This is a genomic window from Pseudomonas fluorescens (assembly GCF_902497775.2).
Lineage (GTDB): Bacteria > Pseudomonadota > Gammaproteobacteria > Pseudomonadales > Pseudomonadaceae > Aquipseudomonas > Aquipseudomonas putida_F.
Genome location: NZ_OZ024668.1, coordinates 3,285,624 through 3,342,279, shown reverse-complemented (window position 1 = coordinate 3,342,279; position 56,656 = coordinate 3,285,624). Strand labels below are relative to the sequence as shown.

Annotated in this window: 49 protein-coding genes (2 of these 49 only partly in view); 11 read left to right on the top strand and 38 right to left on the bottom strand. The window is 62.3% G+C overall.

Annotated elements, in window-relative coordinates; all coding sequences use genetic code 11:
- Positions 1 to 474 carry the 5' portion of a LysR family transcriptional regulator gene (locus tag F8N82_RS15335; protein ID WP_038996071.1) on the bottom strand. It extends 462 nt beyond the left edge of the window, so only the first 474 of its 936 coding nucleotides appear in the window; it begins with the start codon at positions 472 to 474; its stop codon lies off the left edge, out of view.
- A 138-nt stretch (positions 475 to 612) separates the two neighbouring features.
- Here F8N82_RS15335 and F8N82_RS15330 point away from each other — a divergent pair, with 138 nt between their 5' ends.
- Positions 613 to 1,842, top strand: coding sequence for an acyl-CoA dehydrogenase (locus F8N82_RS15330; RefSeq protein WP_038996069.1), 1,230 nt, complete (start codon positions 613 to 615; stop codon positions 1,840 to 1,842).
- On the opposite strand, the gene F8N82_RS15325 is transcribed toward F8N82_RS15330, so the two are convergent.
- The 3 genes from F8N82_RS15325 to xthA all read right to left on the bottom strand — a co-directional run bounded on the left by F8N82_RS15325 (position 1,836) and on the right by xthA (position 5,320).
- Positions 1,836 to 2,858, bottom strand: coding sequence for a TerC family protein (locus F8N82_RS15325; RefSeq protein WP_038996068.1), 1,023 nt, complete (start codon positions 2,856 to 2,858; stop codon positions 1,836 to 1,838). The genes F8N82_RS15330 and F8N82_RS15325 overlap by 7 nt on opposite strands.
- A gap of 165 nt (positions 2,859 to 3,023) precedes the next feature.
- Positions 3,024 to 4,340 carry a substrate-binding domain-containing protein gene (locus F8N82_RS15320; RefSeq protein WP_038996066.1) on the bottom strand — a complete coding sequence of 439 codons (1,317 nt, stop codon included), beginning with the start codon at positions 4,338 to 4,340 and terminating at the stop codon, positions 3,024 to 3,026.
- 167 nt (positions 4,341 to 4,507) lie between these two features.
- Positions 4,508 to 5,320 carry an exodeoxyribonuclease III gene (gene xthA / locus F8N82_RS15315; RefSeq protein ID WP_038996065.1) on the bottom strand — a complete coding sequence of 271 codons (813 nt, stop codon included), beginning with the start codon at positions 5,318 to 5,320 and terminating at the stop codon, positions 4,508 to 4,510.
- 162 nt (positions 5,321 to 5,482) lie between these two features.
- Here xthA and F8N82_RS15310 point away from each other — a divergent pair, with 162 nt between their 5' ends.
- The 3 genes from F8N82_RS15310 to F8N82_RS15300 all read left to right on the top strand — a co-directional run bounded on the left by F8N82_RS15310 (position 5,483) and on the right by F8N82_RS15300 (position 11,613).
- Entirely contained in the window at positions 5,483 to 6,133 is a 651-nt protein-coding gene (locus tag F8N82_RS15310; RefSeq protein WP_038996064.1) for a GNAT family N-acetyltransferase, read from the top strand.
- Positions 6,134 to 6,199: 66 nt separating this feature from the next.
- Positions 6,200 to 7,942, top strand: coding sequence for an autotransporter assembly complex protein TamA (locus F8N82_RS15305; protein WP_038996063.1), 1,743 nt, complete (start codon positions 6,200 to 6,202; stop codon positions 7,940 to 7,942).
- Positions 7,939 to 11,613: a translocation/assembly module TamB domain-containing protein gene (locus tag F8N82_RS15300; RefSeq protein WP_038996062.1), complete on the top strand. Its 3,675-nt coding sequence runs from the start codon at positions 7,939 to 7,941 to the stop codon at positions 11,611 to 11,613. The genes F8N82_RS15305 and F8N82_RS15300 overlap by 4 nt, the downstream gene beginning before the upstream one ends.
- A 12-nt stretch (positions 11,614 to 11,625) precedes the next feature.
- Here F8N82_RS15300 and F8N82_RS15295 read toward each other — a convergent pair whose 3' ends face one another.
- The 4 genes from F8N82_RS15295 to F8N82_RS15280 form a co-directional block, all read right to left on the bottom strand.
- Positions 11,626 to 12,189, bottom strand: a complete 564-nt coding sequence (locus F8N82_RS15295; protein ID WP_371857278.1) for a DUF2589 domain-containing protein — start codon at positions 12,187 to 12,189, stop codon at positions 11,626 to 11,628.
- Between the two features lie 100 nt (positions 12,190 to 12,289).
- Positions 12,290 to 12,859, bottom strand: a complete 570-nt coding sequence (locus tag F8N82_RS15290; RefSeq protein ID WP_038996061.1) for a DUF2589 domain-containing protein — start codon at positions 12,857 to 12,859, stop codon at positions 12,290 to 12,292.
- 70 nt (positions 12,860 to 12,929) lie between these two features.
- Entirely contained in the window at positions 12,930 to 13,310 is a 381-nt protein-coding gene (locus tag F8N82_RS15285) for a Mor transcription activator family protein (RefSeq protein WP_038996060.1), read from the bottom strand.
- Between the two features lie 299 nt (positions 13,311 to 13,609).
- Positions 13,610 to 14,071 carry a hypothetical protein gene (locus F8N82_RS15280; RefSeq protein WP_038996059.1) on the bottom strand — a complete coding sequence of 154 codons (462 nt, stop codon included), beginning with the start codon at positions 14,069 to 14,071 and terminating at the stop codon, positions 13,610 to 13,612.
- Positions 14,072 to 14,229: 158 nt separating this feature from the next.
- On the opposite strand from F8N82_RS15280, the gene F8N82_RS15275 reads away from it, so the two are divergent.
- The gene (locus F8N82_RS15275; protein ID WP_038996058.1) at positions 14,230 to 14,418 is read left to right on the top strand and encodes a hypothetical protein; all 189 of its coding nucleotides are present in this window, start codon (positions 14,230 to 14,232) and stop codon (positions 14,416 to 14,418) included.
- A 37-nt stretch (positions 14,419 to 14,455) separates the two neighbouring features.
- Here the strand turns inward: F8N82_RS15275 and F8N82_RS15270 are convergent, their stop codons facing one another.
- Positions 14,456 to 14,842, bottom strand: a complete 387-nt coding sequence (locus tag F8N82_RS15270; RefSeq protein ID WP_038996057.1) for a fe2+ zn2+ uptake regulation protein — start codon at positions 14,840 to 14,842, stop codon at positions 14,456 to 14,458.
- 242 nt (positions 14,843 to 15,084) lie between these two features.
- Here F8N82_RS15270 and F8N82_RS15265 point away from each other — a divergent pair, with 242 nt between their 5' ends.
- Positions 15,085 to 17,373 carry an acylase gene (locus F8N82_RS15265; protein ID WP_038999483.1) on the top strand — a complete coding sequence of 763 codons (2,289 nt, stop codon included), beginning with the start codon at positions 15,085 to 15,087 and terminating at the stop codon, positions 17,371 to 17,373.
- 1 nt (position 17,374) lies between these two features.
- Here F8N82_RS15265 and yegQ read toward each other — a convergent pair whose 3' ends face one another.
- Positions 17,375 to 18,694, bottom strand: coding sequence for a tRNA 5-hydroxyuridine modification protein YegQ (gene yegQ, locus F8N82_RS15260; RefSeq protein WP_038996056.1), 1,320 nt, complete (start codon positions 18,692 to 18,694; stop codon positions 17,375 to 17,377).
- A 122-nt stretch (positions 18,695 to 18,816) separates the two neighbouring features.
- On the opposite strand from yegQ, the gene F8N82_RS15255 reads away from it, so the two are divergent.
- Positions 18,817 to 19,881, top strand: a complete 1,065-nt coding sequence (locus F8N82_RS15255; protein ID WP_038996055.1) for an AI-2E family transporter — start codon at positions 18,817 to 18,819, stop codon at positions 19,879 to 19,881.
- Here F8N82_RS15255 and F8N82_RS15250 read toward each other — a convergent pair.
- The 24 genes from F8N82_RS15250 to F8N82_RS15135 all read right to left on the bottom strand — a co-directional run bounded on the left by F8N82_RS15250 (position 19,878) and on the right by F8N82_RS15135 (position 48,795).
- Positions 19,878 to 21,932: a TonB-dependent receptor family protein gene (locus F8N82_RS15250; protein WP_038996054.1), complete on the bottom strand. Its 2,055-nt coding sequence runs from the start codon at positions 21,930 to 21,932 to the stop codon at positions 19,878 to 19,880. The two genes, F8N82_RS15255 and F8N82_RS15250, sit on opposite strands and share 4 nt — an antisense overlap.
- Positions 21,933 to 22,120: 188 nt before the next feature.
- Positions 22,121 to 23,590, bottom strand: a complete 1,470-nt coding sequence (gene nuoN / locus F8N82_RS15245; RefSeq protein ID WP_038996053.1) for an NADH-quinone oxidoreductase subunit NuoN — start codon at positions 23,588 to 23,590, stop codon at positions 22,121 to 22,123.
- Between the two features lie 7 nt (positions 23,591 to 23,597).
- Positions 23,598 to 25,130 carry an NADH-quinone oxidoreductase subunit M gene (nuoM, locus tag F8N82_RS15240; protein WP_038996052.1) on the bottom strand — a complete coding sequence of 511 codons (1,533 nt, stop codon included), beginning with the start codon at positions 25,128 to 25,130 and terminating at the stop codon, positions 23,598 to 23,600.
- Between the two features lie 39 nt (positions 25,131 to 25,169).
- On the bottom strand, positions 25,170 to 27,023 hold the full coding sequence (gene nuoL / locus F8N82_RS15235) for an NADH-quinone oxidoreductase subunit L (RefSeq protein ID WP_038996051.1): 1,854 nt from the start codon (positions 27,021 to 27,023) through the stop codon (positions 25,170 to 25,172).
- On the bottom strand, positions 27,020 to 27,328 hold the full coding sequence (nuoK, locus tag F8N82_RS15230; protein ID WP_028944232.1) for an NADH-quinone oxidoreductase subunit NuoK: 309 nt from the start codon (positions 27,326 to 27,328) through the stop codon (positions 27,020 to 27,022). Before nuoK ends, nuoL begins: the two co-directional genes overlap by 4 nt.
- 4 nt (positions 27,329 to 27,332) lie before the next feature.
- Complete coding sequence (gene nuoJ, locus F8N82_RS15225) at positions 27,333 to 27,833, bottom strand: NADH-quinone oxidoreductase subunit J (protein ID WP_038996050.1); 501 nt, start codon at positions 27,831 to 27,833, stop codon at positions 27,333 to 27,335.
- Positions 27,834 to 27,842: 9 nt separating this feature from the next.
- Positions 27,843 to 28,391: an NADH-quinone oxidoreductase subunit NuoI gene (gene nuoI / locus F8N82_RS15220; protein ID WP_009400993.1), complete on the bottom strand. Its 549-nt coding sequence runs from the start codon at positions 28,389 to 28,391 to the stop codon at positions 27,843 to 27,845.
- 11 nt (positions 28,392 to 28,402) lie between these two features.
- Positions 28,403 to 29,410 carry an NADH-quinone oxidoreductase subunit NuoH gene (gene nuoH / locus F8N82_RS15215; RefSeq protein ID WP_038996049.1) on the bottom strand — a complete coding sequence of 336 codons (1,008 nt, stop codon included), beginning with the start codon at positions 29,408 to 29,410 and terminating at the stop codon, positions 28,403 to 28,405.
- Complete coding sequence (gene nuoG, locus F8N82_RS15210) at positions 29,407 to 32,121, bottom strand: NADH-quinone oxidoreductase subunit NuoG (protein ID WP_038996047.1); 2,715 nt, start codon at positions 32,119 to 32,121, stop codon at positions 29,407 to 29,409. The genes nuoH and nuoG overlap by 4 nt, the downstream gene beginning before the upstream one ends.
- Before the next feature lie 133 nt (positions 32,122 to 32,254).
- Positions 32,255 to 33,628, bottom strand: coding sequence for an NADH-quinone oxidoreductase subunit NuoF (nuoF, locus tag F8N82_RS15205; RefSeq protein ID WP_038996045.1), 1,374 nt, complete (start codon positions 33,626 to 33,628; stop codon positions 32,255 to 32,257).
- Positions 33,625 to 34,122, bottom strand: a complete 498-nt coding sequence (gene nuoE, locus F8N82_RS15200) for an NADH-quinone oxidoreductase subunit NuoE (RefSeq protein WP_012313767.1) — start codon at positions 34,120 to 34,122, stop codon at positions 33,625 to 33,627. Before nuoE ends, nuoF begins: the two co-directional genes overlap by 4 nt.
- A gap of 2 nt (positions 34,123 to 34,124) precedes the next feature.
- On the bottom strand, positions 34,125 to 35,906 hold the full coding sequence (nuoC, locus tag F8N82_RS15195; RefSeq protein WP_038996044.1) for an NADH-quinone oxidoreductase subunit C/D: 1,782 nt from the start codon (positions 35,904 to 35,906) through the stop codon (positions 34,125 to 34,127).
- Positions 35,907 to 35,984: 78 nt separating this feature from the next.
- Positions 35,985 to 36,662 carry an NADH-quinone oxidoreductase subunit B gene (locus F8N82_RS15190; protein ID WP_038996043.1) on the bottom strand — a complete coding sequence of 226 codons (678 nt, stop codon included), beginning with the start codon at positions 36,660 to 36,662 and terminating at the stop codon, positions 35,985 to 35,987.
- Between the two features lie 10 nt (positions 36,663 to 36,672).
- Positions 36,673 to 37,086, bottom strand: a complete 414-nt coding sequence (locus F8N82_RS15185) for an NADH-quinone oxidoreductase subunit A (RefSeq protein ID WP_010220397.1) — start codon at positions 37,084 to 37,086, stop codon at positions 36,673 to 36,675.
- 358 nt (positions 37,087 to 37,444) lie between these two features.
- Complete coding sequence (locus tag F8N82_RS15180) at positions 37,445 to 38,107, bottom strand: lysoplasmalogenase (RefSeq protein ID WP_038996042.1); 663 nt, start codon at positions 38,105 to 38,107, stop codon at positions 37,445 to 37,447.
- A 149-nt stretch (positions 38,108 to 38,256) separates the two neighbouring features.
- Complete coding sequence (aceA, locus tag F8N82_RS15175) at positions 38,257 to 39,582, bottom strand: isocitrate lyase (protein WP_038996041.1); 1,326 nt, start codon at positions 39,580 to 39,582, stop codon at positions 38,257 to 38,259.
- A gap of 489 nt (positions 39,583 to 40,071) precedes the next feature.
- A complete protein-coding gene (locus tag F8N82_RS15170; protein WP_080764775.1) occupies positions 40,072 to 40,836 on the bottom strand; it encodes a secretin N-terminal domain-containing protein in 765 nt (254 codons plus the stop codon).
- A gap of 115 nt (positions 40,837 to 40,951) precedes the next feature.
- Positions 40,952 to 41,386, bottom strand: coding sequence for a GNAT family N-acetyltransferase (locus tag F8N82_RS15165; protein WP_038996039.1), 435 nt, complete (start codon positions 41,384 to 41,386; stop codon positions 40,952 to 40,954).
- Positions 41,379 to 42,545, bottom strand: coding sequence for a cupin domain-containing protein (locus F8N82_RS15160; protein ID WP_038996038.1), 1,167 nt, complete (start codon positions 42,543 to 42,545; stop codon positions 41,379 to 41,381). The genes F8N82_RS15165 and F8N82_RS15160 overlap by 8 nt, the downstream gene beginning before the upstream one ends.
- A gap of 82 nt (positions 42,546 to 42,627) precedes the next feature.
- Positions 42,628 to 43,998 carry an adenylosuccinate lyase gene (purB, locus tag F8N82_RS15155; RefSeq protein WP_038996037.1) on the bottom strand — a complete coding sequence of 457 codons (1,371 nt, stop codon included), beginning with the start codon at positions 43,996 to 43,998 and terminating at the stop codon, positions 42,628 to 42,630.
- 180 nt (positions 43,999 to 44,178) lie between these two features.
- Positions 44,179 to 44,799 carry a high frequency lysogenization protein HflD gene (hflD, locus tag F8N82_RS15150; RefSeq protein ID WP_038996036.1) on the bottom strand — a complete coding sequence of 207 codons (621 nt, stop codon included), beginning with the start codon at positions 44,797 to 44,799 and terminating at the stop codon, positions 44,179 to 44,181.
- A complete protein-coding gene (mnmA, locus tag F8N82_RS15145; RefSeq protein ID WP_038996035.1) occupies positions 44,796 to 45,920 on the bottom strand; it encodes a tRNA 2-thiouridine(34) synthase MnmA in 1,125 nt (374 codons plus the stop codon). The genes hflD and mnmA overlap by 4 nt, the downstream gene beginning before the upstream one ends.
- A gap of 70 nt (positions 45,921 to 45,990) precedes the next feature.
- Positions 45,991 to 46,431: an NUDIX hydrolase gene (locus F8N82_RS15140; RefSeq protein ID WP_038996034.1), complete on the bottom strand. Its 441-nt coding sequence runs from the start codon at positions 46,429 to 46,431 to the stop codon at positions 45,991 to 45,993.
- A 138-nt stretch (positions 46,432 to 46,569) separates the two neighbouring features.
- Positions 46,570 to 48,795 (bottom strand): NADP-dependent isocitrate dehydrogenase, encoded by a 2,226-nt coding sequence (locus tag F8N82_RS15135; RefSeq protein WP_038996033.1) that lies wholly within the window; start codon positions 48,793 to 48,795, stop codon positions 46,570 to 46,572.
- A gap of 414 nt (positions 48,796 to 49,209) precedes the next feature.
- Here F8N82_RS15135 and icd point away from each other — a divergent pair, with 414 nt between their 5' ends.
- Complete coding sequence (gene icd / locus F8N82_RS15130; RefSeq protein ID WP_038996032.1) at positions 49,210 to 50,466, top strand: NADP-dependent isocitrate dehydrogenase; 1,257 nt, start codon at positions 49,210 to 49,212, stop codon at positions 50,464 to 50,466.
- A 63-nt stretch (positions 50,467 to 50,529) separates the two neighbouring features.
- On the opposite strand, the gene cspD is transcribed toward icd, so the two are convergent.
- Positions 50,530 to 50,784, bottom strand: coding sequence for a cold shock domain-containing protein CspD (cspD, locus tag F8N82_RS15125; protein WP_167336593.1), 255 nt, complete (start codon positions 50,782 to 50,784; stop codon positions 50,530 to 50,532).
- A 225-nt stretch (positions 50,785 to 51,009) separates the two neighbouring features.
- Here cspD and clpS point away from each other — a divergent pair, with 225 nt between their 5' ends.
- On the top strand, positions 51,010 to 51,372 hold the full coding sequence (gene clpS / locus F8N82_RS15120) for an ATP-dependent Clp protease adapter ClpS (RefSeq protein WP_009400967.1): 363 nt from the start codon (positions 51,010 to 51,012) through the stop codon (positions 51,370 to 51,372).
- Between the two features lie 30 nt (positions 51,373 to 51,402).
- The gene (gene clpA, locus F8N82_RS15115; protein ID WP_095162669.1) at positions 51,403 to 53,673 is read left to right on the top strand and encodes an ATP-dependent Clp protease ATP-binding subunit ClpA; all 2,271 of its coding nucleotides are present in this window, start codon (positions 51,403 to 51,405) and stop codon (positions 53,671 to 53,673) included.
- Between the two features lie 115 nt (positions 53,674 to 53,788).
- Here clpA and infA read toward each other — a convergent pair whose 3' ends face one another.
- From infA to aat, 3 genes are all read right to left on the bottom strand, one after another.
- Entirely contained in the window at positions 53,789 to 54,007 is a 219-nt protein-coding gene (gene infA / locus F8N82_RS15110; protein WP_002553999.1) for a translation initiation factor IF-1, read from the bottom strand.
- Positions 54,008 to 54,112: 105 nt separating this feature from the next.
- The gene (locus F8N82_RS15105; protein WP_038996031.1) at positions 54,113 to 54,820 is read right to left on the bottom strand and encodes an arginyltransferase; all 708 of its coding nucleotides are present in this window, start codon (positions 54,818 to 54,820) and stop codon (positions 54,113 to 54,115) included.
- 57 nt (positions 54,821 to 54,877) lie between these two features.
- On the bottom strand, positions 54,878 to 55,558 hold the full coding sequence (gene aat, locus F8N82_RS15100) for a leucyl/phenylalanyl-tRNA--protein transferase (RefSeq protein ID WP_038996030.1): 681 nt from the start codon (positions 55,556 to 55,558) through the stop codon (positions 54,878 to 54,880).
- A gap of 325 nt (positions 55,559 to 55,883) precedes the next feature.
- Here aat and ftsK point away from each other — a divergent pair, with 325 nt between their 5' ends.
- Positions 55,884 to 56,656, top strand: partial view of a DNA translocase FtsK gene (gene ftsK, locus F8N82_RS15095; RefSeq protein WP_038996029.1) — the start only. The gene runs 1,639 nt beyond the window's last position; only the first 773 of its 2,412 coding nucleotides appear in the window; it begins with the start codon at positions 55,884 to 55,886; its stop codon lies beyond the right edge, outside the window.

The following is a 56,656-nucleotide window of genomic DNA, read 5'->3' as shown; positions in this document are numbered from 1 at the left end:
GTCGGTGTTGAGCGGCGCATCGACGGCAAAATCCAGGCGCCCGGCGGCCAGTTCCTTGGTGGTTTCCCGGCGTTTGCACAAAAAGCTCTCGATCACCACCGCCGGGGCCAGGCGCCGCAGGCGCTGGAACAGTGGCGGCAAGATCACCGCCTCGGTGAGGTCGGTCATGCTGATGCGAAAGGTCTTGTTGGCCTGCAGCGGGTTGAAGATGCGGCTCTCTTGCACCGACACACGCAGCAGCGAGAGGGCATTGCGCACCGGGCCGATGATGTTCTGCGCCATGGGTGTGGGCACCATGCCCTGGGCGGTGCGCACGAACAGTGGATCGTTGAAGGTTTCGCGCAGGCGCGCCAGGGCGTTGGACACCGCTGGCTGGGTAATGCCGACGATCTGCCCGGCCCGGGTCAGGTTGGCTTCGGTGTAGATGGCATCGAAGACGATGAACAGATTCAGGTCGACCTTGCTCAGGTTCATGGGCGCTGCTCTAGTTGGTGTTATTCGTCGATCATATATCGGTTATGAATGTTTATACACGCCGAGAATAGACTAGGTGGATTTTGCTGGCTGATCTAGGATCGATATCAGATCCCTTTTCCACTGAAGGTACTGCCCATGGATTTCGCCTATTCACCCAAGGTCCAGGCGCTGCGCGAACGTGTCACGGCGTTCATGGATGCCTATGTCTATCCCGCTGAAGCGGTGTTCGAGCGCCAGGTCGCCGAAGGTGATCGCTGGCAGCCGACCGCGATCATGGAAGAGCTCAAGGCCAAGGCCAGGGCCGAGGGCTTGTGGAACCTGTTCCTGCCTGAGTCGGAACTGGGCGCGGGCCTGACCAACCTTGAGTATGCGCCCCTGGCCGAGATCATGGGCCGCTCGTTGCTGGGCCCCGAGCCGTTCAACTGCTCGGCGCCGGACACCGGCAACATGGAAGTGCTGGTGCGTTACGCCAACGAACAACAGAAACGCCAGTGGCTCGAACCGCTGCTGCGCGGCGACATCCGCTCGGCGTTCGCCATGACCGAGCCGGACGTGGCCTCGTCCGACGCCACCAACATGGCTGCCCGCGCCGTGCGTGACGGTGACGAGTGGGTGATCAACGGGCGCAAATGGTGGACCTCCGGTGCTTGCGATCCACGCTGCAAGATCATGATCTTCATGGGCCTGAGCAACCCGGATGGCCCGCGGCACCAGCAGCATTCGATGATCCTGGTACCCACCGACACCCCCGGGGTGAAGATCGTACGCCCGCTGCCGGTGTTCGGCTACGACGACGCCCCCCATGGCCACGCCGAAGTGCTGTTCGAGAACGTGCGCGTACCATACGAGAACGTGCTGCTTGGTGAGGGCCGCGGTTTCGAGATCGCCCAGGGACGCCTTGGCCCGGGGCGTATCCACCACTGCATGCGCTCGATCGGCATGGCCGAGCGAGCACTTGAGCTGATGTGCAAACGCTCGGTGGAGCGTACCGCTTTCGGCCGGCCATTGGCGCGCCTGGGTGGCAACGTCGACAAGATTGCCGACTCGCGGATGGAAATCGACATGGCCCGGCTGCTGACCCTCAAGGCCGCCTACATGATGGACACCGTCGGCAACAAGGTCGCCCGCAGCGAAATCGCCCAGATCAAGGTGGTTGCACCGAACGTGGCTCTCAAGGTCATCGACCGGGCGATCCAGATTCACGGTGGCGCTGGCGTCTCGGGCGACTTCCCGCTGGCCTACATGTACGCCATGCAGCGCACCCTGCGCCTGGCCGACGGCCCGGACGAAGTGCACCGCGCGGCAATTGGCAAGTACGAAATCGGCAAGTACGTGCCCAAGGAAATGCTCCGTAGCGGTCATTGATGTTTGCCGCGCAAGCCCGCCTTTTTTTCAGCGGCGGGCTTGCTCTGCGAACGGGTCGAGAACAACGAAAACAACACTCCAGCGCTGAGCAGGGCAACGGTCACGCCCAGCGACAGCATCGGCGGCACGGCACCGATCAGGCCGTGGTAGAAGATCTTGCCGCCGATAAACACCAGCACCAGCGCCAAGGCGTACTTGAGGTAGATAAAGCGGTGCATCAGCGCCGCCAGGGCAAAGTACAACGCCCGTAACCCGAGAATCGCGAAGATGTTCGAGGTGTAGACAATGAACGGATCCTGGGTAATGGCAAAGATCGCCGGCACGCTGTCGACGGCGAACACCAGGTCGGCCAGCTCGATCAGCACCAGGGCCAGGAACAGCGGCGTGGCATAGCGCAGGGCCTTGCTTTGCCCGGCTGGGGTGATGTGCACGAAAAAGCGCGGGCCATGCAGCTCGTCGGTCACCCGCAGGTGGCGCCGGACGAATTTCAGTACCGGATTGTTGGCCAGGTCCGGGTGGGATTCTTCGCTGGAGAACAGCATCTTAATCCCGGTGAACAGCAGGAAGGCGCCGAACACATAGAGGATCCAGTCGAACTCCTGCACCAGCGCGCTGCCCAGGCCGATCATGATCGCCCGCAGCACCACCACCCCGAGGATTCCCCAGAACAGCACCCGGTGCTGATAGCGGCGGGGGATGGCGAAGAAACTGAAGATCATCGCCATGACGAATACGTTGTCCATCGACAACGACTGCTCGATGAGAAAACCGGTGTAGAACTCCAGGGCTTTCTGCGCGCCCAGCTCAAACCACACCCACACGCCGAACAGCACCCCGACGCTGAAATAGCCGCCATACAGCAGCAGGCTTTCGCGCATTTCGATTTCGTGCAGTTTGCGGTGCAACACGCCCAGGTCCAGCACCAGCAGGGTCAGGACGATGCCGAGAAAGGCCAGCCAGAACCACAGGCTGGTGCCGAGAAAGTCGTTGTCGAGAAATACCTGTAGAGCTGCCATGAGCCCCTCCTTGATGTCGACGTTGCTGAGCAACAGTGACTCCGACATGGCGGCTTGGCAGCCGTCAGAGGGGCCCGGCGTCACTAGGGACAAGCCTAGACCTGGGTAGGGAGGGCGCCCAATCGAGGCTGTAACAATTGTTTGCCCAGGCTGCCAGGCAGCAAGTCAATAAACCCACACCTCGACCCGGCGATTGCGAATCCGCCCTTGCTCGGCGGTGTTGGCCGCAACCGGCAGTTCGTCGCCCAGGCCGATGATCTCGCGCAATTCGACACCGCGACGGGCCAGCTCCCGGCGCACCGCCATGGCCCGCAGCCGCGAGAGCAGGGCGGCGCGCTGCGGGTCATCCTTGGCATCGCCGAACCCCACCAGCACCACCCGGTTGGCCAGCTTGCGCTGCGCCTGCAGGTACTGGACGACCCGCTGCACATCGCGCAGGGCCTTGTTGTCGAGGCTGGCGTTACCCTCTTGAAAACGAAAGTTGACCGACAGGCGCCGGGCATCATTGGCAAGGCTCAGGTAACGGCGGGGCATGTCGGCACGGGGCTGAACCTTGACGCTCTGCACCTGCTGGCCAACGAAACCGTTACGGGTAACGATGGCCTGGCCTTGGGGGCTTTGGGCGAACTCGACCAGGGCATGGGCCAGCGGGTTGGCCTGGCCGGGCGGCAGATAGAAGAACAACCGCCGCGACAGCGGATAGTCTTCGCTGGCCACCAGCGCAGGTGTCGGCAGCATGGCCTGGGACTCACCGTCGGCAATCGCCACGACCTTGGTGCCATGTACCGTGGCCAAGCTGCTGAAGCCGATGGCCTGGCGATCGCCGAGCACCTGGCTGGCCAGTTGCTCGGCCGACTCGAAACGTCGGGCATTCTCGGCCAGGGGTTGCCGTGCCGGGTCGAGGACCAGGGCCTTGAAGGTTTCGAAGGTGCCGGAACGGTCATCGCGGGCGTACAGGGTGATGGGCCCGCTACCGATACCCAGTTGTTCCCAATGCTCGATCTGTCCGGAGAAAATCTGCGCCAGCTGGGTGGTGGTCAGTTGCGGTAGCGGGTTGTCGGGGTGGACGATCACCGCAACACCGTCCAGGGCAATGATCTGCTCGGCAGCGGCGCTGTTGAGGTCGCCCAAGGCTTGCAGCTCGCTCAGCTCAGCCGCTTTGATCGGGCGCGAGGAGGCCGCCAGTTCCGCCTGGCCGGACTTGAGCGCAGTGAAGCCGGTGCTGGAGCCGTGGGCGGCGATATCGATGCGCAAGACCTGGCCGTTGCTGCCCTGGGCGCGCACCTGGAGTTCGTTGGCGGCGTCGCTATTGACGATGCTGATGGCGCTGGCGCCTTGTTGTTCAAGCAACCCGGTGACCAGCGCCGGCGCCAGCGCGGCGCCGATGGTGTTGGAACCCTGGATACGCAATAGCGCCTGCGGGTCAGCGGCGCCAATCAGCGGGAGCAGGCAAAGCACGAGCAGGGAGAGGTGGCGCAACATGCCGTCTGGCACTCATGGGCAAAGGGTGTGCCGGGAGATTAAGACAGCTATGTGACCAGGAGATGACAGGCTGGGGGGGTAGGAGCGGGCTTGCCCCGCGATGCAATGTGGCAGACAAATGCTATTGCGGGGCAAGCCCGCTCCTACCAAGCCTGTGAGAGCTTTTATCAGTTCAATTCGAGCCAGATCGGCGCATGGTCCGAAGGCTTTTCCATTCCGCGCAGGTCATAGTCGACCCCGGCGTCCTTGATCCGTGGCAGCAGCCCTTGGGAGGCCATGATCAGGTCGATGCGCAGGCCGCGCTTGGGCTCATCTTCAAAGCCGCGGCTGCGGTAGTCGAACCAGCTGAACCGGTCGGCGACTTGCGGGTGCAGGTGGCGGAAGCTGTCGACCAGGCCCCAGTTCTTCAGGCGCGCCATCCATTCGCGCTCTTCGGGCAGGAAACTGCACTTGCCGGTCTTGAGCCAGCGTTTGGCATTGTCGGCACCAATGCCGATGTCGCAGTCCTCCGGCGAGATGTTTACGTCGCCCATCACCAGCACCGGTTGATCGTTCTGAAACTGGGTTTCGAGCAGTGCCTGCAGGTCGTTGTAGAAGCGCTGCTTGGCCGGGAACTTGGTCGGGTGGTCGCGGCTTTCGCCCTGAGGGAAGTAGCCGTTCATGATGGTGATCGGCGTGCCATTGGCATCGGCGAAGGTGCCCCAGATGAAGCGGCGCTGGGCGTCTTCTTCATCGGTGCTGAAGCCCTTGTGCAGGCTCAGCGGTGCCTGGCGCGAGAGCAGGGCGACGCCGTAGTGGCCTTTCTGGCCATGAAAGTGCACGTGGTAGCCCAGGGCCTGGACCTCGGCCAGCGGGAACTGCTCGTCGCTGACCTTGGTTTCCTGCAGGCCGATGACGTCGGGCTGGTGCTTTTCGATCAACGCCGCCAACTGGTGGGGCCGGGCACGCAGGCCATTGATGTTGAACGAGACGATCTTCATGGGAAGCACAATCCTGGTAAAACCCAGGATCCTAGCCGACATCGGCGGCGGCGGCCAGCATGGCGAGCCACTCGATAGGTTGCTAACCTGTGCCACGAGGTGAACGTTGGCACCGCGAACACCTCAAAGGCAATGAATGCCCATTTCCGGAGGTTTGCCAGCATGCCCGAATCGACTGCCGCACCGGCTGAAGTCCGTCTGCTCGATGGCGGCTACAGCCGTGAGGCGCGCTCCCTGCTGTATCACGCCTATCGCCATGAACCGACCTTTGCCTTTCTGTTCGAAGCCCAGCGCCCGGGGTTCGACCAGCGTATTCGCGCTACCGTGCGCGAGCTGGTCAAACAGCACTTTCTCCAGGATTTGCCCGCCATCGGCCTGCTGGTTGAAGACCGCCTGATCGGCATCGCCCTGATTGCGCCGCCGCAGCGGCGACTGGGCATTACCGAAAGCTGGGCCTGGCGCATGCGCATGGTGCTCAGCACCGGCTTTCGCTGCACCCGCCGCTACCTGGATTACCAGGCCGCGCTGATGGCCTGCCTGCCCAGTGATGCGGTGCATGTGTTGCCGTTGCTGGGGATTCACCCGCAATTTCAGGGCAAGCACTACGGCGAACAATTGTTACAGGCTGTGCACGACTGGTGCGCCGTGGATGAGCATTCTCAGGGCGTGGTGCTGGACACCGGCAATGAGCACTATCTGGCGTTTTACCAGCGTCAGGGCTATCAGGAAATTGGCGAGATCGCTGTAGGCCCGGTCCGCGAACACGTGTTCTTTCATCCCAATCCGCAGTCGTCGCAACAGGCGTTGGCCTGAATTGCATAACAGCGAGGAAAACCTTGGGCTCCATGCTGCTGCCAAGCTCTGGTAGCATCCGCGCCTATGACGTATTCAGGACGATTCACCTGCGGTTTGATTCTATGGGTTGCCAGCTTCGGCGCGTATGCGCAAAGCGAGCTGGTGGTTCGGGTCAAACCTGCCAATAACGAACTCAAGGCCAATGTCGAAGGCTATATCGGCAGCCTTGGTAAACGCGATGAAGAGGCGCTGCTGCGCTTCAGCCGCGGCGCAGTCGAGCAGGCGCACAAGGCCTCCCAGGCCCTGGGCTATTACCAGGCGCAGATCGACAGCGAGGTCAAACCACCCGCCAAGGCCGACAAGGGCCCGCAGCTGGTATTGACCATCGATCCAGGCGAGCCGGTGCACCTGCGTGATGTGACCATCCGTATCGATGGCCCGGCCAGCGAACTCAAAGCCTTCCGTATTCCCGACAGCAAGGCGCTGCGCTCAGGCGCGGTGCTCAACCATGGCCATTACGAAGACGCCAAGCGCCTGATCCAGAACCAGGCCTCACGCTACGGTTTTTTCAGTGGCCATTTCGTTCGCCAGCGCCTGGCGGTAGACCCCCAGGCCGGTGTCGCCGACATTGAACTGATCTACGAAAGCGGCCCGCGCTACCGCCTGGGCAAGGTCAGTTTTGCCGGCGATACGCCGCTCGATGAAGACCTGCTGCAACGCATGGTGCCGTTCAAGGCCGATACCCCCTACGATTCCGAGCTGATCGCCGAGCTCAACAATGCCCTGCAATCGAGCGGCTACTTCGAAGGCGTACGGGTCGATGCCGCGCCAACCGCTGCTGTCGAACAGAGCATCCCGGTAGCCGTTCAGCTCGACACCCGCAAGCCTCGGACCATGGGCCTGGGCCTGGGTTTCTCGACCGACGTCGGTCCGCGCGGCAAGGCCAACTGGACCCGCCACTGGGTCAACCCGCAAGGCCACAGCTACGGCTGGGAAACCGAACTGTCGGCGCCGCGGCAGAACGTCGGCCTGTGGTACGACATTCCGCTCGACCCGCCGCTGACCGACAAACTGCGTTTCGCCGGTGGCTACCAGAACGAAGAAATCGCCGGCACCGACACCTTGAGCAAGCTGCTCACGGTTGGCCCGGAATGGCACAGCAAGCTGCCCAGCGGCTGGCAGCGGGTCATCTCGCTCAAGTACCAGCGCGAAGAATACAAGCTTGGTGACGATTCGGGTCTGAGCAATCTGCTGATGCCAGGTATCAGCTATTCCTACCTGCGCAGCGACAACCGTATCGACCCGCACAATGGCTATCGCCTGCAGTTCGATGTGCAGGCGGCCAAGGAGGGGCTGGTCTCCGACACTAACCTGTTGCACGCCAATGTGTTGCTCAAGGGCCTGACCACCCTGGGCCAGAACCATCGCTTTCTCGGCCGTGTGCAGTTCGGCGGCAGCGCCACCAACAGCTACAAGAATTCCGTTCCACCCTCGCTGCGCTTTTTCGCCGGTGGCGACCAGAGCGTGCGCGGTTACGATTACCAGACCCTGTCGCCCAAGAACTCCGACGGCGATCGCATCGGCGGCCGCTACCTGGTGGCCGCCAGCGCCGAGTACCAGTATTCGGTCGCCGAGAAGTGGCGGGTGGCGACCTTCATCGACCAGGGCAATTCATTCAACAATCTGGAGCTTCCCAGCCTCAAGACCGGTGTCGGTATCGGTGTGCGCTGGGTGTCTCCGGTCGGGCCGCTGCGTCTGGATCTGGCCCGTGCGCTGGATGACGACGGCGGCTTGCGTTTGCACTTCTCCATGGGGCCGGAACTGTGAGTCGCGTTATCAAATTCATCGTTCTGGGCCTGTTGGCCTTGCTGGTACTGCTGGTGCTGGGCATCAGCCTGGTGCTCGGTACTCAAGCCGGCAGCCGCTGGGCACTGGGGCTGGTACCCGGGCTTGAGCTGGATAATTTCCAGGGGCGCCTGGCCGGGCAGTGGCAAGCCGAGCGTTTGCTCTGGGAACAAGGCGGCGATCGGGTCGAGCTGGTGGCGCCGCAATTGGCCTGGTCGCCGGCCTGCCTGCTGCGCATGACCCTGTGCATCGAGCGCCTGGAAGCCGACCAGGTCAACCTGGCCTTCGCCCCCGGTGAAGCGAAGCCCGACAGCGGGCCGGTGCAACTGCCCGAACTCAAGCTGCCGCTGGCCATCGAGCTGGGCAGCGTGCGCATCGGCCATTTGCGCCTGGACGGCAATGAACAGCTCAGCCAAGTGCAACTGGCCGCGCACTGGACCACGGGCGGCCTGCAGATCGACAGCCTGCAACTGCAGCGCGATGACCTCAAGCTGAACCTGCAGGGCTTGCTCAAGCCCGAAGCCGACTGGCCGTTGCAGGCCCAAGGGCAACTGCAGTTGCCCAGTGTCGATGGCCAACCCTGGCAACTGGCATTGCAGGTGGACGGAGACTTGCAGAAAACCCTCAAGCTCAACGCAGACAGCAGTGGCTACCTGCAAGCACGCCTGACCGGCGAGTTGCAGGCGCTGGCCGAGAATCTGCCAGCGCAACTGCAGATCAGCAGTGAGGCGTTCAAACCCTCGGCCGAGCTGCCCGACACCCTGCAACTGAACACGCTGCACCTGAGCGCCAAGGGCAACCTGCAAAACGGCTATCAACTGCTGGGGTCGGCCAGCCTGCCCGCCGAACAGGGGCCGGTGGCGCTCAACCTGCAAGGCCGGGTCGATGCCAAGGGCGCAGAACTCAGCGCCCTGGACCTCAGCGCCAGCGCCGAACAAGCGCTGAAACTCAAGGCCAAGGCCGACTGGCAGCAAGGCTTGAGCGCTGAGGCCCACATCGACTGGCTGGACTTCCCCTGGTTGCGCCTGTATCCAATGGAGCCAGCACCAGAGGTAGCCTTGCGCCGTTTCACTGGCCAGGTGCAGTACCGCGATGGCAACTACCAGGGTGAGTTCAAAGGCGACCTGGACGGCCCGGCGGGAGCGTTCAGCCTCAGCAGCCCGTTCAAGGGTGACCTCAAGCAGGTCAGCCTGCCACAGCTTCAATTGACCGCTGGCCAAGGCAAGGCCGCGGGCAGTGTCGGCGTGCAATTTGCCGATGGCGTGGCCTGGGATGCGGCGCTGGAACTGTCGGCGCTGAACCCGGCGTACTGGCTGGCCGAATTGCCCGGCACCCTGGCCGGCCCGTTGCGCAGCAAGGGCGAAATGAAAAACGGCGAGTTGCGCCTGGATGCCGACCTTGACCTCAAGGGCCGCCTGCGTGGTCAACCGGCTGTGCTTAAAGCAGTGGCCCAAGGGGCAGGGCAGCAATGGACCCTGGGCACTCTGGACATCCGCCTGGGCGACAACCAGATCAATGGTAGTGGCAGTCTGCAACAGCGCCTGGCCGGGCAGATCGATATCAACCTACCGCGCCTGGGCCAGCTCTGGCCGCAGCTGCAAGGCCAGGTCAAAGGCCGCCTGGAGGTGGCCGGGACCTTGCAGGCCCCCCAGGGCAGCTTCGTGCTGCAAGGCCAGCAACTGGCCCAGGCCGACAACCGCGTGCAGCGCCTGAGCCTGGATGCGCGTCTGGACAACGCGCAACGCGCCGTCATCGACCTGCAGGCCGGCAGCATTCGCCTGGGCGATACCAGCCTCGGCGTGCTCACGGCCAAGGGCGCAGGTGATATTCGCCAGCAAAAACTGCAACTGGGCCTGGACGGGCCGCAGCTCAAGCTTGACCTGGGCCTGGATGGGCAACTGGACAAGGGCAACTGGCGCGGGCGCCTGGCAAGCGGCGAAATCCAGGCAGGCGGCCAGGACTGGCGACTGCAGGCTGCGGCGAAACTGCAGCGCCTGGCCAACGGTCAGGTGGATTTCGGCGCCCATTGCTGGCGTTCCGGCCAGGCCAGCCTGTGTGGCGAAGACCAGCGCCTGGCGCCCGAGCCGCGCCTGCGCTATCACCTCAAGCAGTTCCCGCTGCAAAGCCTGGCGCAGTGGCTGCCCAAGGACTTTGCCTGGCAGGGGCTGCTCAATGCCGACATCAACCTCGACGTGCCGGCCAGTGGGCCCAAGGGCACCATCCTCGTCGACGCCAGCGGCGGCACCTTGCGCGTGCGCGAAAAGGATCAGTGGCTGGACTTCCCCTACCAGACCCTGCGCCTGCAAAGCACCCTGGGCCCGCGGCGCATCGACACGCGCCTGGATTTTCAGGGCGACAAACTCGGCGAGCTGGCGGTCAACACCCGGCTTGATCCGTTGGCAAAAAACAAACCTTTGAGCGGTGATTTCCGCCTCACCGGCCTGGACCTGGCCATCGGCCGTCCGTTCGCGCCGATGGTCGAGCGCCTCAATGGCCAGCTCAATGGCAGCGGGCGCCTGTCTGGCACCCTGCTGGCGCCCCAGGTCAATGGCAGCCTGAACCTTGTGCGTGGTGAAGTCAGCGGTGCCGAGCTGCCGATCAGCCTGGAGGATCTGCAAGTACAGGCGCTGATCGCCGGCGAGCAGGTTCAGCTCAAGGGTAGCTGGAAAAGCGGTGAGTCCGGCCAGGGCAGCCTGAACGGGCAGATCGGTTGGGGCCAGGCCCTGGCCGTCAACCTGGCGCTGCAGGGCCAGCGTCTGCCGGTCAACGTCGAACCCTACGCGGCCCTCGAAGTGGCCCCGGACCTTAAGATCAGCCTGATCAACGACAAGCTCGCGGTGACCGGCAAGGTGCTGGTACCCAAGGGCAAGATCACCGTGCGTGAACTGCCGCCGTCCACGGTCAAGGTCTCCGATGACACGGTGATCCTCGGGCATCAGACCGAGCAGGGCAAACCGCCGATGGTCATGGCCATGGATATCGACGTGCAGGTGGGGCAGGAAAAACTCTCGTTCAGTGGCTTTGGCCTGACCGCCAACCTGTTGGGGCACGTGCATATCGGCGACAACCTCGATACCCGTGGCGAACTGAGCCTGGCCGATGGCCGCTACCGGGCCTATGGCCAGCGCCTGACCATCCGCCGTGCGCGCTTGCTGTTTGCCGGCCCTATCGATCAGCCTTATCTGGACATCGAGGCGATTCGCAAGACCGATGACGTAGTTGCCGGTATCCGCTTGAGCGGCAGTGCCGAGCAGCCCACCACCCAGGTGTTCTCGGAGCCGGCCATGAGCCAGGAGCAGGCGCTGTCCTATCTGGTGCTCGGGCGGCCGCTGGGGACGACCGGGGAAGACAACAACATGCTCGCCGAGGCCGCGCTCGGCCTGGGCCTGGCAGGCAGCGCCGGGATTACCGGCAGCCTGGCCTCGAGCCTGGGTATCGATGACTTCCAGCTCGACACCCAGGGCAGCGGCAACAACACTGCCGTGGTCGCCAGCGGTAACCTGACCGAGCGTTTGAGCCTGCGTTACGGGGTGGGTGTGTTCGAGCCGGCCAACACCATTGCCTTGCGCTACAAGCTCAGCAAGAAGGTCTACCTGGAGGCGGCCAGTGGCCTGGCCAGCTCCCTGGATATCTTCTACAAACGGGACTTCTAAGGAGGGGCGCTGTCAGCGTACGGTCGCCGCTTCGATGAACTCGTTGCTGTCGTCCGTGGGCTGGGGCATGGCGGGCAGGGGCCGTGGACTGATCAGGTTGGTGTACTCCTCGATCAGCCGGTTCAGCGCTTCCGGTGGTTCACAGGCCTGGAACTGCATGCGGATCTGCACTTCATCGGGGTCGCGTGCGGCATCGCCATTGCGTTTGCTCTGGCCGCCGACCGTCACATAGAAGCGCTCGCGTTGCAGGTTCTCGTTGGCTTCGGTGGTTTCAGTGTTCTGAATCCGCACCGACAGGTCGACCTGCATACGCTCAAGGGCCAGCCCCCGTGGTGAAACCAGCGCGATCAGCGGGATCTGCATGGTGTGCTGGTCATCCATCGCCACTTCGACCATCTTGGCTTTCATTGGCGTGCCCAGCGCCTCGGCGTCATAGTCGAAAAACTGGTCGAACAGCTTGATGTACTGCTGGGCAATCAGGTTGTTGGTGGCAGCGGCGGCTTCCTGCAGACCGCGAGTGATATCGCACAGGTCGCTGGCGATGATGGGCGCGTTGTTTGGCGGGCGAGGGTCCAAGCGGTATGCACTCCTGGTAATCTTCAACTCAAGCCCCTGCCAGCGCGAGGGGCAGTGACGCAGGGTTACCCGCAGGGACCCTGCGCTGGGTCGGTGGCTGTCAGCTGGAACTGATGACCGGTTTACTGGCAGCTTCGGTAAGGGCGTCAATGACCCGCATCAGTGCCTCCGGCGGCTCCTGGCGGCGTACTTTGGTGTTAAAGGCATAGCGCGCACGGGTATCGGTCTTGCGGGTTTGTGTCGACTTGTGGCTGACCTGGCCTTTGAGCTCCATCTTGAACTTGCCGAAGCCGAAGGAGGCAGCGGTACTCAATTCGCCGGCGGTTTCGCGACTGGATTCAGCTTGTTGGCTGATGGTCACTTCGAACTCGACGTTACCTTCCTCGATAACGATGTTGGGGTGGGCGATTGCCGCCATCAGCGGGATCCGCATGGACTTGGAGACGGTTCCCTTGGCCGCCCCCTGCTCGTCGGTGACGGTTTCGTCGTAGGCGAACTCGATGGCGACGGCTTTGCCATTCTGTACACAGACGCCCATGAGAAAGTCGGCGTAGGACTGGCTTGCCGCTACCTGTGCCTGGACCATTGCCTGCAGCGGTCCGGCAATCATCCGGTCCAGAGGCAGGGCGTTCATGACCGAACCGATCAGATCGTTGTCGATTGTTGCCATGGGTGATTTCCTTATCGTGGTTGCACAGCGTTTGTGCGGTTTTGGGGATCAGGGCAATTGTTTGCCGTGCTCAGCGCGCACACGCTTCCTGGCGGCGAATGTTGCCGATCTGGCGCAGGCTCAATCCGTACTTGTTGGCGAGCATGCTGCGTGACAGGCCGTCGGCGCTTTCCTGTTGAATCTGCTGGTTGCGCAATTGGCGCACGAAATGGTCAACCTTGGGGATCTCCAGGGCCATGCCGGCAAAGCGCTTGATCAGTGCATCCAGCGCCGGAGCAGGAAGGATTTCTGCCAGTGCGGTGCGTTCACGGTGTTTGGGGATGTATTTGGGGCGTCCGCCATAAGCACTGGTCAGGTTGTAGGCATTCTCGATGCCCAGGCATTCGATGAGCATCTGCAGCGAATGGGGCAGTTGTTCGATGTCGATACGGTTCAGGTCGCTCAGTTCCATGGTGACTTCCTTGTAGGCGAGAGTTCGGCACTTTGATGATCCGTGCCAGGCAGCTGGGGCCATTGCAGGCAGCGTCAACGCGACAAATCGCATCTGGCTGTCGTGGCTTGAGCTCGATTCTCGGCTAACGGGTGGAAGGCGGGCTAGGCAGCAAGTGGGGCAGGAGGGGTGGCCTTTTTGTACGCTATCTGTAGGACTGGTAATGCTTTTGGGTGAGAAAGGAATTGGATTGCGGGCGCTACGCCTTGATAGCCGGTTGGCATGGCAATATTGCCCTGTCCTGGTTGAGCAACCCATGCTCACTCGCACGGGCGCGCCAGTAACAGGCTGACCTGGGCCAGATAGCTGGTTGGCCGGCTGATGCCATGTTCGGGGAGGCTGCGCCAGTCGACCCACAGGCACAGGGCGGTCATCTCGTGGGCGCCAGCCTTGCCTATGATCCTTGGGTGAAAATCCCGGCGATAGCGTACTTGCGTTTGCTTGAGCGCCAGCACTTCATCGGCGCTGGCCAGGGTACTGGCGACCAGCGCTGGGATCTGCGTCTGAGGCACATCGAAATGCAGGGCTTGCGCACTACTTTGCAGGTACCCGGCTTGCCGGGTGCGTTGCCAGAGCTGTTGCCATTGGCTGCTCCCTGCGCTGTGTGCCAGTTGCGCACCCAGTTCCAGTAGCACTGTCCGCGGCTGGGATTCGGTGGCAAAGGCATGGGCATTGAGGGGGCCAAGCAACAACAGGCTGGCCAGCAGGGTTCGAGTGAGCATGGCTGTGTTCCGCTTGACTGGGCACTAGCCCGGGAAGCCATGTTGGCAATGCAGCAGCGCCGGCAGAAGCGGGAAATAGTCCGCTGTTGGCGGGTGACGTTGTATTATGCGCACGGCCCGCTTCGGGGCTTTTTGCCGATGTCGCAAGGAACTACCCAATGACTCAAGGTCAACGCCTGAAATACTCCATCCTGATCTCCCTGCTGGTGCTGGGGATCATGCTCGGACTGTCCTACCTGCAAAAGCAGGGCACCATCAGCGAGCAAGTGTTCCAGTACATCGCCATCGGTGTGGCAGTGGTTGTGGTGGTGGTCAACGGCATCATGCGGCGCAAGGTCAAGCCTTGAGGCGGTAAGCGCGGCCGGCTGATTGCCGGCCGGTCGCTCAGCGCGAGATGGACTGCTCAAGCACTTCCCGGGCCTGGGGATTGAGGCTGTAGCATTTATCGCTGCCCAGGTTGATCACGCCTTCGGCGCACAAGCGCTTGAGCACTTCGCGAACACTGAGAAACGACAGCGGGATGTCCAGTTGTTCGAGCTGGCTGTGCACCCCGCGTACACCAATGCTGCGACCATGACGGTCGGCCATGTGCAAGGCATCAATGACCTTCAGGCGAATCAGGCTGGTGCGCAGACCGAAGGCCTTGAGCAATTCGCGGATGTGTTCATTGCCCGGGCGTTCATGTTCGCCGGCTTCGGTATTTTCAGTCACAGGCTGTCTTTTCGTGCGCCCAGGGCTAGCTATCGCCGCTGAATGTTGCTGGTTGTACATGTGAATGCTCCATTTCAAGGTCTATCCAGATAAGCAAAAGTGTTTGCCTATACCTATAAGACGAATGAGCGCGGCAAAACTGCAGCACCTGACAAAAAAAATCTGCAGACTCACCTTCTAATGACGTATTGAACGAACCAAACCCGTAAATTTTTACGTCGAATTTCGTTCAATCAGGATGACCTTCCCCTGATTGAGCTGGAGTGCGCGTGATCAAGCCCTATCCGTTTGCGACCCTTTTTATGGCTGGGCTTGTCGGCCTGAGCCTTCCCGCCCAGGCGCGTGTGGCCGCAGGCGATGCCACTGCCGAAATCCGCCGCAGCAGTTTTGGTGTGCCGCATATCCTGGCCAAGGACGAGCAGGGCCTGGGATATGGCATTGGCTATGCCTATGCGCAAGACAACCTGTGCTTGCTCGCCAACGAAGTGGTTACCGTCAATGGCGAGCGTTCGCGTTATTTCGGCCCCACCCAGCGTACTTTCGAACAGCGCGAGAACCTGCCTAGCGACCTGTTTTTCAGTTGGCTGAACACCCCAACCGCCGTGTTCGGTTTCTGGCAGGCGCAACCGGCGGCCATGCGCGCACGGCTCGAAGGCTACGCCAAGGGCTACAATCGTGCGCTGGCCGAACTCAAAGCCCAGGGGCAAGGCGCACAATGCCTGCAGGCCGAATGGCTGCGGCCGATCACCACCCTCGATCTGGTCAAGCTGACCCGGCGTTTGCTGGTCGAAGGGGGGGGCGGCCAGTTCGCCGAAGCTCTGGCCGGGGCCACACCGCCGAATGTCGTCGCCCACCTGCGCCCCGACCTCAGCGTTGCCCTGGCGCGCCAGGCGCAATTTGCCGTCGAGCGCGGCAGCAATGCGCTGGCCATCGGTGCCGAGCGCTCGTTCAATGGCCGCGGCATGCTCCTGGCCAATCCGCATTTTCCCTGGGCGGGCGGCATGCGCTTTTATCAGATGCAGCTGACCTTGCCTGGCAAGCTCGATGTCATGGGCGCGGCCCTGCCGGGGCTACCGCTGGTGAACATCGGTTTCAACCAGCACCTGGCCTGGACCCACACCGTCGACACCTCCAAGCATTTCACCCTGTACCGGCTGGAGCTGGACCCCAAGGACCCGACTCGCTACCTGCTCGACGGCAAGTCGCTGGCGATGGCCCACCAGCGCCTGAGCGTGACGGTCAAGGGCGAGGATGGCCGACTCAAGCCCGTAACCCGCGACATCTACAGTTCGGTGTTCGGCCCGATTGTGCAGTGGCCGGGGCGCCTTGACTGGAGCAAGCAATACGCCTTCAGTCTGCGTGACGCCAACCTCGACAATACCCGGGTGCTTGCGCAGTGGGATGCGGTGAACCGCGCCGACAGCCTGAAAAACCTGCAGGCCTCGGTGCAACGCCTGCAGGGTATCCCCTGGGTCAACACCCTGGCGGTGGATGCCAAGGGCCAGGCGCTGTACCTGAACCAGTCGGTGGTGCCGTATGTCGATGCCGCCATGCTGGCCGCCTGCAGTGACCCGGCCGCCGGCCAGGAAATGATCGTGCTCGACGGCTCGCGTAGCGCCTGCAACTGGAAGGTCGACCCGCGCGCCGCGCAGGCCGGTATCTTCCCCGCGCAACTGCAGCCGAGCCTGAGCCGTAGCGACTTTGTCCAGCACTCCAATGACTCGGCCTGGATGGTCAACCCGGCCAAGCCGTTGCAGGGCTATTCGCCGTTGATCAGCCGCGAGGGGCAACCGTTGGGCCCGCGCAGCCGCTTTGCCCTGCAGCGCCTGGCGAGCCTGAGCGAGAAGGGCAGGATCAGCCAGGCGGACCTGCAGCAGATGGTCATGGACAACCAGGTGTATGTCGCCGAACTGGTCATGCCCGACCTGCTCAAGTGGTGCGCCGGGCAATCGGCCGATGCCCAGCTCAATGCGCTATGCGCCAGCCTCAAGACCTGGGATCAACGCGCCAACCTAGACAGCGGCCTTGGCCTGGTGCACTTTCAGAACATCATGCAGGCGTTGCAGGGGCGCAACGACATCTGGCGGGTCGGCTTCGACGCCGCCGACCCGCAACACACACCGCGGGGCCTGGCCGTTGATCAGGCCGAAGTGGCCAACGCCTTGCGTGAGGCCGCCCTGGCTTCAGTCGCGCAAGTGAGCAAGGCCGGATTTGCCGAGGACGTGCGCTGGGGGCAGATCCAGCAGGCTGCCGATGGCACGCCGATTCACGGCGGGCCGGCGAGCCTTGGCGTGTACAACGCGATCCAGAGCGTACCGGTGGCTGCTGACAAGCGCCTGGTGGTCAGCGGGACCAGCTACCTGCAACTGGTGACCTTCGATGACCAGGGGCCGCATGCCCAGGGGATGCTGGCGTTCTCCGAGTCCAGTGAAACGGGCTCGGCCCACGCCAGCGATCAGACCCGGGCGTTCTCGGCCAAGCAGTGGCAGGTGATTCCGTTCACCGAGGCGCAGATCAAGGCTGATCCGCAGTATCGCCTGCAGGTGATTCGTGAGGTTGAGGGCGCGACGGTGGCCAAGTCCGCCCTTTGATTCAATGAATCAAATCCCTGAGCAGCAAGCCGAAAGCCAGATCGACCTGCTCGGGGATTGGCAGATACACCGTATGGCCATCCCCCGGCGCCACTTCGATCGCGCCGCCCTGGCGATCACGCAATTGGTGCAGGTCGAAGTGGTAGTTACCTTTGGGCGTCATCAATTCCAGATGATCACCCACGGCAAAACGGTTCTTCACCCGTACTTCGGCCAGGCCATTGACCCGCTCGCCGCTCAGTTCGCCAACGAACTGCTGGCGCTCGGACACCGAGTTGCCACGCTGGTAATTCTGGTACTCATCATGCACATGGCGGCGCAAGAAGCCCTCGGTGTAACCGCGCTGGGCCAGTGATTCGAGGTTGAGCATCAGGTTGCGGTCGAACTCGCGGCCAGCCACCGCATCGTCGATGGCCTGGCGATACACCTGGGCAGTACGCGCGCAATAGAAGTGCGACTTGGTCCGGCCCTCGATCTTCAGCGAATGCACGCCCATGTGCGTCAGTCGCTCGACATGCTGCACCGCCCGCAGGTCCTTGGCGTTCATGATGTAAGTGCCGTGCTCGTCTTCGAAGGCCGGCATGTCTTCTTCGGGGCGGTTGCTTTCTTGCAGGACGAACACCTGCTCGGTCGGCGCGCCGAGCCCGAGGGTCGGTTCCACCTCGCGGACGATTTCCCCGGTGACATTCTCGTGGGCCGCAGTGGCCTTGTACTGCCAGCGGCAGGCGTTGGTGCAACTGCCCTGGTTGGCATCGCGGCGGTTGAGGTAGCCCGACAGCAGGCAGCGGCCGGAGTAGGCCATGCACAGGGCGCCGTGTACGAACACTTCCAGCTCCATCTGCGGCACCTGCTGGCGAATCTCCTCGATTTCTTCCAGCGACAGCTCGCGCGACAGGATCACCCGGGTCAGGCCCTGGCTGCGCCAGAACTCGACGCTGGCCCAGTTCACCGTATTGGCCTGCACCGAGAGGTGAATCGGCATCAGCGGGAAGTGCTGGCGCACCAGCATGATCAGGCCGGGGTCGGACATGATCAGCGCATCCGGGGCCATGTCGATCACCGGAGCCAGGTCCTTGAGGAAGGTCTTGAGCTTGGCGTTGTGCGGGGCGATGTTGACCACCACGTAGAAACGCTTGCCCTGGGCCTGGGCTTCCTTGATACCCAGGGCGAGGTTGGCGTGGTCGAATTCATTGTTGCGCACGCGCAAGCTGTAGCGCGGCTGCCCGGCATACACGGCATCGGCGCCGTAGGCGAAGGCGTAGCGCATGTTCTTCAGCGAGCCGGCGGGGGCGAGGAGTTCGGGTTTGGCGAGAAGGGTCATGATCGGGTCGCGGCAAAAGGCGCGGATGCTACGCCGGTTGCGGCGGGGTTTTATTGATCTGTATCAACGGCACTTTTACCACTGCCCGGCGCACTAATGAATAGAACGCACAAGGAGCGCACATGAACGAAACGGTCATGCAACACAAGGCGTTGCTGGCACTGCTGGTGCTGGTGACCATCGCCTTTATCTGGATTCTCCTGCCGTTCTATGGCGCAGTGTTCTGGGCGGTCATCCTCGGCATCGTCTTCGCCCCGCTGCAACGCCGCCTGCTGGCGCGCCTGGGCTGGCGGCGCAACCTGGCTGCCGGGCTGACCCTGCTTATCTGCCTGGTGATCGCGATTTTGCCAGTGATCATCATCAGTACCCTGCTGGTGCAGGAGGGCGCTGCACTGTACAAGAGTATCGAGAGCGGTGAGCTAGACCTGGCCGGTTACATCGAACGCTTCAAGAACATCCTCCCGGCCTTCGTGCAGAACTTTCTTGAGCGCATGGGCATGGGCGATTTGGCCGGCCTGCGCGACAAGATCGCCAAGGGCGCGATGCAGGGTAGTCAGTTTTTCGCCACCCAGGCCTTCAGCTTCGGCCAGGGCACTTTCGATTTTCTGGTGAGCTTCGGCATCATGCTCTACCTGCTGTACTTCTTCCTGCGTGACGGCGCCGAGCTGGTACGCAAGATTCGCACGGCGGTGCCGTTGGCCGAGCAGCAAAAGCGCCGCCTGCAACTGAAGTTCAACCGCGTGGTGCGCGCCACGGTCAAAGGCAACCTGCTGGTGGCGGTGACCCAGGGTGCCCTGGGCGGGATCATCTTCTGGATCCTCGACATCCCCAGTGCCCTGGTCTGGGGCGTGCTGATGGCCTTTTTGTCGCTGCTGCCGGCCGTCGGCGCAGGAATCGTCTGGGCGCCGGTGGCGGTGTACTTCGTCGCCACCGGCGCCTTCTGGCAAGGCGCGGTGCTGGCCGCCTTCGGCGTGTTCGTCATTGGCCTGGTGGACAACGTATTGCGCCCGATCCTGGTAGGCAAGGACACCAAGATGCCCGATTACCTGATCCTGGTCTCCACCCTGGGCGGGCTTGCGGTATTCGGCCTCAACGGTTTTGTCATCGGCCCGCTGATCGCCGCGCTGTTCATGTCCAGCTGGGCGATCTTCGTTTCCACCAAGCCCCAGGTGCAGTTGCCCAGTTAACGGAAACTGTACGACACCCCGGCGTAGACCCCGAAGCCTTCGCCCGGGGTCGAGCGGGCGATATCCGCGCCGTTGTCGTTGTAGCCCGGAGTGACGGTGGCGGCGTAGCGCTTGTTGGTCAGGTTGCGCAGGTCGAGCCAGGTCTGCCAGTCCTGTTTCGGCGAGTTGTAGCCCAGGGTGGCGCCGAGGATGGCGTAGGCGTCGGTTGGGTAGCTGTTGGCGTAGTCGACCTGAACCTTGGACGCCATCTGCGTGTTGATCCCTGCATACAGGCCGCTGGGCAGGTCGAAGCGCAGTTCGGCCTGATAGTAGTGCATGGGGATGCCGGGCAGGCGGTTGTCACCGAAGGTGTCGTCGTCGCGGTAATGGAAATCGCTGAAGGTGTAGGCCTGGCGCAAGCTCAGCTTGCCGGCACCGTTACGCTCCCAGAGCAGGCTGTCCAGCCCCGCCTCGATGCCCTGGTGCACGGTCGGGCTGGCGTTGAACTCCTTGGCGGGCTGGCCTGGCACGATCTCCACCGCCAGCAGCTCATGGCGCACGTGTGAGTAGTACCAGGCCAGGTCCCAGCGACCCATTGCCGAATCGCCACGGGCGCCCAGCTCCAGGGTGGTGGCGGTCTGGTTTTGCATTTCGATTGGCTGGGTAGTGCTGGTCGAGCTCCAGATCAGCGACCACGGGTGGGGCGGCTCCACCGAGCGACTCAGGTTGCCATAGACCTGCAACTGCGGGCTGATGTCGTAGCGCAGGCCCAGACGCGGGGCGTAGTCCCAGTCACTCTGGCTGACCTTGCCGCCGTTGTCGGGATAGGTCACCGCGCTCTCGCGGCGGGTGTAGATCATCGCCAGGCCGCTGGTCAGCCACAGGTCGGGGATCAGCTCCAGTTCGTTACCCGCATGCAGGACAGTGTCCGAGCCCTGGTAGGTGAAATCCCGGGTTTTCGCGCCGAACACGCCATTTACCCGTGAGTATTGCGAAGCGCCGCTGTTGGGCAGGTGTTTGGTGGTGCGCCAGCCGACGGTGGTTCTGCTCTCGTGGCCGAACACCGTGTGGCGGCGCTGATAATTCAGGGTACCGCTGACGTCGGTGTAGGCGACCTTCAGACGCATCGGGCCTTCACGCAGATCCATCGGGTAGTCGTGATAGACCAGGCCCGCTTCGAGCTGCGAATCGTCATCGAGATAGAAGGTGGTTTTGTTGCCCAGCCAGGTACTGCCCGGCTGCGGACGGCTGTCGTCGCGGCTCAGGTAAGCCGGGTTGGCCGCACGCGGGTCATGCTTGATCTGCTCCTGGGTCAGGCGTCCGGCCAGGTCGTTCTCGGTTTCGCGGTAGCGCAGGTAGAAGCGGGTTTCCAGGTTCGGGTTGAAACGGTAGCCGACGTTGGCGGCGATACCCTTGCTGCTGCCGCTGCTGTGATCCTGGTAGCCGTCGTACTCGGAATCGGTCAGCGCTAGGTAGTAATCCAGGTCACCCAGGACCTGGCCGGAGCTGATCTGACGCTTGGCGTAGCCACGGCTACCGATCTCGTAGCGCAGTTGCAGCGGTGCGGCGTCGCGGCCGGTATGGGTGACGTAGTCGATGGCGCCACCCAGGGCCAAAGAGCCCCTATCAAACCCGTTGGCGCCGCGCAGCACTTCGGCGCGGCTCAACCACAGCGGTTCGAACAGTTCATAGGGGGTGCCGCCGGGGCCCGTGAGTGGCAGGCCGTCGAACATCGTGTACACGCCCGAGCCATGGGCGCCGGGTGCGCGGTTGATGCCCGAACCGCGGATCGACAGCTTGATGCCGTCGTTTCCGGCCGACTGGGCGAACACTCCGGGTTGGTAGGCGAGTACATCCTGGTTGCTGGCGACCCTGCCTTGCTCCACCCGTTGCATGTCGATCAGGTTGCTGGCGCCGGGCACCTGCTGCAGGCGATCGCGAGCCTCTTGCAGCTCGCTCTGTTCCTGCTCCTGGATCAGTATCTGGCCGAGTTCGATGCCTTCACTGGCCTGGACCGATGCGGCACAGGAGATCAGCAAGGCGAGGGAGGAGCGGGGTAGGGTGGGGCGCATCGAGGGGGTTCCGGGGCTGAGAGCGGGTATCTGACGTCGCAACTATCAGACGAAGCACAGTCATCGATATGCAGTGGCATCATCGCGGGGCAGCCCATCCAGTGGGAGCGGGCTTGCCCCGCGATGAGGATTTCGGCCTGAAAACAAAACACCCCGCCGAGGCGGGGTGTTTGTTACAGCACGATCGATCAACCGATCAGTTGCAGGCCTGCATGCTGGACCATGTCCAGCAACGGCTGCGGGTACACACCCAGCACGAAGGCGAGGATGGCGATGGCCAGCAGCATGACGCCACCGGTGCGCTGTTCCCAGTTCAGCGGGGCGTCGTGGCGACGCAGTTTTGGCTCGATCAGGTACAGGGTGACCATCACGCGCAGGTAGTAGAACACGCCGATGGCACTACCGATCACCAGGGCACCGACCAGCCACCACAGCTGCGACTCGACGCCGGTAGCGATGATGTAGAACTTGCCGATGAAGCCTGCGGTCAGCGGGATGCCGGCCAGCGACAGCATCATCACGGTCAGTACCGCGGTCAGGTACGGACGGCGCCAGAACAGGCCGCGATACTCGTACAGGGCGTCGGCGTCACGGCCGTTGTACGGCGAGGACATCAGGGTGATGACGCCGAAGGCACCGAGGCTGGTGATCACGTAGGTGACCAGGTACACACCGATGGCTTCAACGGCCAGGCCCTTGCTCGCCACCAGGGCGATCAGCAGGTAACCGAAGTGGGCGATCGAGGAGTAACCGAGCAGACGCTTGAGGTTGCTCTGGGTCAGCGCCAACAGGTTACCGATCAGGATCGAGGCCACGGCGATCACCGACAGCACGGTGGTCAGCACGCCGCTGCTGGCAGCAGGGGAGAGCATGAACAGGCGTACGACGACGGCGAACACGGCAACCTTGCTGGCGGTGGCCAGGAAGGCGGCAACCGGTGCCGGAGCACCTTCGTAGACGTCCGGGGTCCACAGGTGGAACGGTACCAGCGACAGTTTGAACGCCAGGCCAACCAGCATCATGCCCAGGCCCAGTTGGGCGATCATGCTCGGCATGCTGGTGGTTGCCAGGGCTTTGCCGATGCCATCGAAGCTCAGGCTGCCAGCGTCGGCATACAGCAGCGCCATGCCGAACAGCAGGAAGGCGGAACCGGCGGCCGAGAGCACCATGTACTTGATGCCGGCTTCCAGCGAACGCTTGTTGAAGAAGGCGTAGGCGACCAGGCCGTAGACCGGTACCGAGAGCAGCTCCAGGCCAATGAACAGGCCTGCCAGATGCTGCGCGCTGACCAGTACCAGACCGCCCAGGGCGGACATGAGGATCAGCAGGTACAGTTCTTCGCGGTTGCCCGGGTAGCCTTTGCCGCCCTCACCCAGATACGCGTGGGCGAGGGTGACGCACGCCAGGGTGGCAACCAGGATCAGCGCCATGTACAGGCAGGCGAAGTTGTCGATGGTCAGCAGCGGGGTGACTGCCAGGGGCGCAACCTTCAGCGCCGGGATGATCGACAGCAGGGCCAGGTTCAGGCCCACGGTCGACAGCAGGAAGGTTTGCGAGTGGTTGCGCCGCCAGGCGATCGCCAGCATCACCACGACCGTGGTGATGGTGGTGATCAGCAGCGGCGCAAGCGCGATAAAGTGTTGAATCGTAAGGTCCATAGCGCTCTTACCGGGCCGAAGCGAGTTGAGTGAAAGCGGTACCGATCCACTGCTGCACACCGCTCATGGTGGCGGCAGAAGTGTCCAGGAACGGCTGCGGGTAGATGCCCAGCAGGATCAGCAGGCCAGCCAGGCCCAGCACCATGATCATTTCGCGGGTGTCCATGCCAGCCAGGACTTCATCGGATTTCGCCGGGCCGAAGTAGGCGCGGTGAATCATGATCAGCGAGTACACCGAACCGAATACCAGGCCCGAGGTCGCGATCACGGTGACCCATGGCGAAGCGACGAAGCTGCCGATCAGGATCAGGAACTCGCCAACGAAGTTACCGGTACCTGGCAGGCCCAGGGATGCGGCGGCGAAGAACAGGCTGATGGCCGGCAGGTAGGCGATGCGGTGCCACAGGCCGCCCATCTGACGCATGTCACGGGTGTGCAGGCGTTCGTACAGCTGGCCGGCGAGGATAAAGAGTGCCGCAGCCGACAGGCCGTGAGCCAGCATCTGGATCACCGCGCCTTGCAGTGCTTGCTGGCTGCCGGAGTAGATACCGATCAGCACGAAGCCCATGTGCGAAACGCTGGAGAAGGCGACCAGACGCTTGATGTCGGTTTGGGCGAAGGCCAGGAAAGCGCCGTAGAAAATCCCGATCAGACCCAGGGTCATGGCGATCGGTGCAAACTCGGCCGAGGCATTCGGGAACAGCGGTAGGGCGAAACGCAGCAGGCCGTAGGCCGCAGTCTTCAGCAAGATACCGGCAAGGTCCACGGAACCTGCGGTCGGTGCCTGGGCGTGAGCGTCAGGCAGCCAGGAGTGGAAAGGTACCACTGGCAGCTTGACCGCGAAGGCGATGAAGAAGCCGAGCATCAGCACGTATTCGGTACCCGCCGGCAGGTCGGCCTTGAGCAACTGGGTGTAGTCGAAGGTGATTACACCGGTGTTGCTGTAGTTGACCAGTACCAGACCAAGGATCGCCACCAGCATGATCAGGCCGCTGGCCTGGGTGAAGATGAAGAACTTGGTCGCAGCGTAGATCCGGGTCTTCTTGCCATCCGAGGAACTGTGACCCCAGAGCGCGATGAGGAAATACATCGGCACCAGCATCATTTCCCAGAAGAAGAAGAACAGGAACAGGTCCAGGGCCAGGAACACACCGACCACGCCGCCGAGGATCCACATCAGGTTGAGGTGGAAGAAGCCGACGTGGCGAGTGATCTCTTTCCACGAGCACAGTACCGAGAGCACACCGAGCAGGCCGGTGAGCAGGATCATCAGCAGCGACAGGCCATCGAGGGCCAGGTGCAGGCTGATGCCGAAGCGCTCGATCCACAGCACTTTGAATTCGAACGCCCACTCAGGCGCAGCGCCCGGTGCAGGGGCCAGGGTGTAGTCCCCGTTGGCCCACAGCCAGAGGCCGATACCAAGCAGCAGGGACATGGTCAGCAGCGCAATCCAGCGCGGCAGGGTGGCGCCGAAGCGCTCACCCAGCCAGCACAGCAGGCCGCCGATGAAGGGGATCAGGATCAGCCAAGGCAAAATCATGACGGGCTCAATTCCTTTCGCAAAGTCGCAAGGTTCATATCAGACCGCAGCCATAACAACGGCACCGAGAACAAGCACGGCACCTACGGCGATCGAAGCGGTGTACCAGCGCAGCTGACCGGTTTCGGTTTTGCTCATGGCGGCATGACCGCCCTTCGCCATACGCGGAATCAGGCCAATGCTGCGGTCAACCGGATCCTTGCGCAGGATGTGGCTGATCAGCAGGTAAGGTTTGACGAACAGCTTGTCGTAGATCCAGTCGAAGCCCCAGGCGGCGAACCACCAGGCCGACAGCACACGACCGATGCCACTGTTGGCGATCGCGGTAACCAGGCGACGCTTGCCCAGGAACAGCATCGCGGCCAGCAGGATGCCGGCGATGGCGATGGCGCCCGAGGCGATTTCCAGGCTGTGCTTGGCTTCGCCGCCGGCATGGCCGACGCTCTGCGGCAGCACGCCCGCCAGGGGTGGATGAATCCAGGCACCGACGAAAGTCGACAGCACGATCAGCACGCCCAGCGGCAGCCAGTGGGAAATCCCGTGGCCGGCATGCGCTTCGGTCTTGGCTTCGCCGTGGAAGGCGATGAAGATCAGGCGGAAGGTGTACAGCGAGGTCATGAAGGCACCGACTAGGCCGGCGTACAGCAAACCGTTGTTGCCGCTGGCGAAGGCTTCCCAGAGGATCTCGTCCTTGGAGTAGAAACCGGCGGTCAGCAGCGGCAGGGCAGCCAGGGCGGCACCACCGACGATGAAGCTGGCGTAGGCCAGTGGCAGTTTCTTCCACAGGCCGCCCATCTTGAAGATGTTCTGCTCGTGGTGGCAGGCAACGATCACCGCACCGGAGGCAAGGAACAGCAGGGCCTTGAAGAAGGCGTGGGTCATCAGGTGGAAGATCGCGCCTTCCCAGGCGCCAACGCCCAGGGCCAGGAACATGTAGCCGATCTGGCTCATGGTCGAGTAGGCGAGGATACGCTTGATGTCGGTCTGTACCAGGGCGGCAAAGCCGGCCAGCACCAGGGTCACGCCGCCGACCACACCGACCAGGTGCAGTACGTCAGGTGCCAGGGCGAACAGGCCGTGGGTACGGGCAATCAGGTAGACACCGGCGGTCACCATGGTTGCCGCGTGGATCAGTGCCGAAACCGGGGTAGGGCCGGCCATCGCGTCGGCAAGCCAGGTCTGCAGCGGCAGCTGGGCCGATTTACCGACCGCGCCACCGAGCAGCATCAGGGTTGCCAGGACCATCCAGAAATCACCCGCCTGGAACTTCTGCGGGGCCAGTACCAGCAGTTCCTGAACGTTCAGGGTACCCAGTTGCTGGAACAGGATGAACAGGCCGATGGCCATGAACACGTCGCCGATACGGGTGACGATGAAGGCTTTGAGTGCGGCGTTACCGTTGTTGCGGTTGCTGTAGTAGAAACCGATCAACAGGTACGAGCACAGGCCCACGCCTTCCCAACCGAAGTAGATGAACAGCAGGTTGTCGCCCAGGATCAGGAACAGCATGCTGGCAATGAACAGGTTGGTGTAGGCGAAGAAGCGCGAGTAACCGGCTTCACCGCGCATGTACCAGGAGGCGAACAGGTGGATCAGGAAACCCACGCCGACCACCACGCCGAGCATGGTCACCGACAGGCCGTCCAGGTACAGGGTGAAGTTCGGTGCAAAGCCGTCTACCGACATCCACTGCCACAGCAGCTGGCTGTACGCGCCGCCGGCAGGCGGGGCAACGTTGAACTGCCAGATCACGTAGGCGGCGACGATGGCCGAGAGGCCCACCGAACCGACGCCAACCAGCGCCGACAGGTTCTCGGACCAGCGACCGCGCGAGAACGACAGCAGCAGAAAGCCGATCAGGGGGAATACGAACGTCAGAAAGAGAAGGTTCATCCGCGCATCTCACTGGCTGCATCGATATCGAGAGTGTGGAAGCGGCGATACAGCTGCAACAGGATCGCCAGGCCAATACTGGCCTCGGCCGCTGCCAGGCTGATCACCAGGATGAACATGATTTGTCCATCCGGCTGCGCCCAGCGGCTGCCGGCGACGATGAAGGCCAGTGCCGAGGCGTTCATCATGATTTCCAGGCTCATCAGCACGAAAAGAATGTTGCGGCGCACCATCAGGCCTACCAGGCCGAGGCAGAACAGGATGCCGGCGACGGCCAAGCCATGTTCGAGTGGAATTGCTGGCATGTGATTACTCCTTCGCCTCGTTGCGGCCGAGATGGAAAGCCGTCACCGCTGCAGCGAGCAGCAGCATCGAGGCCAGTTCCACCACCAGCAGGTAAGGGCCGAACAGGCTGATGCCGACGGCCTTGGCGTCAACGGTGGTGTGGCCGATGCCGGCGCCGCTTTCGCTGGCGAACAGCACGTACAGCAGCTCGACCAGCAGCAGCGCACCCAGCACTACCGGGCCGAGCCAGATGCCCGGCTTGAGCCAGCCGCGTTCCTGGGCGACCGAAGCCGGCCCGAGGTTGAGCATCATCACCACGAAGACGAACAGCACCATGATGGCGCCAGCGTAGGCGATCACTTCCAGAACACCGGCGAACGGAGCGCCGAGGGCGAAGAACGTCATCGCCACGGAGATCAGCGAAATGATCAGGTAGAGCAGGGCGTGCACGGGGTTGGTGTTGGTGATCACCCGAAGGGTGGACACCACAGCGACACCAGATGCGAAATAGAAAGCGAATTCCATCTTTCTTCCTTAAGGGAGCAAGCTCTTCACGTTGATCGGCTCGGCTTCGTTCTGCGCGGCGCCTTTCGGCTTGCCGGCAACAGCCATACCTGCAACACGGTAGAAGTTGTAGTCAGGGTTCTTGCCGGGGCCGGAGATCAGCAGATCTTCTTTCTCGTACACCAGGTCCTGACGTTTGAACTCGGCCATTTCGAAATCCGGCGTGAGCTGGATCGCGGTGGTCGGGCAGGCTTCCTCGCAGAGGCCGCAGAAAATGCAACGGGAGAAGTTGATGCGGAAGAACTCCGGGTACCAACGACCGTCTTCTGTTTCGGCTTTCTGCAGCGAGATGCAACCGACCGGGCACGCCACGGCACACAGGTTGCACGCTACACAGCGCTCTTCGCCATCCGGGTCGCGGGTCAGGACGATGCGGCCACGGTAGCGTGGCGGCAGGTAGACCGGCTCTTCGGGGTATTGCAGGGTGTCACGTTTGCGAAAACCGTGAGAGAACACCATCACAAGGCTGCGCAGTTGAGTGCCAGTGCCCTTAACGATGTCGCCAATATATTTGAACATGGGTCAAATCCTCACTGGGCCGCAACAGCTGGCGTGTTGAGCAACACGAGCGCAGCGGTCACCAGCAAATTGATCAGGGTCAGCGGCAGGCAGAACTTCCAGCTGAAGTCCATCACCTGGTCATAGCGCGGGCGCGGGATAGAGGCGCGCAGCAGGATGAACAGCATGATGAAGAACGCGGTCTTCAGGGCGAACCAGACGAACGACAGTTGCGGCAGGATGCCGAACGGGCCGTGCCAGCCACCGAAGAACAGGGTTACCAGCAGCGCCGAGATCAGGATGATGCCGATGTACTCACCGACGAAGAACATGCCCCATTTCATGCCGGCATATTCAATGTGGTAACCGTCGGCCAGTTCCTGTTCCGCTTCCGGCTGGTCGAACGGGTGACGGTGAGTCACGGCGACGCCAGCGATGAAGAAGGTGCAGAAGCCGAAGAACTGCGGAATGATGAACCACAGGTTCTGGGCCTGGTAGTCAACGATATCGCGCATGTTGAACGAGCCGACCTGGGCCACGATGCCCATCAGCGCCAGGCCCATGAACACTTCGTACGACACGGTCTGGGCCGAGGCCCGCAGGCTGCCGAGCAGGGCGTACTTGTTGTTCGACGACCAGCCGGCGAACAGTACGGCGTATACCGACAGACCGGCCATGGCGAAGAAGAACAGCAGGCCGATGTTCAGGTCCGCGACACCCCAGGTCGGGGTGATCGGGATGATCGCGAAGGCGATCAGCAAGGCGCTCATCGCTACCACCGGCGCCAGGGTGAAGATCACCTTGTCGACGAAGGGTGGGTTCCAGTCTTCCTTGAAGAACATTTTCAGCATGTCGGCTGCGATCTGGAACATGCCGAACGGGCCGACGCGGTTCGGACCGTAGCGGTCCTGCCACCAGCCCAGCAGGCGCCGCTCGACGAAGCTGAGCAGCGCACCGCAGACCACTACGGCCAGCAAGACCACGATGGCCTTGATGACGGTGATGATCACATCGATCACTTCAGGGGTGAACCAGGTCATTGTGCTGCCTCCTGCAGGCCTTCGACGGATGCACCGAAGATGGCTGGCGGAATGCCGGCCAGGCCTTTGGGCAGGGCAACCAGGCCTGCGCCCAGTTCTTCATTGATGCGCAGCGGCAGACGCAGGGCAACGCCGGCCACGTTCAGGCTGAGCAGGGCGCCGTCGTTGACACCCAGGCGGTCGGCTTCGGACTTGGCCAGGGCCACGTAGGCCTCTGGGATGCGCTCTTGCACCGGCGCTGCGCGCGAGGAGTTCTCTTCGCTGCCGAACAGGTGGTAGAACGGCACGGCCTGCCAGGTGCCGCGAGCCGGAGCGAAGGCTGCCGGAATGCTGGCGAACCAGTTCAGCTTGTCGCCTTGGGTCTCGATCAGGCGGGTGCCCGGGTCGCCTGCACGCAGGTGACCACCGACCTCGTCCTGGAACTTGTTCCAGGCTTGTGGCGAGTTCCAGCCCGGCGACCAGGCGAACGGCACTTGCGAGCGCGGTTCGGCCGAACCCGAGTAACCTTCCATGGAGAAGGCGAACGCGGTGTCCTTGTCTTGCGGGGTACGCGGCTCGTGCACGCTGATGTTGGCGCGCATGGCAGTACGGCCGGAGTAGCGCAGCGGCTCACGCGCAAGCTTCATGCCCTTGATGCGGAACGAAGCGGACGGTGCGGCGTTGACGATACCGGTCAGTTGCGGCGCGGCAGCGGCGCAGGCGCTGGTGACGTGGTCCAGCTGGGTCCAGTCGACCGGCTTGTTGAGCAGGGTGGAACGCAGGGCGTGCATCCAGCGCCAGCCTTCGTGGACCAGGATGCTACTGTCCAGGTAGGTTGGGTCGAACACCTGGAAGAAGCGCTGGGCGCGGCCTTCCAGGCTGACCAGGGTACCGTCGCCTTCGGCGAAGGTCGCCGCCGGCAGCACCAGGTGGGCGCGGTCGGTGGTGGCGGTCTTCTGGTGATCGGCAACGATGACCACCTTGGCGGCGGCCAGGGCAGCGTCGACCTTGGCAGCGGCAACGCGGCTGTACAGGTCGTTTTCCAGCACGACAATGGCGTCGGCCTTGCCTGCGATGACAGCGTCCAGCGCGGCATCGATCGACTCGCCACCGAGCATGGCCAGGCCGAGGCTGTTGGCCTCAGGCACTACCAGGCTCAGCGAGCCGTTCTTCTCGCGCAGTTTCAGGGCCTTGGCGATGTTGGCGGCGGCTTCGATCAGGGCGTTGGAGGCCAGCGAGGTACCGGCAACCACCAGCGGACGGTTGGCGGCAACCAGGGCGTCGGCGATGCGCTTGGCCAGGGCCAGGGCTTCGGCGTCCAGGCCTTCGACGGCAGGCGCGCTCGGGTCGATGGCGTGAGCCACGGCGAAACCGATACGGGCCAGGTCGTCCGGCGCTGCGTGCACGCACTCTTCGGCGACGTCATCGAGCTTGGTTTCAGCCAGGCTTGCGATAAACAGCGGGTACATGGCGTGCTGGCCGATGTTCTTCACCGCGGCATCGAGCCACGGCTGAACGCGCATGGCATCGGCCATGGCTTCGGCCTTGCCCTTGACCGACTGGCGCAGGGCCAGGGCTACGCGGGCGGCGGTCTGGGTCAGGTCTTCGCCGAGGACGAACACTGCGTCATGGTCTTCCATGTCGCGCAGGGTCGGCACCGGCAGCGGGCTGTCGTTGAGCACTTGCAGGGCCAGGCGCACGCGGGCCAGCTCAGCGGCTTCCATACCCGAGTAGAAGTGCTCGGCACCGACCAGCTCACGCAGGCCGTAGTTGCTTTCGAGGCTGGCGCGCGGCGAACCGATACCGACGATGTTGCGCCCGCGCAGCATGTCCGCGGCCTTGTCCAGGGCGGCATCCAGGCTCAGCTTGGTGCCGTCGGCCAGCAGTGGCTGACGTGGACGGTCGGTGCGGTTGACGTAGCCATAGCCGAAACGGCCACGGTCGCAGAGGAAGTACTGGTTGACCGAACCGTTGAAGCGGTTTTCGATCCGGCGCAGCTCGCCGTAACGCTCACCCGGGCTGATGTTGCAACCGCTGGAGCAGCCATGGCAGATGCTCGGGGCAAACTGCATGTCCCATTTGCGGTTGTAGCGCTCGGAGTGGGTCTTGTCGGTGAACACACCGGTGGGGCAGACCTCGGTGAGGTTGCCGGAGAACTCGCTCTCGAGGGTGCCGTCTTCAACGCGACCGAAGTAGACGTTGTCGTGGGCACCGAATACGCCCAGGTCGGTACCGCCGGCGTAATCCTTGTAGTAACGCACGCAACGGTAGCAGGCGATGCAGCGGTTCATCTCGTGGGCGATGAACGGGCCGAGTTCCTGGTTCTGGTGGGTACGCTTGGTGAAACGGTAGCGGCGCTCGTTGTGGCCGGTCATGACCGTCATGTCTTGCAGGTGGCAGTGACCGCCTTCCTCGCACACCGGGCAGTCGTGCGGGTGGTTGGTCATCAGCCATTCGACGACGCTGGCACGGAATACCTTGGCTTCTTCGTCTTCGATGGAAATCCAGCTGCCATCGGTGGCAGGGGTCATGCAGGACATGACGATGCGACCACGGGTGTCGTTTTCGTCGGTGTACTGCTTGACCGCACACTGGCGGCAGGCACCGACGCTACCGAGCGCCGGGTGCCAGCAGAAATAGGGGATGTCGAGGCCGAGCGACAGACACGCCTGTAACAGGTTGTCTGCGCCGTTGACTTCGAGCTCTTTGCCGTCTACGTGGATAGTGGCCATGGTTCAAAGTTCTTCGTTGGCCCGCGTCTGCGGGCGTGGCTAATGGAAATCTGTGTGCCTGCAGCCCGCGACAGGTGTCCCCGGGCGAGCTGGGCAGGCAGCGGGCGGCACGGACCGCCCGCGTTGTTATTCGTTATGCGCCGACGACGATCGGTTTCGCCAGGTCCGGGCGCAGGCCGGCAGCGGCAGCAGCCGGTGCCTGGCTGGCAATGCCAGCCTCGAACTCAGGGCGGAAGTACTTGATCGCGCTACCCAGCGGCTCAACGGCGCCCGGTGCGTGGGCACAGAAGGTCTTGCCTGGGCCGAGGAAACCGACCAGACCCAGCAGGGTCTCGATGTCGCCCTGCTGGCCCTGGCCTTTCTCGAGGGCGCGCAGGAGCTTGACGCTCCACGGCAGGCCATCGCGGCACGGGGTGCAGAAGCCACAGGATTCACGGGCGAAGAACTCTTCCATGTTGCGCAGCAGCGAGACCATGTTGACGCTGTCGTCCACGGCCATGGCCAGGCCGGTACCCATACGGGTGCCGACCTTGGCGATGCCACCGGCGTACATTTGCGCGTCCAGGTGCTCGGGCAGCAGGAAACCGGTACCGGCGCCGCCTGGCTGCCAGCACTTGAGCTTGAAGCCATCGCGCATGCCGCCGGCGTAGTCTTCGAACAGCTCGCGGGCCGGGACGCCGAACGGCAGTTCCCACAGGCCCGGGTTCTTGACCTTGCCGGAGAAGCCCATCAGCTTGGTGCCGTGGTCTTCGCTGCCTTCGCGGGCCAGGGACTTGTACCAGTCGATACCGTTGCCGACGATGGCCGGCACGTTGCACAGGGTCTCGACGTTGTTCACGCAGGTCGGCTTGCCCCATACGCCAACGGCGGCAGGGAAGGGCGGCTTGGAACGCGGGTTGGCGCGGCGGCCTTCGAGGGAGTTGATCAGTGCGGTTTCTTCACCGCAGATGTAGCGCCCGGCACCGGTGTGGACGAACAGCTCGAAGTCGAAGCCGCTGCCGAGGATGTTCTTGCCCAACAGGCCTGCAGCCTTGGCTTCCTCGACCGCACGGTTGAGGTTGCGCGCTGCGGTGGTGTATTCGCCACGCAGGAAGATGTAGCCGCGGTAGGCCTTCAGCGCGCGGGCGCTGATCAGCATGCCTTCGATCAGCAGATGGGGCTGTTGCTCCATCAGCATGCGGTCTTTCCAGGTGTTGGGTTCCATTTCGTCCGCGTTGCACAGCAGGTAGCGGATGTTCATGGATTCGTCTTTGGGCATCAGGCCCCATTTGACGCCGGTGGGGAAGCCCGCACCGCCACGGCCCTTGAGGCCGGAATCTTTCACGGTCTGGACGATATCGTCCTGGGACATCTGCGCCAGGGCCTTGCGGGCGGCGGCGTAGCCGTCCTTGGCCTGGTACTCGTCGAGCCACAGCGGCTCGCCGTCGTCACGCAGGCGCCAGGTCAGCGGATGAGTTTCAGCCGAACGCGCAATGCGGTTGGCCGGGCCGAAGGAAGTGATGGTCATACGTAACCCTCCAGCAGTTTGGAGACGCCAGCAGGCTGCACGTCGCCAAAGGTGTCGTCGTCGATCATCAGCGCCGGGGCCTTGTCGCAGTTGCCCAGGCAGCACACCGGCAGCAGGGTGAAGCGCCCGTCCGCGGTGGTCTGGCCCAGGCCAATGCCCAGCTCGCTCTGGATCTGGCTGACCACCGACTCGTGGCCGCCGATGTAGCAGACCATGCTGTCGCAGACGCGGATGATGTGCCGGCCAACCGGTTGACGGAAGATCTGGCTATAGAAGGTGGCCACGCCTTCGACGTCGCTGGCCGGAATGCCAAGCACTTCGCCGATGGCGTAGATGGCGCCGTCCGGCACCCAGCCGCGTTCCTTCTGGACGATCTTCAGGGCTTCGATGGACGCCGCGCGCGGGTCCTCGTAGTGATGCATCTCGTGCTCGATGGCCGAGCGCTCGGTTTCGCTCAGGGCGAAACGGTCGGTTTGGATAAGCGTGCTGTTCATGCTTAGCGGTCCACGTCAGCCATAACGAAGTCGATACTGCCCAGGTACGCAATGAGGTCCGCGACCATGCTGCCGCGGATCACCGAAGGGATCTGCTGCAGGTGCGGGTAGCTCGGGGTACGGATCCGGGTGCGGTAGCTCATGGTGCCGCCGTCGCTCGTCAGGTAGTAACTGTTGATGCCCTTGGTCGCCTCGATCATCTGGAAGGATTCGTTGGCCGGCATGACCGGGCCCCACGAAACCTGCAGGAAGTGAGTGATCAGGGTTTCGATGTGCTGCAGGGTGCGCTCTTTCGGCGGCGGCGTGGTCAGCGGGTGATCCGCCTTGTACGGGCCTTCCGGCATGTTGCGCAGGCACTGGTCGATGATGCGGATACTCTGGCGCATCTCCTCGACACGGACCATGCAGCGATCGTAGGCATCGCCGTTGTGGGCCAGCGGTACTTCGAACTCGAAGTTCTCGTAGCCGGAGTAAGGGCGGGCTTTGCGCAGGTCGAAGTCAAGACCGGTGGAACGCAGGCCAGCACCGGTGACGCCCCATTCCAGGGCTTCTTTGGTGTTGTACTGGGCAACGCCGATGGTCCGGCCCTTGAGGATACTGTTCTGCAGGGCGGCCTTGGTGTACTCGTCGAGGCGCTTTGGCAGCCAGTCGACGAAGTCTTTCACCAGTTTTTCCCAGCCGCGCGGCAGGTCGTGGGCAACGCCACCGATGCGGTACCAGGCCGGGTGCAGACGGAAGCCGGTGATTGCTTCGATCACGGTGTAGGCACGCTGACGGTCGGTGAAGGTGAAGAACACCGGGGTCATGGCGCCGACGTCCTGGATGTAGGTACCCAGGAACAGCAGGTGGCTGGTGATGCGGAAGAACTCGGCGAGCATGATGCGGATCACGTCGACCTTCTGCGGCACCTGGATGCCGGCCAGCTTCTCTACCGCCAGTACGTACGGCAGGTTGTTCATCACCCCGCCGAGGTAGTCGATACGGTCGGTGTAGGGGATGAAGCTGTGCCAGGACTGACGCTCGGCCATCTTCTCGGCACCACGGTGGTGGTAGCCGATGTCCGGGACGCAGTCGACGATCTCTTCGCCGTCCAGCTGCAGGACGATACGGAAGGCACCGTGAGCCGAAGGGTGGTTCGGGCCCAGGTTGAGGAACATGTAGTCCTCGTTGGCGCCGGAACGCTTCATGCCCCAGGCCTCAGGGTTGAAGCGCGCGGCTTCTTCCTCGAGCTGCTGCTTGGCCAGGGTCAGGCTGTACGGATCGAATTCGGTGGCGCGGGCAGGGTAGTCCTTGCGCAGCGGGTGACCTTCCCAGGTCGGCGGCATCATGATCCGGGTCAGGTGCGGGTGGCCGGCAAAGTCGATGCCGAACATGTCCCAGACTTCACGCTCGTACCAGTTGGCGTTGGGCCAGATACCGGTGACGGTGGGCAGGTTCAGGTCGCCTTCGCTCAAGGCTACCTTGATCATCACGTCGCTGTTCCGCTCCACCGACAGCAGGTGGTAGAACACGCTGAAGTCGGCGCCCGGCAGGCCGCGGCGCTGGGTGCGCAGGCGCTCGTCGACGCCATGCAGGTCGTAGAGCATGCTGTACGGTTTGGCGACATGGCGCAGGAAACTCAGCACTTCCCTGAGTTTTTCGCGGGTAACCCAAAGCACCGGCATGCCGGTGCGGGTTTCCTGGGCGACGAACGCTTCGGGGCCGAATTTGTTGTTCAGTTCGACGACCACATCCTGGTCGTCAGCCTTGTAAGGCGGGATATAAATAGCGGTGTCCGCTGTCATGGTCTCGGTCGCTTTCGGTCAACGTAGAGAATGAAGCCAGGCTGCCTGTCGCGCATGCGCAGGCAACAGGTCGCTGGATCAGACTTCGTCGGGGCTGCGCAGGTTGGTGACCTGGATGCGTTGTTCACGGCGTTGCTCTTTCTGCGACGGCATCTCGGCACGGTAAATGCCTTGATCACCGACAACCCAGGAAAGAGGACGACGCTCCTGGCCAATCGACTCCTGCAACAGCATCAGGCCTTGCAGGAAGGCTTCAGGGCGAGGCGGGCAGCCAGGCACATAGACATCCACGGGGAGGAACTTGTCGACCCCCTGAACGACCGAGTAAATGTCGTACATGCCACCGGAGTTGGCGCACGAACCCATGGAGATGACCCACTTGGGTTCGAGCATCTGCTCGTACAGGCGCTGGATGATCGGCGCCATCTTGATGAAGCAGGTGCCGGCGATGACCATGAAGTCGGCCTGACGCGGCGATGCCCGGATGACTTCGGCGCCGAAGCGGGCGATGTCGTGGGGCGCCGTGAAGGCCGTGGTCATTTCCACGTAGCAGCAGGAGAGGCCGAAGTTGTACGGCCACAGGGAGTTTTTACGCCCCCAGTTGACCGCGCCACTGAGCACATCTTCAAGTTTGCCCATGAAGATGTTCTTGTGGACCTGGTCCTCTAGCAGCGTATCGGAGACGGTTTCCCGCTCTCCGATTGGATATTGCTCGTTGGGAGCATCCGGGTCGATTCTGGTGAGATTGTATTGCATTGCCAAAGCCTCATTGTTTCAGCTTCGCTTGCCGCTTGCGACGACCTTCGGGAGCCCAATCAAGTGCTCCGACGCGCCATAGGTAGACAAGGCCTGCCAACAGAATTGCTATGAAAACGAGTGCTTCGACGAATCCGGTCCAGCCGCTTTCGCGGACGGACACAGACCATGCAAAGAGAAAGAGGGCTTCGATATCGAAGATCACGAACAGCATCGCGACCAGATAGAATTTGGCTGACAGACGCAAGCGGGCGCCGCCAGTGGGCAGCATGCCGGACTCGAAGGGTTCGTTCTTGCTGCGGCCCCAGGCCTTGCTGCCGAGCAGGGCGGACAGACCGAGCATGAAGGCGCACAGGCCTACGACACCCAAAAGGAAAATGGCAAAGCCCCAGTTGTGGGCGATGAGTCCTGTCGAATCGGGCATGCTGAAAATCCTTATACAGAGACCAGTCTCTGCGGCTTGAAAAGAAGTAGAGCAGTGACGATATGTCGCAGCGGAATCTATCGCGCTGATTTTATGGGTAAACCCGGTGCAAGTAAAATTTCTGCAGCAAATTTATTCGTAAGATTAAGAACAAAAATCTTTCGTAACAGGCTGCAGGCCACGTGGGACGGGCATTGCCTCGGGTTCTGTTAATTATGTTTCTTGCAACGCGTAATGAATCCGCAACTTCGTAATGATAATTAATATCATTTGAGGCGCTGCGATTAGTCCCACTGTTCGAGTCAACTACAAAGTTGTGCAACATAGCCATCACCTGCAAGTTTCCACACCTTGTGTTTTAACCTGTTTTTTCTTGCCCTGCCGCGCTCTGGATCAAGGCTTTTGCCGATTGCCTGGTGTAGGCCGAGGCGGCGATGGCCCACTGGCCCAGCCAGTAGGCAATGATGATCAGGTACGGGGCAGCGCCGAACGGGCTGACGAAGCGGTCGATGCCGATCAGGCTGTCGGAAAACACGAAAGCCACTGCACCGAGCGCCGCCAGGCCGCCGCAGGCCAAAGCGCGCCAGAGCATGGCGCTGATGGCCAGGGCATACACGGTGACCGGAATCAGCAGTTCACCCAGGCCGGAGCTGATCAGCAACCCCAGCAGCGCTGCGCCGACAATCGCCGAACCCAGCAGGGCGGCGGGCGCCTGTTGGCGGTTTTCGCCCAGATAGCCGCGCAGGTAGGCCAGGTGCGCGCAGAGAAAGGCCGCGAGGCCAAACACAAACAGATCGCCAGGCACGGCCAGAAGCATGTCGCCGAGCACAGAGAAGCCCAGGCCGATGATGATCCAGCGCCGGTAGTGGGTGGGCTCGGCTGTGCTGAGCCAGCAAATCAGCGCCAGCACCGGGATCGGCTTGACCGCCAGCCCCAGCAGCGCATTGGCGCTGGCCAGTGCATATATATAGAAGGCGGCGCCAAGCAGGGCCAGGCAGAGCAGGGTGACAGGGCGGGGCATGGCCGATCCTTGGTGTTGTTGTGCACCTAGCATAGCCAATGGCAATTAATAAGGAAGCCCTGTGGGGTGGGCAGAAAAAACAAAACCCGGAGCCCCATCACAGGCCCCGGGTTTTGCGTGTTACCCGAATGTCAGCAACCAATCACCGATCAGTGGAACTGCTCTTCTTCGGTCGAGCCGGTCAGTGCGGTTACCGAAGACTTGCCACCCTGGATAACGGTGGTCATGTCGTCGAAGTAGCCGGTGCCGACTTCCTGCTGGTGGGCGACGAAGGTGTAGCCTTTCGAGGCGTCAGCGAACTCTTGCTCTTGCAGCTTCACGTAGGCGGTCATGTCGTTGCGGGCGTAGTCGTGCGCCAGGTTGAACATGCCGTGCCACATGTTGTGGATACCGGCCAGGGTGATGAACTGGTGCTTGTAGCCCATGGCCGACAGTTCGCGCTGGAACTTGGCGATGGTCGCGTCGTCCAGGTTCTTCTTCCAGTTGAAGGAAGGCGAGCAGTTGTACGACAGGATCTGGTCCGGGTATTCCTTCTTGATCGCTTCGGCGAAACGACGGGCTTCGTCCAGGTCCGGCTTGGCGGTTTCACACCAGATCAGGTCGGCGTATGGCGCGTAGGCCAGGCCGCGGGCAATGGCTTGATCCAGGCCTGCACGAACCTTGTAGAAGCCTTCCTGGGTGCGCTCGCCAACCACGAATGGCTGGTCGTACGGGTCGCAGTCGCTGGTCAAGAGGTCAGCGGCGTTGGCGTCGGTACGGGCCAGGATGATGGTCGGTACACCGGCAACGTCAGCGGCCAGACGAGCAGCGCTCAGCTTCTGCACGGCTTCCTGGGTTGGAACCAGTACCTTGCCGCCCATGTGGCCGCATTTTTTCACCGAGGCCAGCTGGTCTTCGAAGTGAACGCCGGCGGCGCCTGCTTCGATCATGTTCTTCATCAGTTCGTAGGCGTTCAGTACGCCGCCGAAACCGGCTTCGGCGTCAGCCACGATTGGCGCGAAGTAGTCGATGTAACCTTCGTCGCCCGGGTTCTTGCCGGCTTTCCACTGGATCTGGTCGGCGCGACGGAACGAGTTGTTGATGCGCTTGACCACGGTTGGCACCGAGTCAACCGGGTACAGCGACTGGTCTGGGTACATGGACTCGGCCGAGTTGTTGTCGGCAGCCACTTGCCAGCCGGACAGGTAGATGGCCTGGATACCGGCTTTGACCTGTTGTACGGCCTGGCCGCCGGTCAGGGCGCCCATGCAGTTGACGAAATCTTTCTCTGGACGGAAGGACGGGTGTGCGCCCTGGGTGACCAGCTTCCACAGCTTCTCGGCACCCAGACGGGCCAGGGTGTGCTCAGGCTGGATCGAGCCACGCAGACGAACGACATCAGCGGCGGTGTAGGTACGGGTCACGCCTTTCCAGCGCGGGTTCTCGGCCCAGTCTTTTTCGAGGGCTGCAATTTGCTGTTCGCGTGTCAGTGCCATGGAAATAAACCTCGTCGCATCGGTCTTGGGTAAAAATTCTCGCTCTCTACTGCGCAGATCAGAAGCCTGGCAAAGGTCAGTATGGGCGAAATATGCGACGGTCGAACGATGGGGCTCGAAGGGGGGAAGTGAGCAGGTGGGCGAGGTTTTCGCTGCAGGGTGGCTCGTGGTTGCCGAACTGCAGTGAACAGTGCTGCCGGGTACCTTTTGATGCGCTTCCGTCCCTCGGGACAACTTCGTTCCAGTCGCAATCTCGTCAAACTGCCTTGTGGGCGGTACAGACACGAGGCGGCTCAGGTGGGTAGGTTAGAGCGCGGCTCGAAAGCCCTTGCCAGGGCCTCTGATTAGCGGGAGCGGGGCCATCATGCCTCGACGTTTCAGGGTCGTCAAATGTTTTGTAGTGCTTTTTTACAGACACTACATCTTTGGTCTAATACGACTCCTCAGTCAGTTTCGAGGCCTTTGGTCGAGGCCTTGATTTGTCTGGGTTCAGTCCAAAGCGTCGACTTTTACCCGCAATGTCATGTTTTCACCGCGCTGGGTGCTGTACGTGAGGGCCGAGGCACTGCGTTCGGACTGGCTCTGCTGGTTGACCCCTGCCAAGGTGATCCACTCACCGAGCTTGCCGCTGACTTTTGTGTCGGTACTTTGCACCTTCACTACATCGGGACGTTCCTGGCTCATCCGGTCATTGTTGGTACTGATGTTCAGGTGCACGGTATCGCCAGTGACGCTGGCGGTGACGTAGAAGCCTTGGGTGACATTGCGGTACTCGGTATCGCTCTGTACGCGGCCATAGCCATCGGTACTGGTGCTGGTGATCGGGATGCTCTGGCCGACCTGGATCAGCGCCGGGCTGCCTTCACTGGCTTGTACCTGTTGCAGGCCGCCTTCGCGGTTGGTGGTGCCGTAACGAATGATCCGGGCATTGCTGCGGTTGTCCTGGAAGTTGCTGTCGTTGTTGTCGACGCTGATCAGCAGCCGGCGCGGCGCGGTGTCCAGTTGCTGTAGCAGAGTGCGCAGGTCGTCGATGCGCTCGGGCTCGGCGTTGACGATCAGTTTGTTCTCGAAGGCGCTGACGCTGCCGTCCTTGCCGATGAAGGCTTGCGCGGTGGGGAGAATTTCGGCGCTGGTGCGGTGACTCAGCGGCAGGACTTCGGTGGCGGCCAGCGCACTCAGGCTGAACGACAGAAGCAGGGAGGCGAGAAGGGGGCGTAGCGGCATGTCCATGATCTCCGCGGGTGGAGTGGACATGATGGCAAATTTGTTGGGGTTTTGCCGCCCTCATCGCGGGTCAAGTCGGGTCGCCGCACCGCCGCTCCCACTGTGGGAGCGGCGGTGCGGCGACCCGACTTGACCCGCGATGCTTTCAGGCCAGCTCGCGCGACTCGCGAACCATGTCCACGTGCGGAATACCTGCCTCGAGGAACTCCTCGCTGACCACCTTGAACCCAAGGCGCTCGTAGAACGGCGTGGCGTGCACCTGTGCACTGAGCATCTGTTGCTTGAGGTCGCGGTTCTGCGCTTCGACGATGACCGCTTGCATCAGCGCGTCGCCGACCTTCAGCCCGCGCCAGTCCTTGAGCACCGAGACCCGGCCGATCTGGCCGTCGGGCAGCAGGCGGGCGGTACCGATGGCGTAGTCACCTTCCATGGCCAGGAAGTGCACGGCGGTGTTGTCGTCGGCATCCCATTCCAGTTCAGGTGGTACGTTCTGTTCGGCGATGAACACGGCTTCACGAATACGCCGGATGTCGGCGTTGTCTTTCTGCCAGTCGGCGAGACGGACGCGAATCTTATTCATTGGCAAACCCCAGGCTTCCTTGTTTGACCAGCTCGCAGATCAAGATAATGCCTTGATCGTTTTCAAGCCACTGCTCAAGGTTTTCAATGTGCAACGCGTCGGCGGCGCAGATCAGCTTCAGCAGCTCGCGCAGGTCGCCCGGCAGCAGACGGCTCTGGCCGCTGGCGAACAGCAGCAGGTTGTCATCGACTTCCGACCAGGCCAGACGCGCGCTCGGGTTGCGGATCAGGATCGCGCCCTGGGCCAGGCTCTCGATCAGCTCGGCTTCGTCCAGTTCCTCGCCGCTGACCAGCTCCGGATAACGCGGCTCGGTCATGAACTGGCCGAACCAGGTCAGCAGCAGGCGCTCGTCACCCATGTGCTCGGTGAGCAGGTTTTTCAGGCGGTCGAGAGCGTCGTGCTGGATCTGGTGCGGGTCGCTGACCGGCTCGGCGTCGGCGTCGGTGTAGCGCTCTTCGTCAGGCAGGAACTGGCTGAGGAAGTCGGTGAAATGGGTCAGCACTTCAGCGGCGCCCGGTGCGCGGAAGCCCACCGAGTAGGTCAGGCAGTCATCTTCGGCGATGCCGTAGTGGGCCAGGCGCGGCGGCAGGTAGAGCATGTCGCCGGGCTCCAGGGTCCACTCCTCGCTCTGTTCGAATTCGGCCAGGATGCGCAGGTCGGCGTGCTCCAGCAGCGGGCTGTCGCTGTCGCACATCTGGCCGATCTTCCAGTTACGCTTGCCCTGGCCTTGCAGCAGGAACACGTCGTAGTTGTCGAAGTGCGGGCCGACGCTGCCACCGGGCGCGGCGAAGCTGATCATCACATCGTCGATGCGCCAGCTTGGCAGGAATCGAAAGTGCTCCAGCAGCTCGCCGACTTCCGGCACGAACTGATCGACCGCTTGCACCAGCAGGGTCCAGTCGCGCTCGGGCAGGGTGCTGAAGGCGTCTTCTTCGAACGGGCCGCGGCGCAGCTCCCATGGGCGCTCGCCGTGCTCGATGACCAGGCGCGATTCGACTTCTTCTTCCAGGGCCAGGCCGGCCAGTTCGTCGGCGTCGATCGGGCTTTCGAAGTCCGGGAAGGCCTGGCGTACCAGCAGGGGTTTCTTCTGCCAGTAGTCGCGCATGAATTCGCGGGCAGTGAGGCCGCCCAGAAGCTGCAGAGGAGTATCAGGATTCATGTGTAACCTATTGAAAAAAAGTAATTTTCTTTCGGTAATAAAAACGCCCGGCTGAGCCGGGCGTTTACGCGCAGGGCGCAGATCAGACGCGTTTGGCTTGAGCCGCAGCATTACCGATGTAGGAGGCTGGAGTCAGCTTCTTCAGCTCAGTGCGAGCTTCTGCCGGCATGTCCAGGCCATCGATGAAGGTCAGCAGCGCTTCTGGGCTGATGCCTTTGCCACGGGTCAGCTCCTTGAGCTTCTCGTAGGGGTTCTCGATGTTGTAGCGGCGCATGACGGTCTGGATCGGCTCGGCGAGGACTTCCCAGCAGGCGTTCAGGTCTTCGGCGATACGAGCTTCGTTGATTTCCAGCTTGCTGATGCCCTTGAGGCTGGCCTCGTAGGCGATCACGCTGTGGGCGAAACCGACGCCCAGGTTGCGCAGCACGGTGGAGTCGGTCAGGTCACGCTGCCAGCGCGAGACCGGCAGTTTGCTGGCCAGGTGCTGGAACAGGGCGTTGGCGATACCCAGGTTGCCTTCGGAGTTTTCGAAGTCGATCGGGTTGACCTTGTGCGGCATGGTCGAGGAGCCGATTTCGCCAGCGATGGTGCGCTGCTTGAAGTAGCCCAGGGAAATGTAGCCCCAGACATCGCGGTCGAAGTCGATCAGGATGGTGTTGAAGCGCGCGATCGCGTCGAACAGCTCGGCGATGTAGTCGTGCGGCTCGATCTGGGTGGTGTAGGGGTTGAACACCAGGCCCAGCTCGTCTTCGATGAAGGCGCGGGCGTTGGCTTCCCAGTCGATCTGCGGGTAGGCCGACAGGTGGGCGTTATAGTTGCCCACGGCGCCGTTGATCTTGCCCAGCAGCGGCACGGCGGCAACCTGAGCGATCTGGCGCTCCAGGCGGTAGACGACGTTGGCCAGCTCTTTACCCAGGGTGGTTGGCGAAGCCGGTTGGCCGTGGGTGCGCGACAGCATCGGCACGTCGGCGAAACGGTGGGCCAGCTCACGGATGGCCTGGGCGATCTGGCGCATCAGTGGCAGCAGCACGCTGTCGCGGCCTTCGCGCAGCATCAGGGCGTGGGACAGGTTGTTGATGTCCTCGCTGGTGCAGGCGAAGTGGATGAACTCGCTGACCTTGGCCAGCTCTGGCAGCTTGGCAGCCTGCTCCTTGAGCAGGTACTCGATGGCCTTGACGTCGTGGTTGGTGGTGCGCTCGATCTCTTTGACGCGCTCGGCGTGCTCGAGGGCGAAGTCATCGGCCAGGCCGTTGAGCAGGGCGTTGGCTTCGGCGGAAAAGGCCGGAACCTCGGCGATCTGCGGGTGGGCGGCCAGGCGCTGGAGCCAGCGAACCTCGACCAGGGCGCGGAAACGGATCAGGCCGTATTCGCTGAAAATAGGGCGCAGGGCCTGGGTTTTGCCGGCGTAGCGGCCGTCAACAGGGGAAACCGCAGTGAGCGAGGAAAGCTGCATGGGGTGTTCTCGGACAGTCAGGCTTTGAAAAGGGCGCATATCATACATGAAAAACACGCCCGGGTCGGGTGGCTGACCAATGGTCTGCCGGTAAATCTTCGGCTTTTTCGCGGGTCAAGCCCGCTCCCACAGGTTGAAGGAAGCTTCTGTGGGAGCGGGCTTGACCCGCGATGGCTTTTATCAGCCACGCAGCATCGGATACAGCTCTTTGAGCAGTTTGCGCCGGCTGATCACCAGCTGCCAGCGATGCCCGCCCAGCTGTCGCCACAGGCGTGCGGCGCGGATGCCTGCAAGCAGCAGGGCGCGAATCTTCGAGGCGTTGCTTGGCTGCTGCAGGTGGCGCATGTCGCCATGCACCTGGATGCGCTGGCGCAGGGTGCTCAGGGTGTCCTGGTAGAGGGCGCCGCTGGAAGCAATGACGTTTTCATGCACCAGGCCGAAATGCTCGGCCTGGGACTGGATCTGCGGCAAGCGGTTGCCGATCGCGTCGAGCATGTCGCCGCGCTTGGCCAACTGGCGCTCCAGGCCCAGCATCGACAGGGCATAGCGCAGCGGCTCGCGCTGCAGGCTGCCCGGGTCGCGCTCCAGGGCGCTGGCCAGGGCGCGGTAGCCGTCGCGCAGGTTCAGGTCGTCGCCGCCGAACACTTCCAGGGTGTCCTTGGGGTCGCGCACCAGCAGGCTGCCGAGCATGCAGCCCAGGTTGGCCTCGCTGGCCTGGCCGGTACGGGCGATACGGTCAACCAGCACGGCGGCCTGGAATACGCCACCCAGGGCAATCAACTGCTCTTGCATGGCATTCATGCGCGCGCGCTCCAAGGCTCGGCGGTTTCGATCACGCCGCCGCCGAGGCAGATTTCGCCGTCGTAGAACACCACCGACTGGCCCGGGGTCACTGCCCGCTGCGGCTCGTCGAACACGGCGCGGTAGCCGCTCGAGGTTTGTTCCAGGGTGCAGTCCTGATCGCTCTGGCGATAGCGCACCTTGGCAGTCAGACGCCGTGGGCCGGACAGGTCGATGGGGTTGACCCAGAAGATTTCCGAGGCGAGCAGGGCGCGGGAGAACAACCACGGGTGTTCGTTGCCCTGGCCGACCACCAGCACGTTGCGGCCGAGGTCTTTCTCCAGCACGTACCACGGCTCGTCACCGGCGTCTTTTAGGCCGCCGATGCCCAGGCCCTGGCGCTGGCCGATGGTGTGGTACATCAGGCCGTGGTGACGACCGATGACTTCGCCGTCGGTGGTCTGGATCTCGCCCGGCTGCGCAGGCAGGTACTGCTTGAGGAAGTCGCTGAAGCGGCGCTCGCCGATAAAGCAGATACCGGTGGAGTCTTTCTTCTTCGCCGTGGCCAGGCCGTGTTTCTCGGCGATGGCGCGGACTTCGGGCTTTTCCAGCTCACCGACGGGGAACAGCGTGCGGGCGATTTCCTTGCCGCCAACGGCGTGCAGAAAGTAGCTCTGGTCCTTGTTCGGGTCCAGGCCCTTGAGCAGTTCGGTACGTCCGTCAGTGTCGCGGCGGCGTACGTAGTGACCGGTGGCGATCAGGTCGGCACCGAGCATCAGCGCGTAGTCGAGGAAGGCCTTGAACTTGATTTCGCGGTTGCAGAGGATGTCCGGGTTCGGTGTGCGCCCGGCCTTGTACTCTTCCAGGAAGTGCTCGAAGACGTGGTCCCAGTATTCGGCGGCGAAGTTGGCGGTGTGCAGCTTGATGCCGATGCGGTCGCACACGGCCTGGGCGTCGGCCAGGTCTTCGCGGGCGGTGCAGTATTCGGTGCCGTCGTCCTCTTCCCAGTTCTTCATGAACAGGCCTTCCACCTGGTAGCCCTGCTCCATCAGCAGGAGGGCGGAGACGGAAGAGTCCACGCCGCCGGACATGCCGACGATAACGCGTGTCTTTTCGGGTTCGTAAAGTGCAGGACTGGTCATAGGTACCGGCTGTGTATCTGGAAAAAGACAACGATTCTATCAGGCTGCGGCCTTCAAGGCATCGTTGCTGTCAGTCGCGAATCAACGCCAGGCTGTGCAGCGGGCCGGCCAGGTAGTCGTCGATACAGCGTGGTACCAACTCGCTGCGCCAGCGCTCGGGGTCGGCCAGCAGTTCCTCGCGGGTCAGCCACACGGCGCGGACGATATCGCTGTCCAGGGCGCGCTCGGGGTGGTGCTTGAGCGGCCGGGCGGCGAAGCAGATGCGCTGGTAGGTCACGCCGTTGCTGGGGGCGGTGTACAGGTAGATGCCGACCACCCCGGTCAGTTCGACTTCCCAGGCGGTTTCTTCGAGGGTTTCACGGCGGGCGGCGTCGAGCAGGCTCTCGTTGGCCTCCAGGTGTCCGGCGGGCTGGTTGAAGACGTGTTTACCGGCTTTGAATTCCTCGACCATGAGGAAGCGGCCCTGGTCTTCGACGATGGTTGCGACGGTGATGTGCGGTTGCCAGGTCATGTGGTCGGTCCTGTGTGTATCGCAGGGCAAGCCCGCTCCCACGGTGAGCCTGTGGGAGCGGGCTTGCCCCGCGATGGATTCCGAAAAGCAGAAGCCCCGGTGCGTGGCCGGGGCTTCCGTTGTTACCTCAAGCGAACCTTACAGTGCGGCAATCGCGCTGTTGAAGGTCTGGCTCGGGCGCATCACCTTGCTGGTCAGCTCGGCATCCGGGTAGTAGTAACCGCCGATGTCAGCCGGCTTGCCCTGAACGGCGTTGAGCTCGGCGACGATGGTCGCTTCGTTCTCGGCCAGGGCTTTTGCCAGTGGGGCGAAGCGCGCTTGCAGGGCGGCGTCGTCGCTTTGTGCAGCCAGGGCCTGGGCCCAGTACAGGGTCAGGTAGAAGTGGCTGCCACGGTTGTCGATGCCGCCGACCTTGCGCGCAGGGGACTTGTTGGTGTCCAGGAACTGGCCAGTGGCCTGGTCCAGGGTCGCCGCCAGTACCTTGGCTTTCGGGTTGGCGTAGGCAGTGCCCAGGTGCTCCAGGGAAGCGGCCAGGGCCAGGAACTCGCCCAGCGAATCCCAGCGCAGGAAGTTTTCTTCAACCAGTTGCTGTACGTGTTTTGGAGCCGAACCGCCGGCGCCGGTTTCGAACAGGCCGCCGTTGTTCATCAGCGGTACGATCGACAGCATCTTGGCGCTGGTGCCCAGCTCCATGATCGGGAACAGGTCGGTCAGGTAGTCGCGCAGTACGTTGCCGGTGACCGAGATGGTGTCCTGGCCCTGGCGGATGCGCTGCAGGGAAACCTTCATGGCCTCGACAGGCGACAGGACACGGATGTCCAGGCCAGCGGTGTCGTGGTCTTTCAGGTACTTCTGGACCTTCTCGATCAGCACGCCGTCGTGGGCGCGCTGCGGGTCGAGCCAGAACAGCGCCGGGGTGTTGCTGGCGCGGGCACGGTTGACGGCCAGCTTGACCCAGTCCTGGATCGGCGCGTCTTTGGTCTGGCACATGCGGAAGATGTCGCCAGCTTCGACTTCCTGGGACAGCAGCAGGTTGCCCTTGCCGTCAACCACACGGATCACACCGTCGGCCTTGGCCTGGAAGGTCTTGTCGTGGGAACCGTACTCTTCGGCTTTCTGCGCCATCAGGCCAACGTTCGGTACGCTGCCCATGGTGGTCGGATCGAAGGCGCCGTGTTGCTTGCAGTCTTCGATAACGGCCTGGTAGATGGTGGCGTAGCAACGATCCGGAATCACGGCCTTGGTGTCTTGCAACTGGCCTTCGGTGTTCCACATCTTGCCCGAGTCACGGATCATCGCCGGCATCGAGGCGTCGACGATCACGTCGCTCGGCACGTGCAGGTTGGTGATGCCCTTGTCGGAGTTGACCATGGCCAGGGCTGGGCGAACGTCGTAGACGGCTTTGACGTCAGCTTCGATCTGCGCCTGCTGCTCAGCTGGCAGGGCCTTGATACGGGCGTACAGGTCGCCGATACCGTTGTTCAGGTTGAAACCGATCTGCTCCAGTACCTCGGCGTGCTTGTTCAGCGCGTCCTGGTAGTACTCGGCAACGATCTGGCCGAACATGATCGGGTCGGAGACCTTCATCATGGTGGCTTTCAGGTGCACCGACAGCAGCACGCCCTTGGCTTTGGCGTCTTCGATCTCGGCGGCGATGAACGTGCGCAACGCCTTGGTGCTCAGGACCGCGCAGTCGACGATTTCGCCGGCCTTGACCGCGGTTTTTTCTTTCAGAACGGTGGTGTTGCCGTTCTTGTCCAGCAATTCGATGCGCAGGCTGTCATCGGCTTCGATCAGCGCGGCTTTCTCGCTGCCGTAGAAGTCGCCCTGGCTCATGTGGGCCACGTGGGACTTGGAGTCGGCAGCCCAGGCGCCCATTTTGTGCGGGTGCTTGCGCGCGTAGTTCTTGACCGACAGCGGTGCGCGGCGGTCGGAGTTGCCTTCACGCAGGACCGGGTTCACGGCGCTGCCCTTGATGCGGTCGTAGCGAACCTTGGTTTCTTTCTCGGCATCGCTGGTGGCGGCTTCAGGGTAATCAGGAATGTTGAAGCCCTTGGCTTGCAGTTCCTTGATGGCGGCCTTCAGTTGTGGGACCGAGGCGCTGATGTTCGGCAGCTTGATGATGTTGGCTTCTGGCGTGGTTGCCAGTTGGCCCAGTTCTGCCAGGTGGTCGGCCACTTGCTTGTCGGCGCCGAGCTGTTCAGGGAAGGCAGAAAGGATACGGCCGGCCAGAGAGATGTCCCGGGTTTCTACGGCGATGTCGGCGCAAGCGGTGAAGGCTTCGATGACGGGGAGCAGTGAATAGGTGGCGAGGGCGGGGGCTTCGTCGGTGAAGGTATAGATGATCTTGGATCGGGTGGGCATATTCGGGTTAACTCTCTGTTTTGCTGAGCGTGCGCAGAATCTCGAGGTGCGCAGGGTAGGCGCTTCGCTCAGACACATCCATGAGCAGAAGGTCGAAGATTCTGGGCGGTGATGGTGGATTGCATCAGTCGAGTGTCAAACGGCTGAACTGCGGTAACAGCCCAGTCTTGTCGGGGCCGCGGGTCTCGTTTCAGACGGTTCGCCCCCAGTGACCCTTTGGTCACCGGGCGAGTATACCAAAGCCTTGGTCGTATTGATCAAGATCAACCCGTCGCAGGGGCTTTTTTAGACCAAAGATGTAGGCGTTGCTGCCCCATCGCGGGGCATTTGCGCGCGTGGTTCCCGTTGCCGTTCAACTGGGGTACGCTCAGGGCATCCAGATGACGAACCACACCAAAAAAAACGGAGTGCAGCATGGGATACCAGAAAATCAAGGTTCCGGCAGTCGGCGACAAAATCACCGTCAATGCGGACCATTCTCTCAATGTTCCTGATAATCCGATCATCCCGTTCATCGAAGGCGACGGCATTGGCGTAGACGTCAGTCCCGTCATGATCAAAGTGGTTGATGCTGCTGTAGAGAAAGCCTATGGGGGCAAGCGCAAGATTTCCTGGATGGAAGTCTATGCCGGTGAGAAAGCCACCCAGGTATACGACCAGGACACCTGGCTGCCCCAGGAAACCCTGGACGCGGTCAAGGATTACGTGGTGTCCATCAAGGGCCCGCTGACCACCCCGGTCGGTGGCGGTATCCGTTCCCTCAACGTTGCCCTGCGCCAGCAGTTGGACCTGTACGTCTGCCTGCGCCCGGTGGTGTGGTTCCAGGGTGTGCCAAGCCCGGTTAAAAAGCCGGGTGACGTCGACATGGTGATCTTCCGCGAGAACTCCGAAGACATCTATGCCGGTATCGAATGGAAGGCCGGCTCGCCAGAGGCGACCAAGGTCATCAAGTTCCTCAAAGAAGAAATGGGCGTCACCAAGATCCGTTTCGACCAGGATTGCGGCATCGGCATCAAGCCGGTCTCCAAAGAAGGCACCCAGCGCCTGGTGCGCAAGGCCCTGCAGTATGTCGTGGACAACGACCGCAAGTCGCTGACCATCGTGCACAAGGGCAACATCATGAAGTTCACCGAAGGTGCCTTCAAAGACTGGGGCTATGAAGTGGCCAGGGACGAATTCGGCGCCGAGCTGCTCGATGGCGGCCCATGGATGAAGTTCAAGAACCCGAAGACTGGCCGCGACGTCATCGTCAAGGACGCCATCGCCGACGCCATGCTCCAGCAGATCCTGCTGCGCCCGGCCGAATACGACGTGATCGCCACCCTCAACCTCAACGGTGACTACCTGTCCGATGCCCTGGCGGCGGAAGTCGGCGGCATCGGTATTGCCCCGGGCGCCAACCTGTCCGACACCGTGGCAATGTTCGAAGCCACCCATGGCACCGCGCCGAAGTACGCCGGCAAGGACCAGGTCAACCCGGGTTCGGTGATTCTCTCGGCCGAGATGATGCTGCGCCACCTCGGCTGGACCGAGGCGGCCGACCTGATCATCAAGGGTACCAACGGAGCCATCGCTGCCAAGACCGTGACCTACGACTTCGAGCGCCTGATGGAAGGCGCGACCCTGGTCAGCAGCTCCGGTTTCGGTGAGGCCTTGATCAAGCACATGTAAGTGGCACAAGAAAACCGGCCAGTCCTTGCGGGCTGGCCGGTTTTCTTTTGTCTGCGGGGTGGTTCAGGCGTCAGCCTTTTCCGAGCTGAGGGTGGGAGAGGCAGTGGTTTGTGCAGCGGCGTTGGATATGTTTACCGCATGCAAGCCTTTGGGGCCCTGGATGATCTCGAAACTGACGGGTTGTCCGGCTTTCAGGGTTTTATAACCGTCCATCTGGATAGCCGAGTAGTGTGCGAACAGATCCTCTGTTTTTCCGTCTTCATTGATGAAGCCATAGCCCTTGGCGTTGTTGAACCACTTGACTTTACCGCTTGCCATCCTCATATCCCTCTGCAAAGGACTCCATCACTGGAGTATCATCCACTCCATCCGCATATGAACCTGCGAAAATTCTGGTTGACTGCGCGGATCTTTATCGACCACGGTGGGTTCTTATTGGTTGTAACACCGTTTTGCCGATAGTCAAGGTGAGGTGACGGCTGTCCCGCGTCGCCTGTGCGGTCAACCCATAAACCAACCTGTCGAAATGATGAAATTCTTTCCATGCATGCACATAGCCAGATTCGACTAACATTCAATCAGGATCGCCCGCAATCGCATGAGGACGATGGTTCTGGCCTGGCGGTACAGGAGGCCAAACCGGCCCTGCAGGCGCCACCCATGTACAAGGTGGTTTTGTTTAACGATGACTACACACCGATGGATTTCGTCGTCGAAGTGCTCGAGGTGTTTTTTAACCTGAATCGCGAGCTGGCGACCAAGGTCATGCTGGCCGTCCATACAGAAGGACGGGCAGTGTGCGGATTGTTTACCCGTGACATCGCCGAGACCAAGGCCATGCAGGTCAACCAATACGCAAGGGAAAGCCAGCATCCGCTACTCTGTGAAATCGAGAAGGACGGTTAATCGCCGGCCACTTGGGTATGAGGTGAAGCTATGTTAAACCGCGAGCTCGAAGTCACCCTCAATCTGGCCTTCAAGGAGGCACGCTCGAAACGTCATGAGTTCATGACCGTCGAGCACCTGCTGCTGGCACTATTGGATAATGAGGCCGCCGCGACCGTTCTGCGCGCCTGCGGCGCAAACCTCGACAAACTCAAACACGACCTGCAGGAGTTCATTGACTCCACCACGCCGTTGATCCCCGTGCACGACGAGGACCGCGAGACCCAGCCAACCCTGGGCTTCCAGCGTGTATTGCAGCGCGCCGTCTTCCATGTCCAGAGCTCGGGCAAGCGTGAAGTCACCGGTGCCAACGTACTGGTTGCGATTTTCAGCGAACAGGAAAGCCAGGCCGTGTTCCTGCTTAAACAGCAGAGCGTGGCCCGTATCGACGTGGTCAATTACATCGCCCACGGCATCTCCAAGGTGCCGGGCCATGGTGAACACTCCGAGGGCGAGCAGGACATGCAGGACGAGGACGGCGGCGAAACTTCGTCGTCGGGCAATCCCCTGGATGCCTATGCCAGCAACCTCAACGAACAGGCCCGCCAAGGGCGCATCGACCCGCTGGTCGGCCGTGAGCTCGAAGTCGAGCGCGTGGCGCAGATCCTCGCCCGTCGGCGCAAGAACAACCCGCTGCTGGTCGGTGAGGCCGGTGTCGGTAAAACCGCCATCGCCGAAGGCCTGGCCAAGCGTATCGTCGACGGCCAGGTGCCGGACCTGCTGGCTCACAGCGTGGTCTACTCCCTGGACCTGGGCGCCTTGCTGGCCGGTACCAAGTACCGCGGCGACTTCGAGAAGCGCTTCAAGGCGCTGCTCGGCGAGCTGCGCAAACGTCCGCAGGCGATCCTGTTCATCGACGAGATCCATACCATCATCGGTGCCGGTGCGGCCTCCGGTGGGGTGATGGACGCCTCCAACCTGCTCAAGCCGCTGCTGTCGTCGGGTGATATCCGCTGCATCGGCTCGACCACCTTCCAGGAATTTCGCGGCATCTTCGAAAAAGACCGGGCCCTGGCGCGGCGCTTCCAGAAGGTCGATGTCAGCGAACCGTCGGTGGAAGACACCGTGGGCATCCTGCGTGGGCTCAAGGGGCGCTTCGAGAGCCACCACAACATCGAGTACAGCGATGAGGCCCTGCGCGCCGCTGCCGAGCTTGCAGCGCGCTACATCAATGACCGGCACATGCCTGACAAGGCCATCGATGTGATCGACGAAGCTGGCGCCTACCAGCGCCTGCAGCCGGTCGAGATGCGCGTCAAGCGTATCGACGTGCCGCAGGTTGAAGACATCGTCGCCAAAATCGCGCGGATTCCGCCAAAACACGTCACCAGTTCCGACAAGGAGCTGCTGCGTAACCTGGAGCGCGACCTCAAGCTCACGGTGTTCGGTCAGGATGCGGCGATCGATTCGCTGGCCACCGCCATCAAGCTGTCCCGTGCCGGCCTCAAGGCGCCGGACAAGCCTGTCGGTTCGTTCCTGTTTGCCGGCCCCACCGGAGTCGGTAAAACCGAAGCGGCGCGTCAGCTGGCCAAGGCCCTGGGCGTCGAGCTGGTACGCTTCGACATGTCCGAGTACATGGAGCGGCATACCGTTTCGCGTCTGATCGGTGCGCCTCCGGGCTATGTCGGTTTCGACCAGGGCGGGTTGCTCACTGAAGCCATCACCAAGCAGCCGCACTGCGTGCTGCTGCTCGATGAGATCGAGAAGGCCCACCCGGAAGTCTTCAACCTGCTGCTGCAGGTGATGGACCACGGCACCCTGACCGACAACAACGGGCGCAAGGCGGACTTCCGTAACGTCATCGTCATCATGACCACCAACGCCGGTGCTGAAACTGCTGCGCGAGCCTCGATCGGCTTCACTCATCAGGATCACTCCTCCGACGCCATGGAAGTGATCAAGAAGAGCTTCACGCCGGAGTTCCGCAACCGTCTGGACACCATTATCCAGTTTGGTCGTCTCAGCCACGAGACGATCAAGAGCGTGGTGGACAAGTTCCTCATCGAATTGCAAGCGCAGCTGGAAGACAAGCGCGTGCTGCTGGAAGTGAGCGATGAGGCGCGCAGCTGGCTGGCGGCCGGTGGTTACGATGCGCAGATGGGCGCGCGGCCTATGGCGCGGCTGATCCAGGACAAGATCAAACGGCCGTTGGCTGAAGAGATCCTGTTCGGCGAGCTGGCCGAGCATGGCGGTGTGGTGCACATCGACATCCGCGATGGCGAACTGGTGTTCGACTTCGAGACCACGGCTGAGATGGCGTAGCGGTCGATCACGGGGCAAGCCCGCTCCTACATGTAGGAGCGGGCTTGCCCCGCGATGCTTTTCAAAGGCCAACAAAAACGCCCGGCATATAGCCGGGCGTTTTTGTTGGTGTCGCTTAGCGGGCGCGGTAGGTGATGCGCCCCTTGCTCAGGTCATAAGGCGTCAGTTCGACGCGGACCTTGTCACCGGTCAGAATACGAATGTAGTTCTTGCGCATCTTTCCGGAGATGTGCGCGGTAACGACGTGCCCATTTTCCAACTCCACACGGAACATGGTGTTGGGCAGGGTGTCGACGACAGTGCCTTCCATTTCGAAGCTGTCTTCTTTCGACATGCAGTAAAGCCCTCGGTGTCCAGTTAATGGCCCGGCAGCACGGCTGCGCCAGGCAAAAAAAGTGGCGTGCATTGTGCCCGAAAAATGGACCTCAAGCCAATGATTTCAGTTCAGCGTCACCCAACGTTGATTGATCAGCAGCTCGATGGGGCGGTACTGGGTCTTGTAGTTCATCTTTTTGCAGTTCTTGATCCAGTAACCGAGGTAGACCGCGCTCAGGCCCAGGCGCAGGGCTTCGGTGATCTGCCAGAGGATGGCAAAGCGGCCCAGGCTGCGCCGTTCTTCGTCCGGCTCGTAGAAGGTGTACACCGCCGACAGGCCGTTGGGCAGCAGGTCGGTGACCGCCACGGCGAGCAGGCGCCCGTCCAGGCGGAACTCGTAAAAGCGTGAAAACGGCAGGTCACGGACCAGGAAGGTGGAGAACTGGTCGCGGCTCGGCGGGTACATGTCGCCGTCGGCGTGGCGCTGCTCGATGTAGCGCCGGTACAGCTCGAAATATTCCTCTTTGAACGCCGGACGGGCGGCGCTGACGGTCAGGTCGGCGTTGCGCTTGAGGATGCGTTTTTGCTGGCGGTTGGGCAAAAAGCGCGCAGCCGGGATCCGTGCCGGCACGCAGGCGTTGCAGTTCTGGCAGTGCGGGCGATACAGGTGGTCGCCGCTGCGCCGGAAGCCCATTTCCGACAGGTCTGCGTAGACATTGACGTCCATCGGCTGGCTCGGGTCGAGAAACAGCGTGGTGGCTTGCTCGTCTGGCAGGTAGCTGCAGGAATGGGGTTGAGTGGCATAAAACTTCAACCGCGCCAGCTCTGTCATGATCAACCCCTCGGGAGATGCTTTTGTTTTAAGTGTAAGCCAGCTGGAAAAACTCGCCTAGCAAACCCAGCTGGCGCTGTTTGGCTGGTCGAGATAACGCTGCAGGTAGTCGGCAAAGGTGGCCCGGGCAATGGCACGGGCGCCGAGGTTGTGCAGGTGCTCGGTAGGCATCTGACAGTCAATCAGGACGAATCCTGCCTGTTGCAGGTGCTCGACCAAGGCGACGAAGCCGACCTTGGAAGCGTTGTCGGCGCGGCTGAACATCGATTCGCCGAAAAACAGCCGGCCCATGGCCAGGCCGTACAGGCCGCCCACCAGCTCGCCACCCTGGCGCACCTCGACCGAATGGGCAAAGCCTTGCTGGTGCAGCTTCAGGTAGGCCGCCTGCATGCTGTCGGTGATCCAGGTGCCGTCGGCGTAGCCGCGGGGTGCGGCGCAGGCGTTGATCACCGCAGCAAAGTCCTGGTCGAAACTGACCTGGTAGTGGCCCTGGCGGATGAACTTGCGCAGCGAGCGCGACACGTGCAATTCGTCGGGAAACAGCACGGTGCGCGGGTTGGGCGACCACCAGAGGATCGGCTGGCCGTCCGAATACCAGGGGAAACAGCCGTGGCGATAGGCCTGCACCAGGCGTTCGGCGCTCAGGTCACCGCCGGCGGCGAGCAGGCCGTTGGGGTCGCGCAGGGCTTTGTCCAGCGGCGGAAAGGTCAGGGTGTCGCGGCTCAGCCAGGTCAGCATCGTGGTCCAATGATGGAGGAGGGGAGGGGCCCCAGCATGGCCTGAAAAAGCCTCGCGGGACAAGCCTGCTCCTACAGGTCTGGTGGTCTCAGGCAACTTGCATCGGCCTTTGTTGTCACACTTGCACAAAAACACCGCATAAGCCTTTGTCACAAAAGAAAATGCATGCTCAAATTGCTGTATAGGAAATTGGCCCCCGTTTACGCTTGTTCTGGCGTGCCGCCATGGCGGTAGGCGGGCAGTAATGTTAAAAGTAGTGGTTTGTTGACTGTTCAGTTGGGTCAATCACTGTTGGACGCGCAATGAGCGCAGGAATAGACGCGTTTTGAAGAAATCCACCGCAACATCCAGTCCTTTGCCCGTGCCGCTCTGGCGCCAGCAGCTGCACTATCGGCTCAAGGAAGGTGCGCTGATCGCCGTGGGCGCGCTGTGCCTGTACCTGTGGATGGCCTTGCTGACCTACGACCAGGCCGACCCGGGCTTCAGCCACACCAGCAACGTCGAGCAGGTGCAGAACGCCGCCGGCCGTGCCGGTGCCTACTTCGCCGACATCCTGTTCATGGTTCTGGGCTATTTTGCCTACATCTTCCCCTTGCTGCTGGCGATCAAGACCTGGCAGATCTTCCGCGAACGCCACCAGCCGTGGCAGTGGAGCGGCTGGCTGTTTTCCTGGCGCCTGATCGGCCTGGTGTTCCTGGTGCTATCGGGCGCGGCGCTGGCGCATATCCATTTCCATTCCGCCGCCAGCCTGCCGGCATCGGCCGGTGGCGCGCTGGGCGAAAGCCTCGGCGACCTGGCCAAAAATGCGCTGAACGTGCAGGGCAGTACCCTGATGTTCATTGCCCTGTTCCTGTTCGGCCTGACCGTGTTCACCGACCTGTCGTGGTTCAAGGTCATGGACGTCACCGGCAAGATCACCCTCGACCTGTTCGAATTGTTCCAGGGCGCCGCCAACCGCTGGTGGGAAGCGCGCAACGAGCGCAAGCGCCTGGTGGCGCAGCTGCGCGAGGTCGACGAGCAGGTCCATGACGTAGTCGCCCCGGTAGCACCGGATCGACGCGAGCAGGCCAAGGCCAAGGAGCGCATCATCGAGCGCGA

Bases quoted from the DNA above. Each gene is read 5' to 3' on its own strand.
- F8N82_RS15165 (WP_038996039.1), bottom strand. From the start codon at position 41,386: ATGAATAAGATTCGCGTCCGTCTCGCCGACTGGCAGAAAGACAACGCC.
- F8N82_RS15140 (WP_038996034.1), bottom strand. From the start codon at position 46,431: ATGACCTGGCAACCGCACATCACCGTCGCAACCATCGTCGAAGACCAG.
- F8N82_RS15190 (WP_038996043.1), bottom strand. From the start codon at position 36,662: ATGCAATACAATCTCACCAGAATCGACCCGGATGCTCCCAACGAGCAA.
- nuoH (WP_038996049.1), bottom strand. From the start codon at position 29,410: ATGACCTGGTTCACCCCTGAAGTGATCGATGTGATCATCACCGTCATC.
- F8N82_RS15280 (WP_038996059.1), bottom strand. From the start codon at position 14,071: ATGCTCACTCGAACCCTGCTGGCCAGCCTGTTGTTGCTTGGCCCCCTC.
- F8N82_RS15275 (WP_038996058.1), top strand. From the start codon at position 14,230: ATGACTCAAGGTCAACGCCTGAAATACTCCATCCTGATCTCCCTGCTG.
- nuoM (WP_038996052.1), bottom strand. From the start codon at position 25,130: ATGATTTTGCCTTGGCTGATCCTGATCCCCTTCATCGGCGGCCTGCTG.
- nuoF (WP_038996045.1), bottom strand. From the start codon at position 33,628: ATGACCATCACTTCCTTCGGCCCGGCCAACCGCATTGCGCGTTCGGCT.
- aat (WP_038996030.1), bottom strand. From the start codon at position 55,558: ATGCTGACCTGGCTGAGCCGCGACACCCTGACCTTTCCGCCGCTGGAC.
- F8N82_RS15170 (WP_080764775.1), bottom strand. From the start codon at position 40,836: ATGTCCACTCCACCCGCGGAGATCATGGACATGCCGCTACGCCCCCTT.
- purB (WP_038996037.1), bottom strand. From the start codon at position 43,998: ATGCAGCTTTCCTCGCTCACTGCGGTTTCCCCTGTTGACGGCCGCTAC.
- F8N82_RS15180 (WP_038996042.1), bottom strand. From the start codon at position 38,107: ATGCCCCGCCCTGTCACCCTGCTCTGCCTGGCCCTGCTTGGCGCCGCC.
- F8N82_RS15250 (WP_038996054.1), bottom strand. From the start codon at position 21,932: ATGCGCCCCACCCTACCCCGCTCCTCCCTCGCCTTGCTGATCTCCTGT.
- F8N82_RS15325 (WP_038996068.1), bottom strand. From the start codon at position 2,858: ATGGCAGCTCTACAGGTATTTCTCGACAACGACTTTCTCGGCACCAGC.
- F8N82_RS15105 (WP_038996031.1), bottom strand. From the start codon at position 54,820: ATGACAGAGCTGGCGCGGTTGAAGTTTTATGCCACTCAACCCCATTCC.
- clpS (WP_009400967.1), top strand. From the start codon at position 51,010: ATGCATGCACATAGCCAGATTCGACTAACATTCAATCAGGATCGCCCG.
- icd (WP_038996032.1), top strand. From the start codon at position 49,210: ATGGGATACCAGAAAATCAAGGTTCCGGCAGTCGGCGACAAAATCACC.
- F8N82_RS15265 (WP_038999483.1), top strand. From the start codon at position 15,085: ATGGCTGGGCTTGTCGGCCTGAGCCTTCCCGCCCAGGCGCGTGTGGCC.
- hflD (WP_038996036.1), bottom strand. From the start codon at position 44,799: ATGAATGCCATGCAAGAGCAGTTGATTGCCCTGGGTGGCGTATTCCAG.
- infA (WP_002553999.1), bottom strand. From the start codon at position 54,007: ATGTCGAAAGAAGACAGCTTCGAAATGGAAGGCACTGTCGTCGACACC.
- F8N82_RS15135 (WP_038996033.1), bottom strand. From the start codon at position 48,795: ATGCCCACCCGATCCAAGATCATCTATACCTTCACCGACGAAGCCCCC.
- F8N82_RS15270 (WP_038996057.1), bottom strand. From the start codon at position 14,842: ATGTACAACCAGCAACATTCAGCGGCGATAGCTAGCCCTGGGCGCACG.
- F8N82_RS15320 (WP_038996066.1), bottom strand. From the start codon at position 4,340: ATGTTGCGCCACCTCTCCCTGCTCGTGCTTTGCCTGCTCCCGCTGATT.
- nuoE (WP_012313767.1), bottom strand. From the start codon at position 34,122: ATGAACAGCACGCTTATCCAAACCGACCGTTTCGCCCTGAGCGAAACC.
- F8N82_RS15330 (WP_038996069.1), top strand. From the start codon at position 613: ATGGATTTCGCCTATTCACCCAAGGTCCAGGCGCTGCGCGAACGTGTC.
- F8N82_RS15285 (WP_038996060.1), bottom strand. From the start codon at position 13,310: ATGGAACTGAGCGACCTGAACCGTATCGACATCGAACAACTGCCCCAT.
- xthA (WP_038996065.1), bottom strand. From the start codon at position 5,320: ATGAAGATCGTCTCGTTCAACATCAATGGCCTGCGTGCCCGGCCCCAC.
- nuoL (WP_038996051.1), bottom strand. From the start codon at position 27,023: ATGAACCTTCTCTTTCTGACGTTCGTATTCCCCCTGATCGGCTTTCTG.
- nuoN (WP_038996053.1), bottom strand. From the start codon at position 23,590: ATGGACCTTACGATTCAACACTTTATCGCGCTTGCGCCGCTGCTGATC.
- F8N82_RS15255 (WP_038996055.1), top strand. From the start codon at position 18,817: ATGAACGAAACGGTCATGCAACACAAGGCGTTGCTGGCACTGCTGGTG.
- yegQ (WP_038996056.1), bottom strand. From the start codon at position 18,694: ATGACCCTTCTCGCCAAACCCGAACTCCTCGCCCCCGCCGGCTCGCTG.
- F8N82_RS15185 (WP_010220397.1), bottom strand. From the start codon at position 37,086: ATGCCCGATTCGACAGGACTCATCGCCCACAACTGGGGCTTTGCCATT.
- aceA (WP_038996041.1), bottom strand. From the start codon at position 39,582: ATGGCACTGACACGCGAACAGCAAATTGCAGCCCTCGAAAAAGACTGG.
- cspD (WP_167336593.1), bottom strand. From the start codon at position 50,784: ATGGCAAGCGGTAAAGTCAAGTGGTTCAACAACGCCAAGGGCTATGGC.
- F8N82_RS15310 (WP_038996064.1), top strand. From the start codon at position 5,483: ATGCCCGAATCGACTGCCGCACCGGCTGAAGTCCGTCTGCTCGATGGC.
- nuoC (WP_038996044.1), bottom strand. From the start codon at position 35,906: ATGACAGCGGACACCGCTATTTATATCCCGCCTTACAAGGCTGACGAC.
- nuoK (WP_028944232.1), bottom strand. From the start codon at position 27,328: ATGCCAGCAATTCCACTCGAACATGGCTTGGCCGTCGCCGGCATCCTG.
- nuoI (WP_009400993.1), bottom strand. From the start codon at position 28,391: ATGTTCAAATATATTGGCGACATCGTTAAGGGCACTGGCACTCAACTG.
- F8N82_RS15160 (WP_038996038.1), bottom strand. From the start codon at position 42,545: ATGAATCCTGATACTCCTCTGCAGCTTCTGGGCGGCCTCACTGCCCGC.
- mnmA (WP_038996035.1), bottom strand. From the start codon at position 45,920: ATGACCAGTCCTGCACTTTACGAACCCGAAAAGACACGCGTTATCGTC.
- F8N82_RS15305 (WP_038996063.1), top strand. From the start codon at position 6,200: ATGACGTATTCAGGACGATTCACCTGCGGTTTGATTCTATGGGTTGCC.
- clpA (WP_095162669.1), top strand. From the start codon at position 51,403: ATGTTAAACCGCGAGCTCGAAGTCACCCTCAATCTGGCCTTCAAGGAG.
- nuoG (WP_038996047.1), bottom strand. From the start codon at position 32,121: ATGGCCACTATCCACGTAGACGGCAAAGAGCTCGAAGTCAACGGCGCA.
- F8N82_RS15290 (WP_038996061.1), bottom strand. From the start codon at position 12,859: ATGGCAACAATCGACAACGATCTGATCGGTTCGGTCATGAACGCCCTG.
- nuoJ (WP_038996050.1), bottom strand. From the start codon at position 27,833: ATGGAATTCGCTTTCTATTTCGCATCTGGTGTCGCTGTGGTGTCCACC.